Raw genomic sequence first — 57,671 nt, 5'->3', positions numbered from 1 at the left:
GCAACGTTCCAAGGAAATCACCGTTTAGAAGAAAAGATGATTGAGATCATTAAATAGTTGGAGGCTATAACAGCATGAATTGCAATTTATTTATTACATTTGAAGGTCCAGAAGGTGCTGGAAAAACAACAGTCATTCAAAAAATAGCCGAGCGACTTGCAGAGGAAAAGATTGATGTATTAGCAACGAGAGAACCTGGTGGTATTGAGATTGCTGAGAAAATTAGGAGCGTAATTTTAGACCCCAAACATACAGCCATGGATGAGCGTACAGAAGCGTTATTATACGCGGCGGCGAGAAGTCAGCATTATTTTGAAAAAGTTCGACCTGCGTTGGATGCTGGAAAAATGGTTATTTGCGATCGCTTTATCGATTCCTCTTTAGCATACCAAGGATATGCACGTGGTATCGGCGTTGATGAAGTATTATCTATTAATGAGTTTGCAATCGGTAAGAAGTTACCTGATATGACAATCTTATTTGACCTTGCACCTGAGGTTGGCTTGGCACGGATTCATGCTCATGGAGAGCGAGAGGTCAATCGTTTAGATGTTGAAAGTTTAGCTTTTCATAACAAGGTTCGGGAAGGGTATTTACAGCTAGTGGAGCGTTATCCTGAGCGTATATATGTCGTCAATGCGGATCAAAATATTAATCGTGTTGTTGAAGATGTATGGTCATTAATATATGAAGCAATACAGTAAATGCATGAAGTTGTCTACCACAATGTGATATAATGGTAACAACTATAATCTTATTTTCATTCAGAAAATGTTCTCTGCGCGACAGTAGCGAATGTTTTGAGATGAATGAAGAAGTAGTTTTGTTTTAGTAGTTGTTCCGAACACCTACTGAAACAGAGGAACTCTAACGTATGTCACGGAAAAGGTAACTAAAATCTATTTAGATGAATTTTATCGAAGGGGTGAGTGCGAATGAAGTTAGTCGTAGCTGTAGTGCAAGATCAGGATAGCAGCCGCTTATCGAATGCTTTAACGAAAAATCAGTTTCGCGCAACTAAATTAGCGAGCACTGGAGGATTTTTACGCTCTGGAAATACGACGTTTCTTATTGGAACGGAAGACTCTCTCATACCCAAAGTTTTAGATATTATTCGTGATAATTGTCGTGCACGAGAACAAATGGTTGCACCTGTTTCGCCATTAGGCGGGAATACAGATTCCTATATACCTTATCCTGTGGAGGTAGAGGTAGGTGGAGCGACAGTTTTTGTATTACCAATTGAACAGTTCCATCATTTTTAAATCATTGCCAACGTTAAATGAGAAAAAACACATTATAATTTAGCTTTTGTGTATTTGGTAAAGAAAGCAAGTGGGGGCGAAACAGCTTGAAGATCAATCAAGATATACGTGTCGGGTTAAATACTAATCGTAAAGAACCACTGCATAACAATAATCAAAATAACCGATTTGGAGATATGGTCGTCAAGCAAGGCACCAAATTGCAAACTGAACAGCTTACGCGATTGCTAGGGGATATTTCTACAGCAGGTGATCGTGTTGCAAGATCGCGTAATTTACGAGAGCTTGCTCGTTTTAAAATGCTTGTTAAACGATTCCTACAAGAAACAGTAGAACATGGTATGGATTTAAAACAATCGCATTCATGGAATCGTTTTGGTGAAGGAAGACGCTTAAAAATTATTGAAACTATTGATACGCGTCTTGTGGAGCTTGCTCAAGATATTTTAGATGAAGAAAAGGAAGCAATTGATCTTCTCGATAAAATCGGTGAGATAAAAGGCTTATTAATTAATTTGTATATGTAAAACCCGTGTCTCGTTCTCTTGTAGGCGCGGGCTTTTTTCGAACTGAATGGTATGAACTCAATTCACGATGAAACTAATCTATCTGCTCTAAAACTGTAGATATTTCTGTACTGAAAAAGGCAATAGGAAACAATTATGCTATGAGTGTAATTGATATAGGAAGGAATTTAAATATATGGCCAAGAATGTTGAAGAGCTATTCGCACTGCAACCAGTCGTAATGAAGCAGCTTCAAACGATTTTTGACAAACATAGATTAGCACATGCATACATTTTTGATGGTGAAAAAGGGACAGGCAAAGTAGATATTATGCAGTTTTTTGTAAAATTAATGCTTTGTGAGCAACCAATGCAAAATGTTCCATGTGAAACATGTCGAAATTGCAGACGTGTTGATTCGGGTAATCATCCGAATATTCATCAAATTTATCCAGAGGGTCAATTTATAAAAATTGATCAAATACGTGAATTAATTGCAGAAATGAAGATGATGGGTGTTGAAGAGGGACGGAAGATTTATGTACTTCATCATGCAGACCGTCTCAATATTGCATCTGCAAACATGATTCTTAAATTTTTAGAGGAACCTGATGGTGAGGTAACTGCGATTTTATTAACGGAGCAAATGCAGTCAATTTTACCAACGATTCGCTCTCGCTGTCAGCATATTAAATTTCAAAAAATGCCTCGACATTTATTGTTAAAGCATTTACAAGATAATAATATTTCTTACTCGATGGCTTCTACAGTGAGCATGATGACGAACGAGCTCGAAACAGCTATGATTTTAGCAGATGATGAGCAGTTTGCACATGCTCGAAAAACAGTGTTAAAATTAGTAGAGGCAATTCGCCAGAACGTACATGAAGCAATGCTTGTTGTACATGAAGAATGGTTGCCACTATTTAAAGAAAAAGGCGAGATGGAGCAGGCATTAGATTTACTACTATTTGCTTACCGTGATATAGTGTCAATAAAAGCTAATCCCGAATCAGCTTGTACTTACCCAGACATGTTACAGACATTTAAAGAAGCGGCGTTACATTCGACTTATGAACGTCTATCTAGTCAAATGGAGTCTATTTTACAGGCACGTTCATCTTTACAGCGTAACATGAATAGGACGTTAATGATGGAGCAGTTAATGCTAAATCTGCAGGAGGGGTATACATTTGTATAATGTAGTTGGAGTCCGCTTTAAAAAAGCGGGTAAAATATATTATTTTGATCCAGCATCATATCTACTAGAGGAAAGTCAATATGTTATTGTAGAGACAGCTCGCGGTGTAGAATATGGTAAAGTAGTTGTCCCTCAAAAGGTTGTTGAGGATAATGATGTTGTTTTACCACTTAAACAAGTTCTACGACCAGCGGATGAACGTGATCGTATTCAAGTAGAGGAAAATGCTGCCGAATCAAAGCGCGCATTTGAACTAGCAAGTACAAAAATCATTGAGCATAATTTAGAAATGAAGCTCGTTGATGTTGAATATACATTTGATCGTAATAAGATCATCTTTTATTTTACGGCTGAAGGACGCGTTGATTTTCGAGATCTTGTAAAAGATCTAGCTTCCGTTTTTAGAACACGTATCGAACTTCGTCAAATTGGTGTACGTGATGAGGCGAAGTTGTTAGGTGGTATTGGTCCATGTGGCCGGATGCTTTGCTGCTCAACATTTTTAGGAGATTTTGAGCCGGTTTCTATTAAAATGGCTAAAGATCAAAACCTATCTTTAAATCCATCTAAAATTTCAGGTCTTTGCGGTCGTTTAATGTGCTGCTTGAAATATGAAAATGATGAATATGAGGAAGCGAAAGAGGGCATGCCAGACATCGGTGAATTGACGATGACACCAGATGGACGAGGTAAAGTTGTAGGTTTAAATGTACTGGAAAGACTCATTCAAGTATATTTACATGAGCAGGAGCGTACAGTCGAGTATACATTAGAAGAACTGCTAGCATGCGAAAAAAATCTTATATAAGATAGAGAACTGAACGAGGTGGCTTGGGTGAAGGACCGTAATTTCTTAGATACCGTTATGGAGTTCGAACAACAGCTCGAAGCAATGCAGGAGCAATTTGGTGCATTGAAACAATTTGTAGCGTTAATGATGGAGGAGCATAAGACACTCGAAACAGAAAATCATCACCTTCGTACACGTCTAGAAGAATTACTTTCTAATGAAAACTCTGAACAGACTATTGATGAGAAGAAAGAGAATCCGTTAGATATAGGCGAGGGTTATGATAACCTAGCACGTTTGTACCATGAAGGCTTCCATGTTTGTCATGTTCATTTCGGAAGTTCACGTAAAGGTGAAGACTGTCTGTTTTGTCTATCATTTTTAAATAAACAAAATGTGTAATAGAAGGCTGATTCCCACTATGGTGGTGTCAGTCTTTTGTTTTGTATAGTAGGAGGAAGAAACATGGAAGAATGGTTGAAAGATGATGAACGGTTAGATTATTTATTAGCTGAGGATTTACGTATTATTCAAAGCCCCTCTGTATTTTCGTTTTCATTGGACGCAGTGCTACTTTCGAAATTTGTCAATGTCCCACACCATAAAGGAAAAATTGTTGATTTATGCTCAGGTAATGGTGTAATCCCACTTTTTCTAAGTGCTAGAACAAAGGGACATATTACAGGAGTAGAAATTCAACCACGCTTATTTGATATGGCTGATCGAAGTATCCGTTATAATAAGTTGGAAGAGCAAATTCATATGGTCCTTGGTGATGTGAAGGAAATTCCTAAGGAGCTTGGTATTGAAAAGTATGACGTTGTAACATGTAATCCACCATATTTTTTAGCACATGAAGCTAGTGATAAAAATTTAAGTGAGCATTATGCTATTGCCCGTCATGAACTATATTTAACGTTAGAGGAATCAATACAATCAGCAAGTAAATTATTAAAACAGGGCGGAAAGGCCGCTTTTGTTCATCGTCCTGGTCGGTTGTTAGATATTGTTACGGCAATGCGAGCGAATCGTATAGAGCCTAAACGTATGCAACTTATTTACCCGAAAGAGGGTAAGGAGGCCAATACACTATTAATAGAAGGAATTAAGGACGGTAAACCGGATCTGAAAATATTACCACCCCTGTATGTGTATAATGCGGATAATGAATATACAGCAGAAGTGAGAGAAATTCTTTATGGAAAAGAACAGTAACCATTATTTTTATGTGTTAGAATGTGCCGACCAATCCTTTTACGCTGGTTACACGAATAATGTAGATAGACGTGTCGCTGTACATAATGCTGGTAAGGGAGCAAAATATACGAGAGCACGAGGACCAGTGGAATGTATTTATGTAGAGGAATTCGATACGAAACAAGAGGCGATGCGTGCAGAATATGCTTTTAAACAGCTAACACGAGCGCAAAAAATGAAATATATAGGGAGGGATGCGTTATGAAATCTCAAAAAAGTACAATGCACGATCACACAGGTTGTTTATATTTAGTTGGAACACCTATTGGTAACCTAGAGGATATGAGTGTGCGTGCGCTACGCATTTTAAAGGAAGCAGATATTATTGCTGCTGAGGATACACGTAATACCAAAAAGCTTTGCAACTACTTTGATATAGCAACACCCCTGATCAGCTATCATGAACATAATATAGAGGTGGGGGGAGAGAAGCTATTAGCATTCTTACGTGAAGGAAAAACAGTTGCATTAGTTAGTGATGCTGGTCTACCGTGTATTTCCGATCCTGGTGCAGATATAGTCGAAAAAGCAATTGAGCAAGACTTTCCAGTTGTGCCGGTGCCAGGTCCCAATGCTGCAATATCAGCATTAATCGCCTCTGGATTGACACCGCAGCCATTTTTCTTTTATGGATTTTTAAATCGAGGAAAAAAGGAACGTCGACAGCAATTAGAGCAACTAAAAAAACGTCAAGAAACCATATTGTTTTACGAGGCTCCTCACCGTTTAAAGGAAACCTTGAAAGATATGGAATTTATTCTTGGTAATCGTCGAATTGTATTAGCTCGCGAGTTAACTAAGAAATTCGAAGAGTTTTTACGTGGTACGTTGGCTGAAGCAGTGGAATGGTCACAAACAGAGGAGATTCGAGGAGAATTTTGTATTGTCCTTGAAGGAAACGAAAATACTGAGGAAGAAAATGATGAACAAGCCTATTGGATGACAATGTCTATTGTTGAACATGTTGATTATATTATTGATCAAACTGGTGTTACATCAAAAGAAGCTATAAAAGAAGTAGCCAAACTACGTCAAGTAGCTAAGCGAGAAATCTATAATGAATACCATAGTTAATGTAAAGAAAGAGGTCGCCTTAATATAGGCACCTCTTTTTTGTATATCTAAATAGGTAATTATAAAAATAGCTCATCACCAAAACGTATGGTCGATTTCCGTTCCGGCTGGGCGCTTTGTTGCTGTCGCTACGCTTTCGCACAGATAAAACAGTTGTTGTTGGTTACGAAGGCGTTATCACAGGATGTGATGGTTTTAGCCTTCGTTCCTCTATAGCTGATCCCCAAGAAGTCACCCAACCTCCACGTCAATCAATTTAAATACATGGTATACGTTTTAACAAATATCATGTCAAACCTTTAGTGATGAGCATATAAACTATTTAATTGATAATAATTGTAAAAAATAGTACTCTTAACTATGAAAGGTCTGACATGGACATTATAAGGGACTTAAAAATTGGTTATATTATAGTTATCTTCTATTGAATAATAACGCCTCTGGACGCAATTACGCTAAGGAGAAATTGATAAAAAATAAAACACCCAAATCACTGTGCTTGATTTAGGTGTGTATCAAATTATTTTTTTAAGTTAGATTGGATTTCATTCACTAACATTTCTGCGCCTTCTGGGCTTAAAATTAATTTGCCGCCAACTAGACGGAAGTTATCATCAGAAACTTCACCAGTTACTGCACATGTCATATTAGGCATATATTTTTTTAAGATGATTTTGTCGTCATCCACATAGATTTCTAAAGCGTCTTTTTCTGCAATACCTAATGTACGGCGTAATTCGATTGGAATTACTACACGACCTAATTCATCGACTTTACGAACGATTCCTGTTGATTTCATAATTATATTTCCTCCTAATGTTAAAAGTTATATTGGTATTTCGTCAAATTTCGACATAATTCCTTGTCTGATAGTTATCATACCAAGTAATGCCATAAACGTCAATTAATTAATACACTAATATTATTGTTTCGAAAAATTTTTTTGAGAAGAAAACAGATATTTTGGTTTTTTTAAAAGGTTTTTATTATATATTTTAATTTATAGTAAAAAAGCTTCTTATTTAAGACATTAAATGGATTAATTATATTATTCGACATTTTTCGCGCATAAGTAACTTTCAACCAATTATGCTTGGCATAATTGCGTCCGAAATCGGCTAACATCCTATATTTTGCTCCTTTCTGATTACGTGACACTCGCTGAAAGAAGTTGAAACGAATTTAGTACTTAGTTAGAATAGATAGTATACTGTGAAACAATGGAGGCAGTTCTAGTGAGCGAACAAAATAAAACATTCTATATAACAACCCCTATTTATTACCCAAGTGGGAAATTCCATATTGGTACAGCGTATACAACTGTAGCATCAGATACAATTGCACGTTATAAACGTTTACTCGGATATGATGTACGTTTTTTAACTGGAATGGATGAGCATGGGCAAAAAATTCAAGAAAAAGCTGCTGAAGCGGGCAAGCATCCTCAAGAATACGTAAATGAAATTGCAGATGCTGCGAAAAAGCTTTGGGCATTAATGGACATTTCATATGATGACTTTATTCAAACAACGCAAGAGCGTCATACGAAAACAGTCGAAAAGATTTTCCAAAAGTTTTTAGATAATGGTGATATTTATAAAGGTGAGTATGAAGGTTGGTACTGTACACCATGTGAATCATTTTTTACTGAGACACAATTAGTAGACGGTAACTGTCCAGACTGTGGTCGTTCGGTACACAAAGTTAAAGAGGAATCTTACTTCTTTAATATGAAGAAATACGCTGATCGTCTTTTAGCTTATTATGAAGAAAACCTTGATTTCATTGAGCCTGAATCTCGAAAAAATGAAATGATTAATAACTTTATTAAACCAGGGCTAGAAGATTTATCTGTTTCAAGAACATCATTTGATTGGGGCATTAAAGTTCCAGGAGATCCTAAACATGTAATTTATGTATGGGTAGATGCTTTAACTAACTATATAACATCATTAGGTTATCTATCAGAGGATGAAACATTATTCAATAAATATTGGCCGGCAAATGTACATGTAGTTGGTAAAGATATCGTTCGATTCCATACTATTTATTGGCCAATTTTCTTAATGGCACTAGATTTACCACTTCCTAAAAAAGTGTTTGCTCATGGATTTATCATGATGAAAGACGGTAAGATGTCTAAATCAAAAGGCAATGTTATTTATCCTGAAATGTTAATAGAGCGTTATGGTTTAGATGCAACACGATATTTCCTATTACGTGAGTTACCATTCGGCTCTGATGGTGTATTTTCGCCAGAATCTTTTGTTGAACGTACAAACTTCGACTTAGCAAACGATTTAGGAAATTTATTGAATCGTACTATTTCAATGATTAATAAATATTTCGATGGCATTATTCCAACTGAAAATCTCCAATCGACAGAGTTTGACGCAGCTTTAAAAGAGCAGGCTGAATCAGTTCGTATTAAATATGAAGAAAGTATGGAAAAAATGCAATTTAGTGTCGTATTAGCCGACTTATGGACCCTAGTTTCAAGAACAAATAAATATATAGATGAAACTCAACCATGGGTGCTAGCTAAAGCGGAAACTGATAAGCCAAAATTAGGAGCTGTTATGCGAAATTTGGCGGAAAGTTTACACCAAATTGCTGTCATGTTACAACCATTTATGACATCTACGCCTAAGCGAATTATTGAACAATTAGGGTTGGATGACAAATTCTTAGCATGGGAAACAATTGAAACATTCGGCAATACTATTCCAGCAAACATTAAAGTGGTAGAAAAAGGGATTCCGATTTTCCCTCGTCTAGAAAATGAAGTTGAAATTACGTATATTCGTGAGGAAATGCGTGGTTCAGTGAAAACTCCACAAGAAGAAGAATCAAAAGGTGAGCAAAAAGCTATGGATATTCCAGAAATTCCAGAAATTACAATTGATGATTTTATGAAAGTGGATTTACGTGTAGCCACTGTAACAGCGTGTGAAACGATTCCGAAAGCAGACAAATTATTAAAGCTTCAAGTGGATCTTGGATATGAGCAACGACAAGTAGTTTCAGGTATTGCAAAGTTCTATTCTCCAGATGAATTAATTGGTCAAAAAGTGATTGTAGTCGCTAACTTAAAGCCAGTTAAATTACGAGGTGAATTATCGCAAGGAATGATTCTAGCTGGTGAAAAAGATGGAATTTTAAAATTAGCATCGGTGGATTCAAAACTAGAGAATGGCGCAAAAGTAAAGTAAACAATTTTAGGAAAGCCTGCTGAATAAAAAAAGTTCAGCAGGCTTTTAAAATCCATTTGAAAACGAGTGATTTATTATCTTGAAATAATTTATTTGCGGTAAAAACTAGATGTTTTTAGGTAAATAGTAACAAATGAAGGGTCTTTGGTTATGCGTAATGTTATAATACAAAATTGTTTGTAATAAATTTGTAACAGTTATGTAAAATACGAAATAATAATTTTTAATAAAATCTATGTTAGGAGAATGACGATGTTTATTGATACACATGTACACTTAAACGCAGATCAGTATGAAGAGGATTTACAAGAGGTTATAGATAGAGCTCTTGAGGCCAAGGTAGAAACGATGGTTGTTGTTGGTTTCGATCGCAAAACCATTGAAAAAACAATGCAACTAGTTGAGCAATATGATTTTGTTTATGGTGTTATAGGCTGGCACCCGGTTGACGCCATTGATTGTAGACAAGAGGATTTAGATTGGATTGAGGAATTAGCAGCACATCCAAAGATAGTGGGTATTGGTGAAACTGGGTTGGACTACTATTGGGATAAATCACCAAAAGATGTTCAACAAGCACTTTTCCGCAAGCAGATTCATTTAGCACAAAAGTTGAATTTACCAATCATTATTCATAACAGAGATGCAACTAGGGATGTTGTTCAAATTTTACGAGAAGAAAATGCAGCTTCCGTGGGAGGCGTTATGCATTGCTTTAGTGGCAGCGTGGAAACCGCACATGAATGTATTGCTATGAATTTTATGATTAGTCTTGGTGGACCGGTGACATTTAAAAACGCGCGAATGCCGAAAGAAGTGGCAACAGAAATACCAGTAGAGCATTTGATGATCGAAACAGATGCACCGTATTTAGCGCCCCATCCATATCGAGGAAAACGTAATGAACCAGCTTTCGTACCGTTAGTTGCAGAAGAAATTGCACGTTTAAAAGGTTTAACGATTGAGGAAATTGCACAGGTAACGACAACCAATGCGAAAAAATTTTTTAAGATTGACAATTAACTAGCTGAGACGCCTCCAATACTAGGTTTGTGGTTGGCTAAAAAGGCGATGTCAATTTTCTTAGAAATACATTCGGGTTGACAGTGCCAAATCTAGTACGTATAATCCAACCTTGTATATTAAGGAGGCGTTTTTTCATGTCAAATAATTCCATGAAAAACTTGTTCTTAGGATCATTGAGGAGTAAGCAAACAGTAATAAGCGTTATTTCACTTATTCTGTTTGTATCTGTAATTTCATTCGTACTTTATCAAGGTACTAAAAAAACTGTAACGCTTGATGCGAACGGTGAAGCAATCGAAGTAACAACACATGCCAAAACTGTAGAACAATTATTACAAGGTCAAAATATAGACGTAGCAGAGCATGACAAAATATCACCCTCTCTGAACACCAAAATTGTTAATGGTTTAGCAATTTCATGGGAACAGGCAAAAGAAGTAACTATTTCAGTTGATGGAAATCAGTCAAAAGTTTGGACAACTGAAACACAAGTGAAAGACATTTTGAAAGAAGCGAATATTGAAGTATCAGAGCATGATTCTTTAAAACAAGGCATAGATACAGAAATAGGAGCAGACAACAAGATCGATATTCAAAAAGCGTTTCAAGTATCGCTTGTCGATGGAGTAAACAAAAGACAAGTATGGTCCACTTCGACTACGGTCGCTAACTTTTTAAAACAACAAGGAATTCAGCTAAATGAATTCGATCGTGTCGAGAATAACCTGAAGGACGTAATCACTCCACAGAGTAAAATCACAGTAGTTCGCGTAGAAAAGGTTATCGATGTAGTGGAAGACTCTTTAGATTTCGCAATTGAAAAGAAGCAAGATGCTTCATTGCAAAAGGGAAAACAAAAAATTGTAACAGCAGGCCAAAAAGGTTTAATGACTAAAACGTATGAAATCGTAAAAGAGAACGGCCAAGTTGTAGCTAAAAATCTACAATCTAAAAATGTTGTAAAAGAACCGCAGAAGCAAGTAGTTGCAGTAGGCACTAAAACTGTAGTAGCTACTGTTGCTAGTGCATCGACTGCACCGACAGTTTCACGTGGGTCAACAGAGCCAGCTAGCGGTAGAGAATTTTATGTAACGGCAACTGCCTATACGCCGTATTGTAATGGCTGCTCGGGGACATCTGCCACTGGCATTGATTTACGATCAAACTCTGGTTTGAAAGTAATTGCAGTAGACCCTTCTGTTATTAAGCTTGGCTCAAAAGTTTGGGTCGAAGGCTATGGAACAGCTATAGCAGGGGATACTGGTGGTGCAATTAAGGGTAATAAGATCGACATACTTGTACAAACGGAATCTCAAGCAAGTTCTTGGGGAGTTAGGAAAGTTCGTATAAAAGTATTAAATTAAAAAAATTGTAAAATTAATCAAAAATGTTTTTTCACTTACTGGCTTTCCCGTTTTGACTGGCGGGGGAGCTTTTTTTATCTTTTTTCAGTATTTGTACTGGAGGATAAATATAGTCCTATCTACAGAAATTAAGCTGTAACATCAACTGCCCGGTTTACTTGAAAGAGAGAGTACAAGCAATAGCATAAGGTAAGTAGCCGTGTATTTCTGTACAATCATACAGTGCAGTTGTAAAATGGTCTGAAGATAAGGTAGAAAAGAGGGGCCTTTTTGCAAATAAAAGAAATCATCGTTGTTGAAGGGAAAGATGATACAACGGCTATTAAGCGAGCTGTGCAAGCAGATACAATAGAAACTAATGGGTCGGCTATTTCAGAGGAAACACTAAAGAGAATTCAGCATGCACAGGATAAAAGAGGTGTTATTGTTTTTACTGACCCAGACTATCCAGGACGTCGAATTCGTGCCATTATCGAGGAGCGTGTAAAAGGTGTAAAACACGCTTTTTTACCAAAAGCTAAAACAATTGCGAAAAACGGTAAAGGACTAGGCATAGAGCATGCAGCAGATGAAGATATACGCGAGGCACTACGGCATGTCTATACTCCTAATGATGTTGAGCCAACCAATGATGACATTACGCTCGAAGATTTAATGACTGCACGTTTAATTGGCCACCCACAGGCGAAAGCTCGTCGTGATCGTCTTGGAGAAATTTTGAATATTGGTACAACAAACGGTAAACAACTTCATAAAAGATTAAAAATGTTTCAAATCACAGAAAAGCAATTTGGTGCGGCAATCGCACAGGTAGATCAGGAGGAAAATGATGCATAAGGATATTGCAACACCAATTAGAACACAAGAAATCTTAAAAAAATATGGGTTTTCATTCAAAAAAAGCTTAGGTCAAAATTTTTTAGTAGATCCGAACATTTTACGAAATATTGTTAGTCACGCAAATTTAACTGAAAATAGTGGTGCAATCGAAGTTGGTCCTGGTATTGGAGCATTAACAGAGCATTTAGCAAGAAGTGCAAAAAAGGTTGTATCTTTTGAAATTGATCAGCGACTATTACCTGTATTAGAAGACACACTTAGTCCATATAATAATGTTGCAATTGTACATTCAGACATTTTAAAGGCGGATGTTGCTAAAGTAATTCAGGAAGAGATGCCGGGTATTGAGGATATTATGGTTGTAGCAAATTTACCTTATTATGTGACGACTCCGATTTTAATGAAATTACTTAATGATCGTTTGCCAATTCGCGGATTTGTTGTCATGATGCAAAAAGAGGTAGCAGACCGTATTACGGCTAAACCTGGAACGAAAGAGTACGGCTCTTTATCAATTGCGATTCAATATTATGTGAAGGCTGATATTGCCATGACAGTGCCGAAAACTGTTTTTATGCCCCAGCCAAATGTTGATTCTGCAGTGATTCGTCTTATTAAACATGATGAACCTCCAGTAAAAGTAATTGATGAGGACTTTTTATTTGTTGTTACTCGTGCGTCGTTTGTACAAAGACGAAAAACAATCTTCAATAATTTACAATCGGGTTTACCAAATGGTAAGGCACACAAAGAAAAAATAATGGATGCTTTACAAGCGGTAAATATTGAACCAACACGTCGAGGAGAGACGTTAACTATTCAAGAGTTTGGAAAATTAGCCGATGTACTATATCCTACGTTTGCAAAGTAAAAAATTTTTGTTAACTTTTTTGAGTATACGTAAAAAAACATGATGTTTTTATGAAAAATAAGTTGACAACATTTATAATCTGCTGATAAAATATTATATTTTGTTGACATTTTTGGGCGAATCGCTTATACTAATAAATAGTGAGGTGTAAGCGAAAATGCCAAAAACTTTAGCGGACATTAAAAAGTCGTTGGATTGTCATTTGGGTAAACGTTTGCAGTTAAGAGCAAACGGAGGTCGCAAGAAAACGATCGAGTGTGCAGGGGTATTGCGTGAGACATATCGCGCTATCTTTGTGGTTGAGCTTGATCAAGAAGACAATACGTGCAAGCGCGTATCGTATAGTTACACAGATATTTTAACTGAAGCAGTAGAGATTACATTTTTAGACGAAGCAAAGGCTGCTGTCGCAAAATAGTTTCTAGTACTTATTTCTATATTTTGAAACACTCATGTATGTAAAAAACTACATGAGTGTTTTGCGTTTTCTGGGACATACTAAATTCGTCAGTTGTAAAAGGAGGAGTTTATTATGCCTAGAAAAGGTATCATGTCACCTCGTTTAAAAGAAGAGATCGCTAAAGAGCTTGGATTTTATGATGTTGTGCAACGAGAAGGCTGGGGCGGCATTAAAGCTCGAGATGCCGGTAATATGGTCAAACGTGCCATCGAAATGGCTGAAAGGGCAAGTAATGAGCAAGAAAATAATAAGTAGCCTGAACTAGACTGCTTATTAGAAGTCTCTCATCTCTATAGTGGTGAGAGGAGTCGCTTTTCAGCGGGTGTCCAGGCATATTTGAAAGTGCCTGAGGTCCAACACCGTGTTTCTCCGGCAGACGCAATTATGCCGAGGCTTAATTGATCTTCAGCAGGGACGAAAGCTTCCTGTAGACACAACAACACAACTGACGAGAGAGAACCGTTACACCATTTAGGGGTATACGGTTCTTTTTTTCCATTTTCGCTTTCCCATTATGGTAAAATAAAATGAATTAAAAGATGAACAACAGATTTATCTTCATTCAGAAAATCTTTAATATAGCGAAAGTGAACGCCAGCTGCTGATGTTTTGCAGAAGAATCCTACATTTAAGGTAGTGGGAGGTTCAAGTATCGACTGAATGACCTGGCGGTAATTGTGATAAGTGTAGCTATAAGGAGGAAGAAAGATGCTTTATGTAAAGGCGCCTGCAAAAATAAATTTAACATTAGATGTGCTTTATAAAAGACCAGATAATTATCATGAAGTAGAGATGGTCATGACGACTGTGGATTTAGCGGATCGTATTTGTTTAGAATCTCGAGAAGATGGTGTAATAGAAATAATTTCGACTGATAATTTCGTACCGAACGATCATCGGAATTTTGCTTATCAGGCAGCGCGTCTAGTTAAAGATACATACGGCATTGGACAAGGTGTATCCATTACTATAGAAAAAGAAATACCAATCGCAGCGGGATTAGCGGGTGGCAGTAGCGACGCGGCTGCTACACTGAAGGGTTTAAATGAGCTGTGGAATTTAGGGTTATCTATAGATGAGTTAGCTGAATTAGGTGCGAAAATTGGTTCAGATGTTTCGTTTTGTGTCTATGGTGGCACAGCATTAGCCACGGGGCGTGGAGAAAAAATTCAGGAATTGCCTGCACCACCAAACTGTTGGGTAGTTTTAGCTAAGCCTAAAATAGGTGTCTCTACTGCAGAAGTGTATGGAGGGCTAAAGGTTGAAGGGTTAGAACATCCAAATACGAAGCAAATGATTCGTTCTATTGAAACGGAAGATTATGAGCTACTATGTGCATCATTAGGAAATGTTTTGGAAACTGTAACATTTAAACTGCATCCAGAGGTAGTAATGTTAAAGGAACAGATGAAGCGCTTTGGAGCAGATGCAACATTAATGAGTGGAAGCGGTCCGACGGTGTTCGGTTTAGTAGATAGTGAAGCTCGAGTAAGTCGCATTTATAATGGTTTACGTGGTTTTTGCGAAGAAGTATATGCAGTTCGGATTTTAGGCGAGCGAAATACGCTTGCTTAAAACCGCAAATTTGTGTTAATTTTACCTATAAATATTCGTGTTTAGGAGAGGGTCGCATGAAATGGAAGCGTAGTGAACGACTAGTTGATATGACGTACTATTTACTAGAACATCCACATCAGCTGATCCCGCTAACTTATTTTTCTGAATTATATCAATCTGCAAAGTCCTCCATTAGTGAAGATTTGACGATTGTAAAAGAAACTTTCGAAGAAAAAGGAATCGGGTTATTGATGACAGTACCGGGCGCTGCAGGAGGAGTAAAGTATATTCCTAAAATGTCCGAAGCCGAGGTCCGTTTAGTTATTCATGATTTAAAAGCGGAGCTTGAGCATTCAGATCGTTTATTACCAGGCGGTTATTTATTTATGACGGATTTACTTGGCAATCCAGATTTAATTAATCGAGTTGGTAAGGTATTTGCATCCGCATTTGCTGATCAACAAATTGATGTCATAATGACTGTCGCTACAAAGGGTATTTCTATTGCCCATGCGATAGCAAGACATTTAAATGTACCGGTTGTTGTTGTCAGAAGGGATAGTAAGGTAACTGAAGGCTCTACAGTTAGCATCAACTATGTATCTGGTTCTTCCAGAAGAATTCAGACAATGGTATTATCAAAAAGAAGCATGAAGAGTGGACAACGAGTGCTTATTACTGACGATTTTATGAAGGTCGGCGGTACAATGAATGGCATGAAAAATCTATTAGAGGAGTTTGACTGTCAACTAGCTGGTATTGCAGTGCTTGTAGAGGCTGAGCATGCAGACGAAACTTTAGTAGATGATTATTATTCACTAGTGAAGCTTCATGAGGTCAATGAAAAAGACCGTACAATTGCATTAAGTGAAGGTAACTATTTTTCTAAAAGGGGAAATGACAAATGAAAGTAGTAGCAACAACAAATGCACCAGCAGCAATTGGACCATATTCACAAGGAATTATTGTAAATGGCATGTTTTATAGCTCAGGTCAGATTCCACTAACAGCAACAGGTGAATTAGTGGAAGGTGATATCACTGTTCAAACAAATCAAGTATTTGCTAATTTGAAAGCCGTTTTAGAAGCTGCCGGAGCATCTTTAGACAGCGTTGTTAAAACGACCGTTTTTATGAAGGATATGAACGACTTTGTTGCGATGAATGAAGTATATGCTAGCCATTTTGGGGATCATAAACCGGCACGTTCAGCAGTGGAAGTTGCGCGTCTTCCAAAAGATGTAAGTGTAGAAATTGAAGTTATTGCTATCGTTAAATAAGAAATGTATTAAGCTCACTGAAAGAGAAATGATTAACTCTTTTAGTGGGCCTTTTTTATTCTCCGTTCTAAAATGTTTTTGTAGACGAAAGCAAAGCAATAGCAACAAATGCTTTCTGTGCGAGAGTGGAGCTTCAGGGAGACTGACAAACAATTGTCAAAAATTACGTAAATTAGTGAAAATTATACTAATAAGTATTCAAATTTTTTAGAAAATTTGATAGACTATAAAAAGGAAAATATTCGGTAATAAAGAATATTATATTTATATTTAGGCATCTAAGAAGAGAGGTGGTGAGAAAATGGAAGTTACTGATGTAAGGTTACGTCGTGTACAGACGGATGGTCGCATGCGTGCGATTGCTTCCATTACACTCGACAATGAGTTCGTAGTGCACGATATTCGTGTGATTGATGGCAATACAGGATTATTCGTTGCTATGCCAAGTAAACGGACACCAGACGGTGAATTTAGAGATATTGCGCATCCTATTAATTCTACTACTCGTAATAAAATTCAAGAGATTATTTTAAACGAGTACCATAATTCAAGCGAGGAAGACGCGACTGAGAAGGCAGAAGAATTAGAAGGAATTGGCGTATAGTAAAAGGGATAAGTGTAAATTAAACTACGGCAATTTATACTTATGATAAAAGTGAATAAAAAGAACTCTTCATATTTGGAGAGTTCTTTTTATTTTGAGAATAAGAGAAAACGAGCAGTTTTTAAGACATACATATTAACATTCGAGCATAAGGTGCATTTGATTTGGAAATTCATCTTTTTGTCAAGTCAACATGCCTTGAAAATAGATGGATTTTGCTATATAGTCATAAGAGAAAATGAGCGTATTGGAGGACTTACAGATGAGCAACATTTTTGCTGTCATTTTGGCTGCAGGTCAAGGTACACGTATGAAGTCCAAATTATATAAAGTGCTACATCCAGTATGTGGGAAACCTATGGTGCAACATGTGGTGGATCACATTCAAACGTTAGATGTGAAGCGCATTGTAACGGTTGTAGGACACGGTGCAGAAATGGTGAAACAACAACTTGGCGATAAAAGCGAGTATGTTTTACAAGCTGAACAGTTAGGGACAGCTCATGCTGTACAACAGGCTGAGGCAATTTTAAGTAGCGAAGAAGGGACAACATTAGTTGTTTGTGGTGATACACCACTTATCCGCCCTGAAACGATGCAAGCTTTGTTCGAGCATCATCAAGCAAAGAAAGCCAAGGCAACAATTTTAACAGCTATTGCTGAAAATCCAACAGGCTACGGTCGCATTTTACGTGGCGACAATGGACAAGTGGAGCAAATTGTTGAACAAAAGGACGCTTCAGCTGAGCAACAACTAGTGAAAGAAATTAATACGGGCACATATTGCTTCGATAATAAGGCCTTATTTGAGACATTAAAACTTGTGAAAAACGACAATGCACAGGGTGAATATTATTTACCTGATGTCATTGAAATTTTACAAAAACAAGGCGAAGTCGTTGAAGCATATGTAACGGGAGATTTCGAAGAAACACTTGGTGTTAATGATCGTGTTGCCCTGTCTCAAGCAGAGGCGCTAATGCGTGCAAGAATTAATGAAAAGCATATGCGTAATGGTGTCACAATTATTAATCCAGAAGCAACATACATCAGCGCTGAAGCAATGATTGGTCGTGATACTGTCATCCAACCAGGTTCTATGATTGAAGGTGCAACTGTTATTGGTGAAGATTGTATAATCGGGCCAAACACACAAATCATTGATAGCCGTATCGGTGACCGAACAACTGTACATTCTTCTGTTGTACGTGAAAGCGCTGTAGCAGAAGACACAGCTATAGGGCCGTTTGCAAATATTCGACCACTTTCTGATATAGGTAGCCATGTGAAAATTGGTAACTTTGTAGAAGTGAAGAAAAGTAAACTAGGTAATGACACGAAAGTATCCCACTTAAGCTATATTGGCGATGCTGAAATAGGAAGCAATGTCAATGTTGGCTGTGGTTCCATTACAGTAAACTATGATGGAAAAAACAAGTTCCAAACAATTATTGAAGATGATGTATTTGTAGGATGTAATACTAACTTAGTAGCGCCAGTGAAAGTTGGAAAAGGTTCATTTATTGCAGCAGGATCTACAATTACAAAAGAAGTTCCTGAGGATGCACTTGCAATTGCTCGTGCAAGACAAGAAAACAAACCGAATTATGTAAGCAAATTAAATTCAAAATAATTATCAACTAAACAGGAGGCCATCATGCCGTATCATTATGCAAACTCACAATTAAAAATATTTTCACTTAACTCTAACAATCCACTTGCTCAAGAAATTGCGCAAGAAATGGGTGTTGAATTAGGTAAATCTTCTGTTAAACACTTCAGCGATGGAGAAGTTCAAATTAGCATTGAAGAAAGTATTCGTGGTTGTGATGTGTTTATCGTGCAGTCTACTTCTGCACCTGTAAACGAACATTTAATGGAGCTTTTAATTATGGTAGATGCTGTAAAACGCGCATCTGCTCGTACAGTAAACGTTGTAATGCCTTACTATGGATATGCTCGTCAGGACCGTAAAGCAAAAGCACGCGAGCCAATTACAGCTAAATTAGTAGCAAACTTACTTGAAACAGCTGGTGCAACACGTGTTATCGTTTTAGATTTACACGCACCGCAAATCCAAGGTTTCTTCGATATTTTAATCGACCACTTGATGGCAGTACCTTTACTATCTGATTACTTCAAATCAAAAGGTATTCCAGAAGATGAAATCGTTGTTGTTTCACCAGACCATGGTGGTGTAACACGTGCTCGTAAAATGGCAGAACGTTTAAAAGCACCTATTGCAATTATTGACAAACGCCGTCCAAAACCAAACGTTGCAGAAGTAATGAACATTGTTGGTAATGTTGATGGTAAAGTGGCAATCTTGATTGATGATATTATTGACACTGCTGGTACAATTACAATCGGCGCAGACGCATTACGTGCTGCTGGCGCGAAAGAAGTTTATGCTTGTTGCTCTCACCCAGTACTATCAGGCCCAGCAATCGAGCGTATTGAAAACTCTTCGATTAAAGAATTAGTTGTAACAAATACAATCCAGCTTCCAGACGAGAAAAAATCTCCAAAAATTACAGAGCTTTCAGTAGCTAAATTAATGGCAGATGCAATCTCTCGTGTTTATGAAAACAAATCTGTAAGTACTCTATTTGATTAATATATAAATAAACAAGAGCCGATATGTGGCTTATTAAGGACAAATCTACGTTTGCAAGTAGATTTGTCCTTTTTTCTAGGTTTACTTTGTTTGAATTTTCTTGTAAAAGGGTATATGGTAGTTGTGACTTAATAATATTTACACTACTTTATGAAAAATAGTAAATATTATTATAGCCTTAATAAGTGTCATTGAAAGTAGTGACATTTATAATAAGGTGTAAATAATTTTTCTTGGAAGGGGAAGTATAGATATGAGTACAGTATTAAGTGTTAAAAAGCGCGAAGCTGGGCACCGTTCGACATTAACCCAACTTAGAAAAGGGGGAGCCATTCCGGCAGTTATTTACGGCTATAAATTAAATTCTACCCCAATTTCTATTTCAGCGAAGGAATTCAGAAAATCCATTCAAAAGAATGGGCAAAACGGTGTGTTTTCGGTGGATTTAGATGGAGAAAAAGTGAATGTTGTTGTATCAGAAATTCAACAATGCTCTATGAAAGATGAAGTAAATCATATTGACTTTTTAGCAATTAATATGTCCGAAGCGATAGAAGCTGAAGTGCCTATTAAACTTGTAGGGGAGTCAGTTGGTGTTAGTGTGGGTGGCATATTAATGCAGCCTAACTTAGATGTGAAGATTAATGTGAAACCAGCAGATATACCAGAAGCTATTGAAGTGGATATTACTGAACTTAAAATTGGTGAAACAATTACAGTAGCAGATATTCGAGATATGATTGATTTTAATATTCTTAGTGAAGATGGTCATACATTGGTATCAATTATGGCTCCGGCAGTCGTTGAAGAATCGACAGTAGAGAGTGAACAGGTACAAGAGTAAAAATATTTGTTAAGGAAAGGCTACTGAGGAAGCTAAGCTTCTTCAGTAGCTTTTTTACTTTATTTGGCAAGGATATTGGCATCTTATTCGACGTTTGCTTCCTTATTAAGTCATAACCATTTCGCGATATGTATGGTTGAATTGAAGATTTTAAATAATATCAAGCCGTTATTGAACTTTTACTTTCAAAAATTGTCGAAACTGCTTTCTGAGTGCATGATATGGTAAAATAATGACTATTAGATTTGAAAGAAGAGGGGTACTTATGAAAATTATCGTTGGTTTAGGAAATCCAGGTAAACCTTATGAGCATACAAGACATAATATTGGCTTCGATGTTATAGATGCATTAGCTGAAAAATGGGGTGCACCTTTAACTAATTCAAAGTTTAATGGTATGTATGCAACAGTACATCGTCCTGAAGGAAAGGTTCTACTTGTTAAACCTTTAACATATATGAATTTATCAGGGGAATGTGTTGGTCCCCTAATGAACTATTTTGATATTGATGTGGAAGATTTGATTGTTATTTATGACGATTTAGATTTAGAGACAGGCAAATTACGCCTGCGTCAAAAAGGTAGTGCAGGTGGACATAATGGTATTAAATCATTAATTCAGCATTTAGGTACACAAGAATTTAATCGCATACGAGTTGGGGTTAATCGCCCACCAGCAGGCATGAAGGTAGCAGATTACGTGTTATCAAAATTTTCAAAAGAAGATCAAGCTGTCGTTGGTGAAGCTATTGAAAAGTGTGTAAATGCTGTAGAAGCATCTCTTTCAAATCCATTTCTTGATGTGATGAATCGCTTTAACAAATAACAATTATGGATATTACAGTTGTTTAGGATGACGATTTAATTTATTTCAGCAGATGTTTTTTGTAGCGAAAGCGAAGCGTCAGCTACAGGCCTAAGCACAAAGCCGACTCCCGACGCAATTATGCCGAGGTATAATTGGTGTTGTTTTTTTCTGCGACAACAGCTAACTAAATATATAGTATTAACTACAGTGCAAAACTATTCTCTATTTCTAAAATGACCTCTAAGACAAAATTGGAAGTGCATAATCTTTTTTCGAAATGTCTATACTTTAAGTAGTAAGTTGCTTAAAGGAGGATGATTTGGAGATGTCAGTTCGATATCGATGTCGGCATTGTGAAGTAGAAATAGGTACGCTACCATTTGATGCAGATGATACAATTCGAAAACTACATATTTTCGAATTGGGTGAAGCGGATGATTATGTTGAGAAAGATCAACATGGACTAACGACGGTGCACTGCATTTGTGAGCAATGTGAGGATTCGCTGAAACAATATCCAGATTATCACGCACTCAATAAATGGATTCAATAATTGGAAGGACGCTTTGGCGCACATTACGTGCGTCCAAAGCTTTTTCCGTTTAACTTCGCTCAGGTTTAGGCTTAAAGCCAATTCCGGACGAAATTATGTCAAGGTATAATGGATAAAATAAACAATAAAAATACGTATTATAGTACTAGATTACTAGTAATGGTGACGAGAATTATGCGTTGAAAGGAGCTTTTGACATTGGAAGTTTTACGACAGCTTGTGATGCAGGACAAACATATCACATCATTTTTACAAGAGATTCAGAGCGGTCATTCTGCAACACAGCTTATTACAGGATTAACTGGAAGCGCACGCCCGGTAATGGTCGATGCATTATTTGAATATGTAAAAAAACCAATTTATATTATATCTCCTAATCTATTGCAGGCTCAGAAAATGGCCGACGAGCTGGCGGGACTTTTAGGTGAGGAGCATGTTCATTATTATCCTGCCGATGAGTTTATTGCTGCTGATTTATCTGTTGCTTCCCCGGAGCTACGTGCTGAACGTATCGCAACACTTGATCGTCTTGCTAGAGGTGAAAAAGCTGTTTATGTAATACCGGTTGCGGGCTTACGTAAAATGATGCAGCCTAAAGAGCATTGGCTACAGTATTTTTTACAAATAGCAGTAGGTGAGGATATTCAGATTGATGAATGGCTTCAAACATTAGTAGAGATGGGGTACGTGCGTAATTCAATGGTGACGACACCTGGAGAATTTGCGTTACGTGGTGGCATATTAGATATTTATCCTCCGTATTTAGAGTCACCGATTCGTATAGAATTATTTGATACGGAAGTGGACTCGATTCGAACATTTTCTGCGGACGATCAACGTTCCATTGATAAATTACAGAAGATTCGTATCCTCCCTGCGTCAGAAGTTATTTTGACAAAGGAAGAAAGAAAAGCATTGGCAGGTCGTTTAGAAGCTGCATTAGCGACAAGCTTAAAGAAAGTCAAGAAGCAGGAGACGAAGGAGTTACTGTATCAACATATTCAATATGATATTGAATTGTTACAGCAAGGGAATTTACCGGACTATGTAAATAAATATGGTTCGTTATTGTATGAGAAAACAGCCTATTTAGGAGATTATTTTGTACACGACGGCATTGTGCTGTTTGATGAGCTCGGGCGCATTCAGGAGGTTATGGATGCATGGGAGCGTGAAGAAGATGAGTGGTTTTTATCTCTAATTGAAGAAGGGAAAATGGTGCATGATGTAAAGCCAGCATTCTCTTTAAAAGAGATTCTAGCAATGTTATCTCAGCAAAAACTATATTTCTCATTATTTTCGCGAACTTTTGCAGGTGTATCCTTTAATAAGACGACGAACTTTTCTTGCAAACCAATGCAACAATTTCATGGCCAAATGTCATTATTACAAAGCGAGGTTGAACGCTGGCTACTCGGTAAATTTACTGTACTAATTGTAGCGAGAGATAAAGACCGTGTTAAACGTGTACAGCAAATGCTTGAAGAATATGATATTCATACGACAATTGGTCATCCGACAGAAGCGGGTATTTATATTGTGGATGGCTCGCTATCTAGTGGCTTTGAATTACCGTTACAGCGCTTAGTGGTAGTTACAGAGGATGAGCTGTTTAAACAGCAGGCGAAGAAAAAAGCACGTCCTCAAAAAATGACGAACGCAGAACGTATTAAAAGCTATACAGAAATTAAACCTGGCGACTATGTTGTACATGTACATCACGGTATTGGGAAATATATTGGCTTAGAAACACTGGAGGTAAATGGTACACATAAAGATTACCTACACATTCGATATCGCGCAGATGATAAGTTGTATGTTCCAGTAGAGCAAATAGATTTAATCCAAAAATATGTAGCATCTGAAGACCGTGAACCGAAGCTACATAAATTAGGTGGAGCAGAGTGGAAAAAAGCTAAAGCTAAAGTATCCTCTGCTGTGCAAGATATTGCTGATGATTTAATTAAGCTGTATGCGAAACGTGAAGCAGAAAAGGGTCATGCATTTGCGATTGACAATGACGATCAGCGCAATTTTGAGGCTTCATTCGCTTATGAGGAAACAGAGGACCAGTTACGTTCAATTATCGAAGTGAAACGTGATATGGAACGTGAACGTCCAATGGATCGCCTTGTATGTGGAGATGTGGGATATGGTAAAACTGAGGTAGCAATTCGTGCTGCATTTAAAGCAATTCAAGACGGCAAGCAGGTAGCGTTCCTTGTGCCGACAACGATTTTAGCGCAGCAACATTACGAAACGATTCGTGAGAGATTCCAAGACTTTGCTATTAATGTAGGTCTCCTGTCTCGTTTCCGCACAAAAAAAGAGCAAACGGCGACGTTAAAGGGCTTAAAAGAAGGGCAAGTTGATATTGTTATTGGAACGCATCGAATTTTATCTAAAGACTTATTATTCCAAGACCTCGGATTGCTTATTGTTGATGAGGAGCAACGTTTTGGTGTAACGCATAAGGAAAAAATTAAACAACTTAAGACGAATGTTGATGTATTAACACTAACGGCAACTCCGATTCCAAGAACACTTCATATGTCGATGGTAGGTGTTCGTGATTTATCGGTAATTGAAACGCCACCAGCAAACCGTTTCCCTGTACAAACCTATGTAATGGAGCATAGCGGTGCATTGGTGCGGGAAGCTATTGAGAGAGAAATGGCGCGTGGTGGGCAAGTATTCTACTTATACAATCGTGTAGAGGATATGGCTCGTAAAGTTGATGAAATTCAAACGCTTGTCCCCGAAGCACGTATCGGGCATGCACATGGGAAAATGACGGAGTCAGAATTAGAATCTGTCATATTAGCCTTTTTAGAAGGTGCCTATGATGTGCTTGTAACAACAACGATTATTGAGACAGGTGTAGATATACCGAACGTTAATACATTGATTGTTCACGATGCTGATCGAATGGGCTTAGCGCAGCTTTATCAATTGCGTGGGCGTGTTGGGCGTTCTAATAGGGTAGCATATGCGTACTTTATGTATCAACGTGATAAAGTTCTTACAGATGTAGCTGAGCAACGATTACAGGCGATTAAAGAATTTACAGAGTTAGGTTCAGGATTTAAAATTGCTATGCGTGACTTATCTATTCGTGGTGCTGGGAATCTGCTAGGGGCGCAGCAACATGGCTTTATTGATTCTGTCGGTTTTGACTTGTATTCACAAATGCTACAAGAGGCGATTGCTGAGCGCCAAACAGGTGTGAAAAAAGAAGAGAAGCCTGACATCGAAATTTTATTGAGTATTGATGCGTATATTCCAGATGTATACATTCCTGATGGCTATCAAAAAATTCAAATGTATAAACGTATTAAAGCGATGGATCAAGTGGAGGAGTATGGCGAAATCACAGAGGAATTAGAGGATCGCTTCGGAGATCTTCCGATTGAAACTGAGCGCTTACTGCGAATTGCGCGTATGAAGGTATGGGGCTTAGGTGCAGGCGTATTGTCGGTAAAAGAAAAGCAAAAAATTATCACAATATTGTTATCTGAAGAGGGGACAGTAAAAGTTGATGGCAGTAAAGTTGTTGAAGAATCCATGAAATTTGAACGAGCTGTCGGTTTTGGTATGGATGGTATGCAACTGAAATTAACGATTGATGAACGAAAATGTGGGAAATATCAACCCTTTGATATTTTAGAAGATATGATGCATATTATTGCTAACGCAAAAAAACAAAAATGATAAAAAGCTGACCTTATCTAACTAGGATAATGGTCAGCTTTTTATTATAGAAAAATAAAACGGTCTAGGAGATCTTAATGAATGTTGACGATGTTGCTGTGCTTACGTATAGAAAACCGTTGTTGTAGACGCTACGTTAGCACTACGCTTACGTACAGAAAACCTTTGTTGCAGACGCAATGTTAGCGCTGACTCATACGCGGGAAACCCTTATTAGTTGCGATGTTAGCGCTACACTTACGCACTGAAAATATCCGATGCTGCGCTTCGCTTTCGAGCAATAAAAAATTTCTGTAAACCTACGTTAGCACTACACTTGTGTACAGAAAATATATGTTGCAGACGCAACGTTAGCACTACACGTACGCGCAAAAAATATTTGATACTGCTCCCTCGCTTTCGTACAGATACATTGCAGAAGTTTCGTTTTACCATTATTAACTTTGGGTGATATGCCAAAAGATGCATGCAAATTGAAATTTTGACTGGACTGTAGATGGAGCGACTTCTTAAGTATCGTTTTTACAAATAAGACTGTGGATCTAACTGATAGGAGTGAGGGGGTGAAAAGGATTAGATTACGTGGAAATGCCTTTATAATAAAAATCCTTTTGGCTCATTGACGCAACAACATAGGTTGGATTATTATTATTTCTTGTTAAAATTTTTTTATAAAATATTTATAAAAATTTGTTTTTGTGGTTAATCTAAGATAAGTTGATTGAAGTTAAAAATTCTACATGCTAAATGTATTTGAAGTACAATAATTTAGGTTTTAAGGCCTTTTTGAAAAATATTGTTGGGTGTGAAATCCTTTTTCTTCAGTTTTTGCATAGATTGCTTCATAAAAAACCATACTAGAGTTGAAAAAAATTTTTATTGTAGCGAAAGCGAGGATTATGAATGAAGGCAACAGGAATTGTTCGTCGTATTGATGATTTAGGGCGTGTGGTTATTCCAAAAGAAATTCGTAGGACGCTACGTATTCGCGAGGGTGACCCGTTAGAAATTTATACAGACCGTGAAGGCGAAGTTATTTTAAAGAAATATTCTCCAATTAACGATTTAGGGGAATTTGCAAGGGAATATGTAGAAACATTATATGAAACATTAGGTACTCCAGCGTTTGTAACCGACCGTGATGAAGTAATTGCTGTCGCAGGAATCGGTAAGAAAGAGTATATTAATCGTCGCATTACATCTTTTGCGGAAAGTTTTATGGAAGAGCGTTCAACAAAAATAGAAAAAATGGAAACAACTATCGAGATTGTTCCTGGACAATATGAGCAAGTGAAGTCTTATTGTGCAACACCTATCATGGTGAATGGTGATCCAATCGGTTGTATTATCGTTTTATCTAAGGTACATTTTATTGGTGAAGTTGAAGTGAAAGTTGCAGAAACAGCTGCTAACTTCTTAGCTAAACAAATGAATAGTTGATGAGAATTGAAAGTTATTGCGCTGACCTTTTTTTAGGCTGAACAATAACTTTTTTTCGTACATAGTTTTATGGTAATCGTATTCGCGCGTCAAACTTTTGAGATATGCTATACTATTGGCATTGTTAAAGAAGGAAAGAGGGCAATTTATGTCGGAACGTTTTGGCATGAAAAGCTACATGAAGGGCGCGGCCTTACTTACAATTGCTGCCCTTATTGTGAAGGTTCTTAGTGCAATTTATCGTGTGCCTTTTCAAAACCTTGTTGGTGATGAAGGATTTTATATTTATCAGCAAGTGTATCCAGTTATATCTATTTTTGTCGTATGGACATCTAGTGGATTTGCAGTAGCTATTTCTAAGATGCTTGCAGATAATGATTGTATTTTAGACCCGCTAGAGCGAAATCAAAAACGAAGCGGTATTATGCGTATTGTTTTTCGTTATTTAATAGTACTATCGTTGTTGTTTTTTGTTGTTTTATTTAGTGGAGCTGAAATAATTGCACGGCTCATGGGCGATACGCAGCTTGCTCCTTTAATACGGACGGGTTCATTTATAGTACTTGTCATGCCGGCTCTTGCTATTTTAAAGGGCGGCTTCCAATCAAGAGGTATTATGGAGCCAGTTGCTTATGCACAAGTCCTTGAACAAGCTGTGAGGGTATCCGTCATTATAGCGGGCACATTTATCATTATGAAGACGACAGAATCACTATATAGTGCTGGACAAATGGCTATAATAGGTACAGTTATTGGTGAAATTGTAGGTTTTATATTACTTACGTTTATCTTTAAAAAACGTTTCGGTTTATTGAACGATAAGAAACAGCGACGACGTATCGAAAGTTTTCCCATTATTAAAGAGGTCACATTGCTAAGTTTAAGTGTAAGCATGAGTGGCCTATTGTTACTAGGCTATCAGCTAGTTGATTCCTTTACAATTTATTCATTATTAGTAGAGGGTGGAATGGATCAGAAGGTAGCTAAGGTAACAAAAGGAGTTTATGATCGTGGGCAGCCGTTAGTGCAGCTCGGAGTTGTCATTGCTTCTTCTCTTTCGCTGGCTATTGTACCGCTTGTCGCACATATGTCCAAAAAACAGGAAGGCCGTAGTGCAATTCCGTTTATACAATTAACGTATAGAGCGTCTGTATTATTTGGGTGGGCAGCATCTTTAGGTTTAATACTCGTTATGCCTTATATTAACGCAATGCTCTTTAAAACAGATGCGCTGTCGGAAGTGCTTATGGTATATGTGTTACAAATCGTGCCTTTGTCGATTATTTTGACATTTACAGCTATTCTGCAAGGTTATGGTAAATTAAAAAAGCCAGCTTTATTTTTAATTGTAGGTTTTATATTTAAAATAATATTGAATGTGCTGACAATTAATTTATTTGGTGTATTAGGTGCTGCTATTGCTAATAATGTGGGTCTATTATTTACTGCCCTCATGCTTGTTTTTTATTTAAAGAAAATAATTGCAATTCAATTAGCACCAGCTAGTTTTTATAAAAAAGTTGGAATTGCATCACTAAGCATGGCAGCTGTAGTGCTAGTTTGGTTACAGTTTATACCATCGTTGTTAAGCCAATTTTTATCACCTCGATTTGTTGCGGTGGTAGCAGGTTTTACAGCTGTTAGTTTAGGGGCATTTGTAATGGTCACAATAATTGCTAAGTTACGAGTGCTTGGCGAAAAAGAGTGGTACTTACTACCGTTTGGGCGCAAGATGGCAGTTTATCAATTATGGTTAAATCGGAAGAAGTAGGTGGATTTGTTGAATACTTTAACAGTTATTGGTCTAGGTGCGGGTGATTTTAATCAGCTGCAAATGGGTGTCTATAAAAAATTAAAAGCGGCTAGAAAATTATATGTTCGTACAGTGGATCATCCGGTATTAGGAGAATTATCAGCTGAGGGCTTACAATTTGAAAGCTTTGACACGGTCTATGAAAAACATGGCTCGTTTCAGCCTGTGTATGAAGAAATTGCAGAAACGCTTGTGGCTGCTGCGGCGATTGAAGATGTAATGTACGCTGTACCAGGACATCCACTTGTTGCGGAGCAGACTGTGCAATTGTTGATTGCTGCTGCGGATGCGGGAAAAGTAAAATTAGTCATTGAAGGTGGACAAAGCTTCTTAGACCCAATATTCGGTGCGTTAAAGATCGACCCGATTGAGGGCTTTCAGCTGCTGGATGGCACTAGCTTTTCTATGCATGACATTAACATGCGTCAGCATATTTTAATTGCCCAAGTGTATGATACATTCAGTGCGTCAGAAGTAAAGCTTACGTTAATGGAGAAATATGATGACGAATACCCTGTTACAGTAGTTACTGCAGCAGGATCGGCACAGGAAAAATTAGTGACGGTACCACTTTATGAGCTCGACCAAAGCGTTGAGGTGAACAATTTAACAACGGTATATGTACCACCTGTGAAATCGCAAGAGGAGGCTTTACGAGATTGGGCAACCTTCCGCCAAATTATTGCTGTTTTACGAGGACCAAATGGTTGTCCGTGGGATCAAAAGCAAACGCATGAATCACTGAAAAAATATTTACTAGAAGAAGCGCACGAATATTTGGCAGCGGTAGATGCAGAGGATGACTTTGCGATGATCGAGGAGCTCGGAGATGTACTGTTACAAGTATTCCTTCATGCACAAATCGGAGAAGATCAAGGTTACTTTACATTGGAAGATGTATTAGCTTCAATAAGTGAAAAAATGATTCGTCGACACCCACACGTATTTGGAGATGTATCGGTAGAAGATGCAGAGGGTGTTGTAGCGAATTGGGAAGTTATAAAAGCAGAAGAAAAGGGTATAAGTGATAAGCCACTATTGGAAGAGGAATATCGGGCGTCCTCTGCTCTACAAACTGCCTATAATTATCAAAAAAGAGCTGCAAAGGTTGGATTTGATTGGCCTGATGTAGATGGAGCATGGGACAAGTTTGCGGAGGAATGGCAGGAATTTCGTAATGAGGTGACGAAAGGTACAAGTGCGTCACGTCTAGATGAATTTGGAGATGTCTTGTTCACGCTTGTGAATTTAGCACGTTTCTACAAGTTAAATCCAGAAGAGGCTATGTTACATGCCAATGAGAAGTTTGCGAGACGCTTTGGTTATGTGGAGGCAAAGGTAAAGGAAAGTGGAAAGCCATTTTCTGATTATACATTAGAACAATTAGATGCTTTTTGGAATGAAGCGAAGCAACTGGAAAAGGAGTAAAAGTATGCGATTAGATAAATTTTTAAAGGTATCACGTTTAATTAAACGACGTACATTAGCGAAAGAAGTAGCAGATCAAGGCCGTATTACGATCAATGGTAAGATCGCAAAGGCTAGTAGTGCTGTTAAAGCTGGAGACGAGCTAGCCATTCGTTTTGGACAAAAAATTGTGACAGCGCGTGTAGAAGAATTACGTGATACTGTGAAAAAAGAAGATGCCGCAAAAATGTTTACGATTTTGAAGGAAGAGCGTCTTGAAAAAATTGAGCCTGAATTTATTGATGACGAAGATTAAATCAAATATTCCTCTGATAAAAGTGTAGCAACTTTAATAAAGTTGTCATGCTTTTAAGGTTGTCCGCATAAAGTGAACAGAAGCTAGGACGACTAAAGGAGGAAGAAAATGACGCTACATCAAGAAAGTAACCGTTACACAATTCCATCTGGAGAGCATATTTTAACGATTCGTAATCGTAAAAGAATGGACATGACTTCTGTAAAATCAATTGAACGCTTTGATCAGGAAGAGTTTTTCATTAAGACGTCCCAAGGGCATTTGTTAATCCGTGGAGAAGAACTGCATATCGTTCATTTAGATGTTGACAAAGGGTTATTGACGCTTGAAGGAACTGTAAAAACCTTACAGTATGACGAGGAGGAAAGTGGCTTCTCGAAAGGTTTCCTTCATAAATTATTTGGATGATTGTTAGTGAACAATTTGTTCAACTATTAGTCATGGTTTTGAGCGGTATAGCAGTTGGATTCATTATTGATAGTGTAAGGCTAATTGTTTTTTCAACTCCAAAAAGGTCAAGCCTTCGAAGATGGATGATGGTATTTGAACTACTTACCTGGATTCTACTTGGGGGCATGACATACTATTTATTATTTTGGCTAAAAGATGGCGCTTGGCGGGCTTATGACCCGCTAGCGCAAATAGCCGGAATTTTTTTGTATCAAACATTTTTTCAGACTTTTTTACGTTTCATCGCAAGGGTTTTGGTGAATATAACATGGAGACCTTTGTGGTTCATCATACGATTAATATTTGCTACCATTCGACAAATTTTTAATTTATTAATAAACATTGGAGCATTTGTTTTAAGACCTTTTGTCAAAATTTATTCGTATTTGTCCAACACTTTTTTTAAAAAATTTCGATTTATCAAGTATAATAAAAGACAACAATAACTTTCGGAGGTGCGGGCATGACTAAACGTCGTTCATCAAATGATCGCCAACAAAACTATACTAAGCTTGATAATGACTATGTCCGTAACACGGATAAAGCTATAAATCGTAAAATTGAAGGGCGGAAACGGAAAATGCGCCGCATTGCCTTTTTTGCGATTGTACCAGTCGTTATTATTGCCGTTCTCGGAAATATACTTTTGAATCAAAATGAAACGCTAGCTGCAAAAGAGCAGGAAAAGGTTGAAGCGAAGGAGCATCTTTCTGATTTGAAAGAAGAGCGAGAATCGTTAAATCTTAGAATTAAACAGTTAGAGGATCCTGAGTATATCGCAAAGTTACTACGCAAAGAGTATTTCCTATCCAAAGAAGGTGAAATAAATTTCATTTTACCGGATGAAAAAGATGAAAAAGAAAAAAAGGCTGATATACCAGATAAAAAAGACGCCGTATCAGAAAAGAAAGGTAAAAAAGACGACTGAAAAGCTATGTATTGTTGACACTCTTTTTTTGTTATATATAATGAAGAGAGAAACTTATTGTAGTAAAAAGTTTGATAAATTGATTACATGACTCAAAAGAGTCGCTTAATTTTTAAGGAGGAGCATTTTTTTTATGTCAATTGAAGTAGGCAGCAAGGTACAAGGTAAAGTAACAGGAATCACAAATTTTGGAGCATTCGTTGAGCTGCCAGATGGCAAAACAGGCTTAGTACACATCAGTGAAGTTGCTGACAATTATGTAAAAGATATCAATGAGCATCTAAAAGTTGGAGATGAAGTTGAAGTAAAAGTGATGAATGTTGAAGCGGACGGAAAGATCGGTCTTTCGATCCGTAAAGCAAAGCCTCAAGCAGAGAGACCAGAGAGACCAGAGCGTCCGGAGCGTCCAGAGCGTCCAGCACGTCCACGTCGCGATAATCGTTCTAATGATCGTAACGAGCGCCATCAACCAAAAGAGAATTTTGAACAAAAAATGGCCCGTTTCTTAAAAGATAGTGATGAACGTCTAGCAACACTAAAACGTGCTACAGAGTCAAAACGCGGTGGTCGCGGAGCTAGAAGAGGGTAGTTTGCTGACTGTTTTAATCGTAGAAAAAGTGTATAAATAGAGTTGGGATTAGCTTATATTAAGCTAATCCCCTTTTTTTAATAATTTCTGTATACATTTCGACTAGCCATAAGTCGTGATTACTTTTTAAATTCTTTCAGCAGGTATTTTCGTAGCGAAAGAAAGAAATTTGTTGGCTAAAGCCTCCGGCGGATGTAAGGATAAACCATTCTTACAACGTTGATGTCGGTCTTTTTTTCTTTTTAGGAGCGGGTACGGGTGCTTGTTCAGTAGGTGTTTCGGAAGACTTTTCGGTTGGACGAACAACCATTTTAACAAGTAAAAACACACCGTATACACTAACGGCTAGTCCGGTAAGAAGTAAAAGTATTTGTACAGCGAATGGTAAATTAATAAGAATGGATACGAGAATGATCATAGAGCCGCTTCCACAAATTAAAGCAGCTTTCGTTAATGAATTCAAAGGAAATAAACCTCCTAGATAACACGCTTTTTTCATTATTAGTATGCCATATTTTTGAGCGCATCACCATAACGTGGGGCTGATTCTATTCCTACTGGGCGCTTTCCGATGAGTGGCAGCAACAACAAAGGTTTTGTTTGTGCGAAAGCAACAGCAACTGAAATGTGATATTGCTAATATGTTACTTTATAGTTTAAAAGGCTGTTGTACTGTTAACCGACAAAAAAACAGGCGTCTCAGAAATAATTCTGAGACGCCTGTTTGAGATGACCCCTACGGGATTCGAACCCGTGTTACCGCCGTGAAAGGGCGGTGTCTTAACCACTTGACCAAGGGGCCTACTATGGTGGCGGCCGAGGGGATCGAACCCCCGACCTTACGGGTATGAACCGTACGCTCTAGCCAGCTGAGCTAGGCCGCCAATAAGATTATGGAGCGGAAGACGAGGTTCGAACTCGCGACCCCCACCTTGGCAAGGTGGTGTTCTACCACTGAACTACTTCCGCGTTTTAAACAATTTGTTTTAGCAACAAGTTATATAATACAAGCCTTTGTTACTAACGTCAAGTAGTTTTTTTGGAAAAATTAATAAAAACATATGGTTTTTATTCATTAATTAAAGATTTGCTAATAAAAAGGGGGAGTACGATGGCTCATCACCATGATATGTGGTTGATTTCCGTTCCCTTATGCACTGCAAGGGCTCATCTGTGACGCTAATCCCCAAAGAGTTACCTAGTCCCTACTTCAATCAACTTTAAAATGAATGCCGCCCACAACTTTTGGTGGTTGGCCCTTTTTATGGGAAATTTATCAAACTTTTTGTTCTTGAGTAGAAAAGTATCATCGACACTGCTGACAATAGTAATTATGACGAATAATGGAACGTCAATCGGTGAAAAAGAAAGGGTGAGAGGGCAAGAGGGCATTAGCCCGCTTGTGGCATAGATTTTGTAAAGTATCGTATACAACGACAACGGGAAATAATCACCTGAATTTTCTGTCATTTAAACCAACCTCATAGTAAGCGATGTTTCTAATCTTGTACAGCTTCTATTTTATGTAGAAATTGTTGCCATTTCTCGTATTTATGCATATGTATTCGTCGAAATGTTTATATTTTTTTCTGCCACCGTCAGACAATCTTTCCATACATAATTTTTTATAATAGCTCCAAAAGTGCAGAAAGGGGATAGTGAAATGACGAGTATCGAATGGTATAACACGGCAAATGTAGACGAACAAAAATTAGGAGTGAAAAAAAGGCAATTGTTAATAGGCTCTTTATTTTTTTTAACATCCTTCTTTTTAGCTCAGTCCGTTGTATTTGAAGCGGCCGTGCCTTTCTCGGTTCCTTTTTGGGCAATTATTCGAACGAAGTATAAGGAATACGCCAAGTATGTTTTGTTTGGTGGTCTGATAGGATGTTTTTTTCTTGGATTTGGACAAGTCTTTATTTTAGCATTGCAAATCGTTATGTATGAATGTATCATGCGCTTCCGTTATTGGCAGTTACCACAAAGTATAGCGGTCTCTTTGGCGGTACTGCTTGTGCAAATAATGTGGCAGGGAGTTATGCATCAAGGTTTACCGCCGGTGCTTGTGCAATTTTATGTAGGTTGTGAAGCGGCTTTGGCTCTTATTATGACGTTGTTTATGCAAGTGTTGTTTGTCAATTCTTATGAATGGTTTACGAGCCATTGGACTTATGAGAAGTTGGGTTCTGGATTAGTTGTATTTGCTGCTATGCTTACAGGGATGCAAGCAGTTGTCATTAGCTATTTTTCACTCCCCATTTTTTTATTACAACTATTAATTTGCTTCGGTGCATTAGTAGGAAGTGTACCATTAGCGACAGTTATCGGAGCAGTGCTCGGAACGCTTATTGGCATTGCAAAGCTTTCGTTTACGGGTATGCTTTCTGTGGCCACGTTAACTGGATTGTGTGCAGGGATGGGGGCCCGCGTTGGAAGATTTGGTGTAGCAATTGGCAGTATTTTGCCGAGTGTGTTTTTTTTATTTTACGATGCAACATTGCCGTTAGATAGCGTTTATTTTACATCGATTGCAATTGGGAGTATTGCTTTTCTATCCATTCCGAAAAAATATTCTGATAAGGTGCGGGACAAGCTGTTTCCGCAGCGTGAGGAGGTCTTACTCGCCCGTCAAAGTTGGTTAACGGAGCATGTTACGTTTAAATTAGAGCATTTTCAGCACTTTGTACAATTTATGAAGGAGCTTGTGTTTGAGCGCTTTATGACGGCCCCGATAGAAGAGGCGAAGGAAGTGTCGCCGATGAATACATGCCTAAGCTGTTTCCGTTATGATCACTGTTGGGGAGCGCAAAATAACGGAATGGACAAGCTAATGACAGACTGGTTTCATATGAAAGGCGTTGGAAAGGATTCTGGTATGCATCGTGTCGAAGAACAAATACGTTATAAATGTGTGAAATCAACAAAAATTTTCGAAGAATTGGAAACAGAGCTGTACAGAGAGCGTATTAATGGTCAGTATTTTCATGGTAAGAAAATGATTGCCCTTCAGTTACGTGATATGAGCAATCATCTTAATCAGTTAATAGCGGAGATGAAAGAAGAGACTATTTCATTCGCTAGTGTGGAAAAGGACATTACTCAACGGTTAAAGGATGCACACATTGAATGTTTTCAACTAGATGTGTTAAGTAATAAGCCGGGAGCACGAAAAATTGTCTGTGCTTTAGCACCAGCACGCGTCGATTGGGAGGAAGACACAACGTTAGCTGAACGGATGATATTGCCGATTTTATATGATATTTTTGAAGAACCATTTGAAATTGAAAAGGTAGTAGCAAGTGATATACCATTTCGCCATATTCAAGTAAGCTTTAGATCAGCTATTAGCTTTGAAGTAGAGTATGATATATATAGCATGTCTAAAGATGCGACGTTATATTCCGGTGATTCCCATGCATTATTTCAATTACATCCAGGACTATTTGCAATTTTATTGTCAGATGGTATGGGGCAGAGTAAAGAAGCACAGCATGAGAGTAGAAAGTTAATACATTTAATGCGAGAATGTTTAAATTACAACATGAACCCAGAGACTGCGATGCACACGTTGCATTATGTCATGTCCTTAAAGCAGCAAAATGATATGTATGCAACGCTTGATTTTGCACTTGTCGATTTACAACACGGTGATTTATGGTCGTGGAAGGCTGGGGGAATGTCTACGTATATTTTACGTGGGAAAGAGGTGCTGAAGGTTGAAAGCAATGCAGCTCCTGTAGGGTTTTTATCCATTTCAGCAGTAGAGGCGGAAAAAAGAAAGCTTAAGGCGGGCGATGTAATTTTGATGCACTCTGATGGATTGTTCTCAAGTGTTGATGATTGGGACGAGCAGGAAGAGACATTTTTAGCGTATGCCCAGCAGGTAGCAAGCACTACTAAAACTATACAGGAAAAATTAACGACGATTATGGAATCTTTCCAGTCTTACTATGACATTGAAGACGATTGCACTGTATTGATGCTAGAGGTTACACATGTTGTCCCTACGTGGGCCGTGTTTAGACCAGTTCAGCACTCTATGAGCAATTCATGATAATAGAGAACGAAAAGGGGAGGAGAAGCGTTTGTCACTCGAATTAAAGGTCAAAAAAACTATTGAAAAAGAGCAATTATTACAGCAAGACGACCATCTTCTCATCGCCGTTTCAGGTGGAGTGGATTCAATGGCTTTACTCCATTATTTTGTAAAAACAAAAGATCAATGGGGGATTACGGTAGAAGCCGTACATGTTGATCATATGCTAAGAGGTGAAGCATCGGCTGAGGACAGAGCTTTTGTCCAAAAATATTGTGATGAGTATGGTATATACTTATATGCAAAGGCTATTCCAATACCAGAGATTATGGCTTTAGAAAATGGCAATACACAGCTTATTTGCCGTAGAGAACGTTATCAATATTTTAAAGAGATCATGGAAAAAACGAATGCTAGCAAGCTTGTAACTGCACATCATGCGGACGACCAACTGGAGTCAGTATTAATGGCCCTGACAAAAAATGCAACGATCAATGGTATGCAAGGTATACGTTCACAACGTATTTTTGAAGGAAAAACATTAATTCGTCCGTTTTTAACGGTTACAAAGTCTGAAATAAGGGAATATTTACTTAAGCAGGGGTTAGATCATCGTGAAGACGCTAGCAATTCTAAGGACACCTATGTACGAAATCGTTTTAGACATCATGTGGTGCCATTGTTGGAGGCAGAGAATCCTCGAGTAACAGAGCAGGTAACCCATTTTACAAAACAATTGCAAGAAGACGATGCCTATTTAATGAATTTAGCGGAGGATGTATTTTCTAGAATAGTAAAAAAAATTGACGAAAATACATATAGCATGGAAATTAAGGCTCATCAATTGGAACCACTTGCTTTACAAAGGAGGCTCATTTTAATACTATTAAACTATCTTTACAAAGATTCAAATACGATACAAAGTTATGCTTTATTGACTTCTATTACAAAGCTTTTTGATACGACAGCGGGGTATGCTGAAGTTCACTTGCCAGAAAATTTTATAGCAGTTCGCCGTTATGGAAAATTTACGATTCAGAAGAAAGAGACATTAGAAGGTCAAGCTTCTCCTGAGAAAAAGATTATTTCGACTGCTAATGGGTGGACAACACTGACGAATGGTGAACGTTTATGCGTAGTCGAGTTGCCTGATTTATCGTCTAAAATGCTGACGGATACTGCACAACTTTTTTATTTTAACGCTAGCAAACTCAAACTTCCACTCTATGTTAGAGCGCGTAAGGAAGGGGATAGAATGCTGTTAAAAGGAATGGATCGGCCAAAACGCTTATCTCGCCTTTTTATAGATGAAAAGATTCCTTTGAATGAGCGGAATAGCTGGCCGTTACTGATTTCTCAATCTGAAGAGGTCGTAGCGGTAATTGGTGTGCGAATGGGAATGTTGTTTTCAACCTCTCCGCAACCAAACGATGATACAGTGCTCATCGTAGACTAAGGTCTTTGTAAAATTTCACCGCACATGGTTGAACATTTTTTATACACACGAGGAGGAATCAAAATGTTACAAAATGACATCGAAAAAGTTATGATTACAGAAGAACAATTGCAAGAAAGAATCGCTGAATTAGGAGCACAATTGACAGAGGAATATAAAGATTCATTCCCGTTAGCTGTTGGTGTTTTAAAAGGGGCTATGCCTTTTATGACAGACTTAATGAAACGTTTCGATTCTTTCATTGAGCTAGATTTTATGGATGTTTCTAGCTATGGTAATGCAACTGTTTCATCTGGGGAAGTAAAGATTCTAAAGGATTTAAATACAAGCGTCGAGGGACGTGACGTAGTAATTATCGAGGATATCATTGATAGCGGCTTAACGTTGAGCTATTTAGTCGACTTATTTAAATACCGCAAAGCAAAATCCATCAAAATCGTTACATTGTTAGATAAACCATCAGGTCGTAAAGTAAACTTAGCTGCTGATTATGTTGGTTTTGAAGTGCCAGACGGCTTTGTTGTAGGGTATGGTTTAGATTACGCAGAAAAATACCGTAATTTACCGTATATCGGCATTTTAAAGCCGGAAGTTTATTCTTTCTAAAAGTAAAAAGTTAACGAAAGAACATCAGCTATGAAAGGTAAGAGCCTCCAACGAAGGTCATAGATTTTTAGTTTTTTTACTTCCTTCAGCAGTGTTTACGTAGCGAAAGTGAAACGTCAGCTACAAGGTTTTATCTGTGCGACAACAGTAGACAGCACGCGACTGAGTAACCAACACCACGTTGACCTAAAGCTGATTCTGGACGCAATTATGCAGAGGCATAATTGATTGTAAATCTAAAAATCTAGGCACATTGTACTGAATGAAGTATCGGATACAAACGCTGGAACATAGTAAATAAATGCATAAATATGTTTCGATTTCGACAAAAATCGCACGAAACTTTTTTTATGTAGGGCTTTTCGTTGTATGATGAAATCATGATATGTTAAGATTTTACTTATAATTTTTCTGTTGTAATGAGGAGGCTGGAGATGAATCGAATATTTCGATATACCATATTCTATTTACTGATTTTCTTAGTGATTATCGGTATTTTTGGTACTTTCAATGGTGGAACTTCACCAACGAAAGAGTTAACTTATCATGAGTTTATAGAAGCTCTAGATAAGAAAGAAATAACAAGTGCTACAATTCAACCTGATAAATCAGTATACATCGTTGAAGGTACATTGAAGGGATATGAAAAAGGAGAAAGCTTTACTGCAAACCTCCCTACCAATAACCAATCATTAATGGACCGCATCGATGAGGCTGCTAAGGATAAGAATAGTAATATTACATTTTTAACAGCGCCAGAAACAAGTGGATGGATTCAATTCTTTACAGGAATTATTCCTTTCATCATTATCATTTTCTTATTCTTCTTCCTAATGAGTCAATCTCAAGGTGGCGGAAATAAAGTGATGAGCTTTGGTAAAAGTAAAGCCAAACTTTATGACGATCAGAAGAAAAAAGTTCGTTTTACAGATGTAGCGGGTGCTGATGAAGAGAAAGCAGAGCTTGTTGAAGTTGTTGATTTCTTAAAAGATCATCGTAAATTCACTGAGATTGGTGCTCGTATTCCAAAGGGTATCTTACTTGTAGGTCCTCCTGGTACAGGTAAAACATTACTTGCACGAGCAGTAGCAGGTGAAGCTGGCGTACCATTCTTCTCGATTTCAGGTTCTGACTTCGTAGAAATGTTCGTCGGTGTCGGTGCATCACGTGTGCGTGACTTGTTTGAAAATGCAAAGAAAAATGCACCTTGTATCATCTTTATCGATGAGATTGATGCAGTAGGCCGTCAACGTGGCGCAGGTCTTGGTGGTGGCCATGACGAGCGTGAACAAACATTGAACCAATTGTTAGTTGAAATGGATGGTTTCGGGGCAAACGAAGGTATTATTATTATCGCTGCAACAAACCGCCCAGATATTTTAGATAAAGCCTTATTACGTCCTGGTCGATTTGACCGTCAAATTACAGTAGGGCACCCTGATGTAAAAGGTCGCGAAGCAATCCTAAAAGTACATGCGCGCAACAAACCTTTATCAGAGTCAGTGGACTTAGCAGCTGTTGCACAACGTACACCAGGTTTCTCGGGTGCCGACTTAGAGAACTTGTTAAATGAAGCTGCACTTGTAGCGGCTCGTAAAAGCAAACGTACAATCAATATGGCAGATATCGATGAGGCATCTGACCGAGTAATCGCAGGTCCAGCAAAAGCTAGCCGTGTATACTCAGCGAAGGAGAAGAAACTTGTAGCGTTCCATGAAGCCGGCCACGTAGTTGTTGGTTTAGAGCTAGATGAAGCAGATACAGTACACAAAGTAACGATCGTCCCTCGTGGCCAAGCTGGAGGTTACGCGATTATGTTACCGAAGGAAGAACGTTTCTTCACAACAAAACAAGAACTATTAGACCGTATTGCTGGACTTCTTGGTGGTCGTGTGGCAGAGGAAATCGTCCTTGGCGAAGTATCTACTGGGGCACATAATGACTTCCAAAAGGTAACAAGTATTGCACGTGCCATGGTCACTGAATATGGTATGAGTGAAAATCTTGGTGCAATGCAGTTTGGTTCAAGTCAGGGTGGGAATGTATTCCTTGGTCGTGACTTTAATTCAGATCAAAACTATTCTGATTCAATCGCTTATGAAATTGATAAGGAAATGCAAAAAATTATCGATTCGCAATATGAGCGTACTAAACGAATCTTAACTGAAAAACGTGGTTTACTTGATTTAATTGCTAACACGTTGATGGAAAAAGAAACATTGAACGCGCAAGAAATCGAGCATTTACGTGATCACGGTGTCTTACCGGAACCAGAGGTAGAACCGGTTGTAGAAAAAGCTCCTAAAGCTGAAGCTCAACCAGTATTAGATGTAGTTGGTGAACCAGTTGTTAAGAAAGAATTGCTTAACAATGAACCAAATCCAACAACAGCTGATTTACCTAAAGAGGACATAGGGCCGAATGATACACCAAAAGGTATCGATGAAAAGCGTGATTAATATGGGAAAGACTGTTTACGATTTTAGTAAGCAGTCTTTTTCTTTGCCTTTTTTCTGTATTAGGTATTACGATAATTTTATGTAGGTTCTTTAATATTTTAGAGCCAAAATAGATAGGAGTGTTGACACATGGGAAACGTAACATTGAATAATGGTTTAGAAATGCCATTAATCGGCTATGGTGTTTTTCGAGTACCTGAAGGAAATGACTTGGCTGTAGCGGTAAAAACAGCTATTGCAAAAGGTTACCGCAGCATTGATACAGCCCAAGTATATCGCAATGAAGAAAGTGTAGGGCGAGGAATTCGTGCAGCAATTGATGAGGGATTAGTAACACGTGAAGAACTATTCGTAACATCAAAGGTTTGGAACGATGGACTCTCCTATGAAGAAACACTTGCAGCTTATGATAGTAGTTTAGAAAAATTAGGATTAGATTATTTAGATTTATATTTAGTTCACTGGCCGGGAATAGATACAAATTATGTTGATGTGTATAAGGCGCTTGAAAAAGTTTATCAGGATGGACGTGTACGCTCAATTGGTGTTAGTAATTTCCATGTTCATCATTTAGAACATTTATTAAAGGAAACATCAGTTGTTCCTGTTATTAATCAAATTGAATTTCACCCACACTTAACTCAAGAGGAAGTACGTGCATTTTGTAAGGAGAAAGGAATACAGGCAGAAGCTTGGTCACCACTAATGAATGGTTCTCTATTGGAAGAATCATTGATTCAGCAGCTAGCTTCTAAATATGGCAAAACACCTGCACAAATTGTGTTACGCTATGATGTTCAGCATGGTGTAGTCACTATTCCAAAAACAATGACTCCTGCACGAATGACAGAAAATTTAACGGTCTTTGACTTTGCATTAACGGAGGAAGAAATGGCTCAGTTAGATGCACTAAATGATGGATTACGTTGCGGACCAGACCCAGAAAAATTTAATTTTAAATAATTTGAAAGGAGCTACCTAAGATGAGGGTGGCTCCTTTAGTATGGTTCTTCGGCAAAATGAAGGGTTGATTTCCGTTCCGACTGGGCGCTTTGTTGCTGTCGCTACGCTTTCGCGCAGAGCAGAGCTTCCTGGGGGCGTCCAATGAGCCGCTTCACTCGCGATGCTCGCTCCAGGGTCTCGGCCAACACGATGTTGGTCACGAAGGCGTTATCACAGGATGTGATGCTTTTAGCCTTCGTTCCTCTATCGCTGATCCCCAAGGAGTCGCCCAGTCGTAACGAAGATCAACCAATGCACAAAGATGTATTTTCTGGCATGGCCTAATTAAAACGAAACTTCAGCAATATTGTTTATCTGTGCGAAAGAGAAGCGTTAGCAATAAAGCGAGTAGCCTGGAACGGAAATCAACTTCACGCTTTAATATTAGATTTAATTTGAAAGGAGCTACCTAATATGAGGGTAGCTCCTTTTGGGAGTAAGAATGAATGCTATTTCGTAGGAATAAAAGTGTGGTATCATTTTCTAAAGTGTTTTAACTTCTTTCCGATTCCGGACGCAATTATACCGAGGCATAATTGATTTTGATTTTTTGTGCATGAATATGCATTGTTTTAGTTGTATCAATTGCATAGTGACAGGTACAATTACGATGAGGGGCAATAAATAGGAGGCATCAACGATGATTTTAGTTTTAGATGCAGGAAATTCGAATATCGTATTAGGTGTCTATGATGACAACGATCAATTGGCCTTCCATTGGCGTATGGTGACAGACCTTCATAAAACAGAAGATGAATACGCAATGCAAGTATTATCTTTCTTTAATCATGCAGGCATTTCATTTGAACAAGTTAAAGGCATTATTATATCCTCTGTTGTACCACCAATCATGTTTTCGTTAGAAGCGATGTGTCAAAAGTATTTTCGAAAAAAACCGCTCGTCGTAGGACCAGGTGTGAAAACAGGATTGAATATTAAATATGAAAACCCTCGTGAAGTTGGCTCGGACCGTATAGTGAACGCTATTGCGGCTCTTGATGATTATAAAGCACCATTGATTATTGTTGATTTTGGTACTGCCACGACGTATTGTTACTTAAACGAAAAGGGCGATTATATGGGCGGTGCTATCGCTCCAGGTATTTCGATTTCAACGGAGGCGCTTTATACACAGGCAGCTAGATTGCCGCGTATTGAAATATTGCGCTCTGCGCATATTGTTGGAAAGACAACTGTATCTGCTATGCAGGCCGGAATTTTTTACGGCTTTGTTGGGCAAGTTGAGGGAATTGTTAATCGCATGAAAGCACAAAGTAAGGAAGAACCTTTAGTAATTGCTACTGGAGGATTAGCAAATTTAATTGCTGGGGAGACGCAAGCTATTGATGTAGTCGACCCGTTTTTAACATTAAAAGGCTTATATAAGCTATATAAACGCAATCAATAAGAAATGAGGGACATTTCATTTATGAAAGACTATTTAGTACGCGGTTTAGGATTCAACGGGCAGGTTCGTGTTTTTGCGGCTTGTACAACAGCAACAGTAGGAGAAGCGCAACGACGTCATAATACATGGCCTATTGTTTCAGCAGCCCTTGGTCGTTCTATGACTGCTGCGGTGATGATGGGTGCCATGTTAAAAGGTGAGGAAAAAATCACTGTTAAAATTGAGGGGAACGGTCCAATCGGTCCAATGGTAATTGACAGTAACGCGCACGGTGAAGTACGCGGCTTTGTGACAAATCCTCATGTTCATTTTGATTTAAATGAGCACGGTAAGCTTGATGTTCGAGCAGGTGTAGGAACAGAGGGTGCATTAACGGTCGTAAAAGATCTGGGCTTGAGAGATATGTTCTCTGGACAAACGCCAATTGTATCAGGTGAAATTGCTGAGGACTTTACTTATTATTTTGCTACATCAGAGCAGGTGCCTTCATCAGTTGGTTTAGGGGTTTTAGTAAATCCTGATAACACAATTCTTGCAGCTGGTGGTTTTATCCTTCAATTAATGCCGGGCTGTGAAGAAGAGACAATCAATGAAATTGAGCAGCATCTAGCTACTATAGAGCCGGTTTCAAAAATGATTGAAAAAGGTTTTACACCTGAGCAAATTTTAGAGGCTGTATTAGGAGAAGGCCATCTACAAATTTTAGACTCCATGCCTGTAGAATTTAAATGTCAATGTTCAAAAGAGCGATTTGGTGCAGCGATTTTAGGGTTAGGGACACAGGAAATTCGAGAAATGGTTGAAGAGGATGGCGCAGCTGAAGCACAATGTCACTTCTGTTTAGAAACATACCGTTTCTCAAAAGAAGAGTTAGAAGGATTTATTGATGAGCTCAACGCGTAATCGAAGACCTTTATCCGCTGGAACACCTAACCAAACGCCCTTACTGCAACGCCGCCTTAAGACAAAACCAGCTTTAACAGTTATTTCAATCTTGCTATTAGGAAATATTATATGGTTTATTACTTGGTTAATCCCTAATAAAGACCAGGAAATTGGTAGCGACGAGCAAGTCGCTGCCGTTGACGGGGAAGTTATTACACGTCAAGAGTGGATGATTGCCATGGAAGAACGCTATGGTAAAGAGACGCTCCAAAATTTAGTAAACGAATCTGTGATGGAAAAGGCAGCTAAAAAATTTAAAATTCAAGTGACTGATAAGGAGATTGATTTAGAGTTAGCTTTAATGCGATCTGCTCAAGATAAATTTGACACTGCCATGCAAAACCTTTCATCAGAGCAACTACGACAAAAAATTCGTTCACAGCTTATTTTGGATAAAGTGTTGACGAAAGATGTGGTTATAAAAAAAGGTAGTATTGAGAAATATTACGAGGAAAATCAGGCGCTATATAATACAAAAACAAACTATCGTACGAATTTTATAGAGGTGGATTCAAAAAAAGCTGCTGAGGAAGCATTAAGTGAAATAAAAAATGCCTCTGATTTTTCGGTGCTGGCACGTGAAATATCCCTAGACAGTGCATCGGCTAGCTTAGGTGGAGATGTCGGTTTCCTTACAGAAAACCAAGAAAATATCGATCCGGCTATTTTAAAAGCAGTGGAAGCTTTAAAAGCAGGTGAGATTAGTAAAGCGTTTAAGCTTGCTAATGGTCATTATGGAATTGTACGAGTACAAGAGATATTAGAAGGTCAATCCTTTACATATGATGATGTGAAAGAACATATAGAACGTGAGCTTGCCTTAGAGCAGTTGTCACAATCTGTTACACCAGAAGCATTTTGGTCTGAATTTAATGCAACTTGGTATTACGGTGAAGCGAAAAAAGGTAAATAACAGATTGCTCTGAAATGAGTAGTGATTATGCCTTGGCATAATTCCATGACATACGTCGGTGGCTTTAGGCAGATGTTTTTTGCGCGAAAGCGAAGCGACAGCAACAACAACAGTACCGATGTTGGTCACTCGGTCGTTGCCACAGGACGTGGCGTTCTTAGGCTGAGTTCCTCTATTTCGGCTCACCATCTAAAGAGGTGGGAGACTTCTGTATCTGTCACCTCGCTTTCGGTACAAAAACATCTGTACCTGACGCTACGCTTTCGGTACAAAAAACATCTGTACCTGACGCTACGCTTTCGGTACAAAAAACATCTGTACCTGACGCTACGCTTTCGGTACAAAAAACATCTGCTGAAAGAAGTTAAAGAATTTGCGAGATATCTGCGGGAAAAGTGAGCCAGGGAGACCCCGGCAGACGTTTAGCGTCACAGAGTAACGCCACCCGAGGATATTGAGCAGATTTTTATTTCTCTTTATTCGCAAATGTCGGTTGGATCGGATGTAATAAATATTCTGAAAATATAAGTTATATTTATTGACAATCGAATGGAAAAATTGATAAAATCAAAAATAAGTAAAACCTATAAAATTAGTAGGGATTAGGAGTGGATTGATAAATGAGTAGATTAGCAAATTCGGTAGCTGAATTAGTTGGTAAAACGCCAATTGTTAAATTAAATCATGCAACAGGTGAAAATGAAGGTACTGTTTATGTAAAATTAGAATACTTTAACCCAGGCAGCTCAGTAAAAGACCGTTTAGCTTTAGCGATGATTGAGGCGGCTGAGAAAGATGGTACATTAAAGCCAGGTGGTACAATTATTGAGCCTACTTCTGGAAATACAGGTATTGGTCTTGCAATGATTGCTGCAGCTAAAGGCTATAAAGCGATTTTAGTAATGCCAGAAACAATGAGCTTAGAGCGTCGTAACTTATTGCGTGCTTATGGTGCAGAACTAGTATTAACACCTGGACCAGCAGGTATGAAAGGTGCAATTTCTAAGGCAGAGGAATTGTCTGCTGAGCATGGCTACTTCTTACCACAACAATTCACGAATCCAGCTAATGCTGTTGTTCACCGTTTAACAACAGGTCCAGAAATTGTAGAAGCGTTTGAAGGTTTAACATTAGATGCATTTGTTGCTGGTGTTGGTACAGGAGGTACAATTACTGGTGCTGGTGCTGTGCTAAAAGAGAAATACCCAAATATTGAAATTATTGCTGTTGAACCAAAAGATTCACCGGTACTTTCTGGCGGTCAACCGGGGCCTCATAAAATTCAAGGTATCGGAGCTGGTTTCGTACCTGAAGTATTAGATACAGATGTATACTCTACTGTATTCCCAGTTGAAAATGAGATTGCTTTTGATGTAGCCCGTAAAGTAGCGCGTGAAGAAGGCATTTTATGTGGTATTTCATCAGGAGCAGCTATTCATGTTGCGATTGAAGCAGCGAAACGTTTAGGTAAGGGTTCAAATGTTCTTGCAATCGTACCTTCAAATGGGGAACGTTATTTATCAACACCTTTATATCAATTTGAAGACTAATCCAATTATTTGTACGTAAGGGCTCCTTTAACGAGGAGCCTTTTTTTATTATCAATAATGCCTCGGCGTAATTGATAATAAAAAAACTGCCCGTAAATGTTAGAAGTATAACTAACATCTATGGAGCAGTTCAAAAAATATGATTAGAATAGACTTCACTAAACAACTGTATTACTTAAGATTTTTACGAAGCCATTGTTAGTAGCCGTATTTATTAATTGATCAATAGATTCACGTGCTTTATCAGTGAATAAATACCATTTATCCGCAGTGACATCATGAATTAATACTTTAGGGTATCCTTTCAATTCTTCTTCCGGGAAGGGTCCATTTAAAGAATAAAGGTCAAACTGTTGAACACTTTTATTTTCATGACTCCTAAAATTATATTGTCCATCCTTATAATAGGAACCTGGAACGTCTAGATTAATTTGCCATGAATAGTCAGCAGGGGCATCGACAACTTTTCCTTTATTTTCATTGAAAACTTTATATAAGGCTTTATTATAGGTGTTCCCTTGGATCTGCTGTACGATCCCACCCATTGTCATATGGTATTCATATTGAGTAGCTTTTACTTTTACATTGTTTATAACCAATGGCTCGGTATTCACTGTTACTGTGGAATTTTGATAATTGACTTGACAACCAAAGGTCTCTGCAATAAATCGAATAGGAACAAATAGTCTATTGTTCTTTAAATATGGTTTGACATCAAGTAACTCTGTTTTACCGTTTTTTATAACAGTGTTGCTATTCGGCTGTAACGTTATCTGCATTTTGTTATTCGTTAGTGTTACTTTTGAGTCTTTCCAATTTACTGTTGCTCCCAAATTTTCGCTGATAACACGCAAAGGTACCATTGTTCGATTATTCTTAGTCTCTGGTGCCGCATCTGTAGTAACGACAACACCATCAATCTTAATAGTACTATGTGCCGCATATGCAGGTAGAGAAATCAGCATGAGTATCATCGCGAGGAAAACCCCTGAAAATATCTTTTTCATGATATAACAGCTCCTTTTTATAAGATAAATATACACAATTTGTAAAATTTTCTATTTGCTATTAGTATAGCAAATGCTCTTCTTTTAACCAAATTATAAAGTAGAAATATATATTCAAAAGCCATTTGTTGCTTTCGCTACAGAAGACATGTGAAAGAAGGTAATTTTTACGTGACACTTGAAAAATATTCGCTTCAAAGCAATATTCAAGTTAAGATGGAATCACATCATATGACTTAAAGGGGAATAGCAACTTGAAGACAATACTTACGAAAACAATATCGATGGATGCAGACTCATTTTTTTATAGTTATAAGAAGCAAACAGAAGCACAACAAGCACATATTTTTTTAGAAAGTGGACGCGGAGGAAATTTTACGATAGCTGCTTGGAATCCGTTAGCTACAGCACAATCGGTTGAGAATGGTTTACTTATAAAGTGGAGAAATGGTGAGACTGAAAATTTAAACGGTGAGCCTCTTGATTTATTAGAGAAATTAGTGGAGAAATATCACGTTTCTTATAAGGCTGAGCTTCCTGTTTTTCAAGGTGGAGCTATTGGGTTTGTAGCATACGATTACGCTCGTAAAATTGAAGTGTTGCCTAATACTGCTATAGATGATTTACATGTACCAGATATCTATTTTTATATGTTTGATTGCTGGGCGGTACACGATGTGAAGACAAATAAAGTAACGCTTATGAAGCTAGCAGACTGTAATGTAAATTTGGAGGAATGGGCTAATGTGTGGCAAGGGGCAGCGCAAGAAGGATTGCTTACTCGTAAATTTGAAAAAGCAAGTGCTGTAGAAATCGTAAATGATGAAAGTGAACTGTTAGTATCATTTGCTGGAACGGATTTTGAGGAAGCGGTGCGTAAGATCCAAACATACATAGCGCAAGGCGATGTATTTCAAGTGAATTTATCAGTACGTCAATCTAAAAAGTTAAACGCAACTGCAATGGATGTATATGAAGCGTTACGTGCATTTAATCCTTCGCCGTACATGGCGTATATAGAAGCACCGGATTTTGCTGTCGTTTCTGGTTCACCTGAGCTTTTGGTGAAGCGTCACGGTAACGAATTGTCTACTCGACCGATTGCTGGTACACGACCAAGAGGGAAATCCGAGGCGGAAGATTTAGCATTAGCGCAGGAATTAATTGATAACGACAAAGAACGTGCTGAACATGTAATGCTTGTTGATTTAGAGCGCAATGATTTAGGAAGAGTATCTACGTATGGGACGGTTGAAGTGGATGAGTTCATGGTGATTGAACGCTATTCACACGTGATGCACATTGTTTCTAATGTACGAGGAGAAATAGCTGAAGGGAAAACCAATGCAGACGTTATCCGTGCCATGTTCCCAGGAGGAACGATAACAGGCGCACCGAAAATTCGTACGATGGAGATTATTGAGGAATTAGAACCTGTAAGAAGAGGATTATACACGGGTTCGATTGGCTGGCTAGGCTACACAGGTGATATGGAATTTAATATTGTCATTCGTACAGCGTTTGTTAAAGATGGGGTAGCACATATTCAAGCGGGAGCGGGCATTGTTATTGATTCTGTTCCGGAAAGAGAATACCAAGAATCTTTAAATAAAGCGAAGGCGATGTGGCAGGCTAAGGCAATGGCAGAGGAGCGAGCAAAATGATTTTAATGATTGATAACTACGATTCTTTTACGTATAACCTTGTACAGTATTTTGGGGAGTTTGGTCATGAACTAGTAGTAAAAAGAAACGATGTATTGACAGTGAAAGATATTGAGCAGCTTGCGCCAGATATGATTGTCATTTCTCCTGGGCCATGCAGCCCGAATGAAGCGGGTGAAAGCCTGAACATTATTAAGTATTTCGCGGGAAATATTCCGCTTTTAGGCGTTTGTCTTGGCCATCAAGCCATTGCTCAAGTATTCGGAGGAAATGTTATACGGGCTGAGCGTTTGATGCATGGTAAAACATCACCTGTGCACCATGCTGAAATAGGTTTGCACAAGGGGATGCCAAATCCATTTGAAGCTACTCGTTACCATTCTTTAATTGTAGAGAAGGAAACATTACCTGAATGTTTTGAAGTAACGGCATGGACAGAAGAAGGCGAAATTATGGGCATTCGTCATAAGGATTATCCAATTGAGGGAGTGCAATACCATCCTGAATCGATTATGACAGAACAAGGTAAAAAGCTTCTACGCCAGTTTATAGATTTATATGTTGAGGGAGCGAAGTAAATGCTGTGCTGGATGAATGGAGACTACGTAGAGGCGGAGGATTTGCGCATTTCACCATTTGATCATGGATTCTTATACGGGTTAGGCTTTTTTGAAACGTTTCGAACGTATAAAGGAAAGGTGTTTTGCTGGGAAGCGCATATGGAAAGGTTGCAAACGGCGCTTTCTCAATATCGTATTCATATGTCCTATACAGAAGCGGATTTACTTAAGGTTGTTCAGCAATTAAATGAGCAGGCCAAAGGACAGGATGGTTATTTCCGAATAAACGTCTCAGCTGGAGAGCATAGTATCGGTTTACAGCCTACTGAATATAGACAACCGAATGTCATTGTTTTTCGCAAAGAATTACATGCTACACCTCGAGGCATGGAAAAAAACGCACAATGGCTTGTAACACCTCGTAACACTCCTGAAAAAGGGCTTCGAGTGAAGTCGCACCATTATGGTAATAACGTTCTTGGGCGTTTTGAGATGCCATCTCTAGCGCAACAAGAGGGCTTCTTTTTAACGGAAGAAGGCTTTGTTGCTGAAGGTGTAACATCAAATATTTTTTGGGTGAAAGATGATATACTATATACGCCTTCCTTAGAGACTGGTATTTTACCTGGAATTATCCGAGCGTGGGTAATTGAGCAAGCACAATCTTTGGGCATTAAGGTGGAAGAAGGTTTCTTTACTAGTGAGGATGTAGAGAAAAGCTCGGAGTGCTTTATTACTAACTCTATACAAGAACTTGTTCCAATTCTTAAATTAGAGAGCAAGCTATTATTAGGCAATAAAGGGCCTGTTTATTCGCGTTTACATGAAGCATTTGCCAATGAAGTGGAACAAGAATAGAAGGAGAGTTTACATGCTAGAAAACTATACAACAACATTAACTATTAACGGTATCACGTTAGACTATACAGCAGAAACTTTTGTGATGGGTATTTTAAATGTCACACCGGATTCATTTTCAGACGGAGGAAAGTTTAATAATGTTGAAGCGGCTGTTGGACAAGCAAAAAAAATGGTAGCTAATGGTGCTAAAATTATTGATGTTGGCGGAGAATCAACACGACCAGGTTATGAACGTATCTCCGATGAAGATGAAATTGCGCGCATTGTGCCAGTTATTAAAGCGTTAGTAGCTGAGGTGCCGGCGATTATCTCGGTGGATACGTATAAAGCGAACGTAGCTCGAGCAGCTATTGAAGCTGGTGCGCATATTATTAACGATATTTGGGGAGCGAAAGCTGAACCTGAGATCGCTCAAGTGGCTGCAGATTTAAATGTACCAATTATTTTAATGCATAATCGAGAAAATACTGATTACGGTACTGATTTCTGGATGACGGCTAAGAGCGACTTAGAAAAGAGTATTGCTATTGCCCGAAATGCAGGTGTACCAGATAATCATATTATTTTAGATCCAGGCATAGGTTTTGCGAAAACTACTGCTCAGAATATTGAAATGATGCAGCATTTAGATGAATTGGTAGCAATGGGTTATCCTGTTTTGCTAGCGACTTCACGTAAATCAATGATTGGTAATGTCTTAAAGCTGCCTGTTGAGGAGCGTATAGAAGGTACAGGTGCAACGGTTGTTTACGGGATTGAAAAGGGCTGTCATATGATTCGTGTGCATGATGTAAAGGAGATGGCACGAGCGACACATATGGCTGATATTTTAGTAGGTAAGCGTATCTATAAGGAGGAAGCGTAATGGACTATATTCATTTAAAGGATATGCAGTTTTACGGTTATCACGGTGTTTTAGCGGCGGAAACAACACTCGGCCAACGCTTCCGTGCCAATGTTTCACTTGCTGTAGATATGACAAAGGCTGGAGAGACTGATGACTTGGACTATACGGTAAACTATGCAGAGGTTTATGCATTATGCCGTGATATCGTAGAAGGAGAGCCTTTCAAGCTTATTGAAGCACTTGTTTCAAAAATAGCAAACAGTATTTTAGAGACTTACTCAGAAAAGGTTAAGGGTGTACGCGTGGAGCTTATTAAACCGGACCCACCGATACATGGTTATTATAAAGAGGTGTCAGTAGAGGTAACGAGAGGTGATTACTAATGAATGATGTGTATTTATCGATCGGTACAAATATGGGCGAGCGATATGAAAACCTGCAACACGCTGTTAAACTTTTAGAGGGTAAAGATGAAATTGAAGTTGTACAAACTTCTTCAGTTTATGAAACAGCAGCGGTAGGCTACACTGACCAAGCAGACTTTTTAAATATTGCTGTTCATATTAAAACGAGTCATTCATCTTCCGAAATGCTGAAAATTTGCCAATGGGTTGAAGGTGAACTAGGGCGGGTTCGTGAATTTCGATGGGGCCCACGAATCATTGACCTTGACATTTTGCTCTACAATCACGAAAATATTGAAACTGAAAGCTTAATTGTGCCACATCCAAGAATGTATGAGCGAGCTTTCGTACTAGTACCACTCATAGAAATTACGCCTGCGCCAGTTGGAGAACAGCTGAGAAGGGCACACGATATAATGCAACAGATGGATAGTGAAGAGGAAGGCGTAACTTTATGGCAAGCATCAGCGAAATTAAAAATGATGCAGTCCGTTAATTAGGTTTTTAATCTTTAAATTAAAGCCTCCTGCGGTTGCTTTTATATAGAAATAGGTGAAAACCTATAGAAGGGGGAAAACAACATTGAGTCAGACAACTGAGAAGCCGTTTCAAATTGGAAATATTGTCATGGACAACCGTGTCGTATTAGCACCAATGGCTGGAATTTGTAACTCTGCTTTCCGTTTAACTGTTAAGGAGTTCGGGGCAGGGCTAGTGTATGCAGAAATGATTAGTGATAAAGGGATTGTCCAGAAGAACGAAAAAACACTGGGCATGCTTTATATCGATGAGCGTGAAAATCCACTTTCATTGCAAATTTTCGGTGGTGATAAAGCAACACTAGTGGAAGCAGCTAAGTATGTAGATGAAAACACAACTGCCGATATTATCGATATTAATATGGGCTGCCCGGTTAATAAAATTATTAAATGTGAAGCGGGCGCTCGTTTACTTTTAGATCCGAATAAATTATATGAAATGGTAGCGGCTGTTGTCGATGCAGTAAAAAAACCTGTCAGCGTAAAAATGCGTATTGGTTGGGATGACGAGCATATTTTTGCTGTTGAGAACGCACAAGCTGCTGAACGTGCTGGTGCTTCAGCAATAGCTGTTCACGGACGTACACGTGTACAAATGTACGAAGGAAAAGCAAACTGGGATATTATTCGACAAGTGAAGGAAAATGTTAAAGTTCCTGTGCTTGGTAATGGTGATGTAGAAACTCCTCAAGATGCAAAACGTATGCTTGATACTACTGGGGTAGATGCAGTAATGATTGGACGCGCTGCTTTAGGTAATCCGTGGATGATTTATCGTACAGTTCAATACCTTGAAACTGGTGAGCTAAAGGAAGAGCCAAGTGTACGTGAAAAAATGGATGTGTGTTTGCTACACTTTGAACGCCTTATGCAATTAAAAGGAGAGAGTGTGGCAGTACGTGAAATGCGTAAACATGCTTCATGGTATTTAAAAGGTATTCGCGGTAATGGTAAAGCTCGTAAAGCGATTAACCAAACAGAAACTGCGGTAGAGCTTCGTGCATTATTAAATGGACTTGTACAAGACTATGAAGAGCTTGAATCTACATTAATAGTTCCAGAAGCAAAAGAATTAATTCTATAACTTCTTTTAGCGGGTGTCCAAACACCTGGATGAAATAGAGGAACTCAGCGAAAGCGAAGCGGGCAATTATGCTGAGGCATAATTGATTTCATTAAAAAGGCGTCTCATTGTTTTTGAGACGTCTGTTTTTCTGCTAATATCAATTTTTAGAATTATTAATCATTTTTTCTCTTATGGAAATTAAAGCGAAACAGATGATTACAGCAATAAAATTGTGTACAATAGAAATATTATGGATATAAACGCAACGCGGACAATTTAATAAGGAGTGAATCAAGTGTCAAACATAGAAGAATTAAATGATCAGCTTTTGGTGAGACGCCAAAAAATGACGGCTATTCGAGAAAATGGTCAAGATCCATTTGGTAGTCGTTTTGAACGTACGCATTTATCACCAGAAGTACATGAACAATTTGCAGATCAAACAAAAGAGCAGCTAGAGGAAAACCTACAAGAGGTAATTATTGCGGGTCGTATTATGACGAAACGCGGTAAAGGAAAAGCTGGCTTTGCACATATTCAAGATTTAGGTGGACAAATTCAAATTTACGTTCGCCAAGATCATGTTGGCGAAGAAGCATATGAATTATTTAAACAAGCTGACCTAGGTGATATCGTAGGTATTCGTGGTAATGTATTCCGAACACAAGTGGGAGAGCTTTCTGTAAAGGCTGAAGAGTTTACATTCTTATCAAAAGCGCTACGCCCTATGCCAGAAAAATTCCACGGTTTACAAGATGTTGAACAACGTTACCGTCAACGTTATTTAGATTTAATGACGAATGAGGAAAGTAAAACAACATTTATTACGCGTTCTAAAATTATCCGTGCTATTCGCAATTATTTAGATAATGCAGGATATTTAGAAGTAGAAACACCAATGCTTCATACAATTGCTGGTGGTGCAGCAGCTCGTCCATTTATTACACACCACAATGCACTTGATATGGAATTATATATGCGTATTGCAATCGAACTGCATTTGAAACGCCTAATTGTTGGTGGACTAGAAAAAGTGTATGAAATTGGTCGTGTTTTCCGAAATGAAGGAATCTCAACACGCCACAACCCTGAATTTACAATGATAGAGCTGTATGAAGCTTATGCGGACTACAAAGATATTATGTCTCTAACAGAAAACCTTATTGCTCATGTAGCGCAAGAAGTTCTTGGGACAACTACAGTTCAATACGGTGAAGATGAAATTAATCTAGCTGTAGGCTGGAAACGAGTTCATATGGTAGATGCAGTAAAAGAAGCTACAGGTGTAGACTTCTGGCAGCCTATGACTAAGGAACAAGCTCAAGCACTTGCTAAAGAACATGGAGTAGAAGTTAAAGAAACACATGAGGTAGGGCATATTATTAACGAGTTCTTCGAGCAAAAGATTGAGGAAACTCTAGTTCAACCTACATTTGTTTATGGTCATCCAGTAGAAATCTCACCTCTAGCTAAGAAAAATCCAGAGGACGAGCGTTTTACAGACCGTTTCGAACTATTCATCGTTCGTCGTGAGCATGCAAATGCCTTTACAGAACTAAATGACCCTATTGACCAACGTGAGCGCTTTGAAGCTCAATTAGTTGAAAAAGCAGCCGGTAATGATGAAGCGCATGAAATGGACAATGATTTCATTGAAGCATTAGAATACGGTATGCCTCCAACAGGTGGATTGGGCATTGGTATCGACCGTTTAATCATGCTTCTTACAAATTCACCATCAATTCGTGACGTATTATTATTCCCTACAATGCGTCATACTACTAAATAGTTGTTTTAACTTAATTGATAGAGGATATAGCACGACTACTACTCAGCATAAAAAAGCGGTAATCGAACTAGAAAAGAACAGCTTTGTTATGAGGTAATCGTGAAAAAAGCAGGAGTCGAGGTGTAGGAGAAGCACTAAGACTCCTGTTTTGTGTTTTCTGTGATGAAATCGACTTAGTTAATGTTTGAAAAGTTTAACTTTTTTTAGCGGAAGTCTCCCACCTCTAAAGGTGTTGAGATGAATGCAGAGGGTGTGCAAACATCCGCTGAAATGGAGGAACTCAGTCTAAGGGCGCCACGTCCTGTGGCAACGACTGAGTGAACAATATCGGTGCTGTTGCTGTCGGCACATATAAAACACATTGCTGCCGCTACGTTAGCACTACGCTTTCGTGCAAAATACATCTGTTGGCCTAAAGCCTCAAGACGCAATTATGCCGAGACATAATTGATAAAAAGAATTAAGTAGAGTATTTAAATGATGAATGAATATAAGGTATACTTTTAGAGTTCTGTAATTTGCAGATAAAATAGAAATAGACATTATAGAAGTATTATTGGAGGCTTATAATGAATTATAAAATTTTTAACAAACTAGTATTTGAACAGGCGCAAGTACGCTCAGTTTCAGATGTTCTGTTTACTGAGGAAGAGCTTGAAAATGGCATGAAATTAGCGGTTTCTAAGTTGGAACCGACTCTAGCTTTATATTTAGTGGATATAAACGGTCAGAAGAAGTTCGATGTCCGTTGGGATGATTCCTCTGAAGTATTCAGTGGCTGGTATTCGGCGTGGGATAATTTCTCTTGGTGCCTAGATGTAGTTGAGAAACAAAATAACTAATTTGAATTAGTAGATTCTTTATATTTTAGTTTTAAAAACACACTTTCAATTTAGAATTCCACATTTGAAAAGCGAACATAATATATTCTTCTTTCTTTTTTGTTATTATGTGCGGAATAATAAAGTTAAAAAGTAATAAACATGAATAAGTAGGAGTCGGAGTGTAGGAGAACACTTTGACTCCTTTTTTCTATTGCTTATTTGTTAGAGTGATGTGTAAGAGAGGCGATGACGCATTTTATTGTGTAGATCTTAGATGATTTTTTAAGAAAAGCTTGAGAAAGCATCCTTTTCAAATGGTTATTCTTTGATAGAAGTAAGACTCTTCTTATTTAGTTTGTTGAGATTTTTAAGAAAGAGATGTATAGTAAAACAAATAAAGTGATAGATAGAAGGTTATAAGAGTTATTTAGTTCTCGAAAAGACGCAAAATAACTCACTAATTCGCTATTTATAAAAAAAGAATATTTTATAGTAAAAAAACACTTGCGGTTGTAGTAGAATCATGATAAATTATTACTTGTCGTTAAGACGACGCAAGAAACAAAGTGAGTTCGAAAAAAACATCAAAAAAGATGTTGACATCGAAAACTAAGAATAGTATTATATAAGAGTTGCTGCTTTTGAAATGAAGTGAAAAAACTTCTAAAAAAGAGTTGACAACGAAAAACAAAAAATGTTATACTATAAAAGTTGTTGAAACGAAACAACAACGAAATGAACCTTGAAAACTGAACAAGCAAAACGTAATCAATAAGGTTTTTAGTAGCTAACCTTGAGTTAGTGAACGAAACAAAATTTTGGACATCAAACATGATGCCAGCAAAACAATTTGAGCTAATCAAATTTCTTTTTATGGAGAGTTTGATCCTGGCTCAGGACGAACGCTGGCGGCGTGCCTAATACATGCAAGTCGAGCGAACAGATAAGGAGCT

The 57,671-nt window shown here is 38.1% G+C and carries 58 protein-coding genes, 3 tRNA genes and 1 rRNA gene (1 of these 62 running past the window's edge); 55 read left to right on the top strand and 7 right to left on the bottom strand.

Going from position 1 to position 57,671, the window contains the following annotated elements:
* From ACFTQ7_RS21230 to rsmI, 10 genes are all read left to right on the top strand, one after another.
* A protein-coding gene (locus ACFTQ7_RS21230) for an aminotransferase class I/II-fold pyridoxal phosphate-dependent enzyme (protein WP_386830875.1) crosses the window boundary here: on the top strand, positions 1 to 57 show its final stretch. The gene continues 1,368 nt to the left of window position 1, outside the view; the window shows 57 of its 1,425 coding nt (coding positions 1,369–1,425); the start codon falls outside the window, past its left edge; its stop codon occupies positions 55 to 57.
* Positions 58 to 74: 17 nt separating this feature from the next.
* Positions 75 to 704: a dTMP kinase gene (gene tmk / locus ACFTQ7_RS21225; protein WP_386830873.1), complete on the top strand. Its 630-nt coding sequence runs from the start codon at positions 75 to 77 to the stop codon at positions 702 to 704.
* A gap of 231 nt (positions 705 to 935) precedes the next feature.
* A complete protein-coding gene (locus tag ACFTQ7_RS21220) occupies positions 936 to 1,265 on the top strand; it encodes a cyclic-di-AMP receptor (RefSeq protein WP_049667342.1) in 330 nt (109 codons plus the stop codon).
* A gap of 86 nt (positions 1,266 to 1,351) precedes the next feature.
* The gene (locus tag ACFTQ7_RS21215) at positions 1,352 to 1,792 is read left to right on the top strand and encodes a YaaR family protein (protein ID WP_079563665.1); all 441 of its coding nucleotides are present in this window, start codon (positions 1,352 to 1,354) and stop codon (positions 1,790 to 1,792) included.
* A gap of 175 nt (positions 1,793 to 1,967) precedes the next feature.
* Positions 1,968 to 2,972: a DNA polymerase III subunit delta' gene (gene holB / locus ACFTQ7_RS21210; RefSeq protein ID WP_386830870.1), complete on the top strand. Its 1,005-nt coding sequence runs from the start codon at positions 1,968 to 1,970 to the stop codon at positions 2,970 to 2,972.
* A complete protein-coding gene (locus tag ACFTQ7_RS21205; RefSeq protein WP_386830868.1) occupies positions 2,965 to 3,780 on the top strand; it encodes a PSP1 domain-containing protein in 816 nt (271 codons plus the stop codon). Before holB ends, ACFTQ7_RS21205 begins: the two co-directional genes overlap by 8 nt.
* A 27-nt stretch (positions 3,781 to 3,807) precedes the next feature.
* The gene (yabA, locus tag ACFTQ7_RS21200) at positions 3,808 to 4,164 is read left to right on the top strand and encodes a DNA replication initiation control protein YabA (RefSeq protein WP_349661756.1); all 357 of its coding nucleotides are present in this window, start codon (positions 3,808 to 3,810) and stop codon (positions 4,162 to 4,164) included.
* A 63-nt stretch (positions 4,165 to 4,227) separates the two neighbouring features.
* A complete protein-coding gene (locus tag ACFTQ7_RS21195) occupies positions 4,228 to 4,977 on the top strand; it encodes a tRNA1(Val) (adenine(37)-N6)-methyltransferase (protein ID WP_386830866.1) in 750 nt (249 codons plus the stop codon).
* Positions 4,961 to 5,224 carry a GIY-YIG nuclease family protein gene (locus ACFTQ7_RS21190; RefSeq protein ID WP_386830864.1) on the top strand — a complete coding sequence of 88 codons (264 nt, stop codon included), beginning with the start codon at positions 4,961 to 4,963 and terminating at the stop codon, positions 5,222 to 5,224. The genes ACFTQ7_RS21195 and ACFTQ7_RS21190 overlap by 17 nt, the downstream gene beginning before the upstream one ends.
* Positions 5,221 to 6,093, top strand: coding sequence for a 16S rRNA (cytidine(1402)-2'-O)-methyltransferase (gene rsmI, locus ACFTQ7_RS21185; protein WP_386830862.1), 873 nt, complete (start codon positions 5,221 to 5,223; stop codon positions 6,091 to 6,093). The genes ACFTQ7_RS21190 and rsmI overlap by 4 nt, the downstream gene beginning before the upstream one ends.
* A 520-nt stretch (positions 6,094 to 6,613) precedes the next feature.
* On the opposite strand, the gene ACFTQ7_RS21180 is transcribed toward rsmI, so the two are convergent.
* Positions 6,614 to 6,892 (bottom strand): transition state genes transcriptional regulator AbrB, encoded by a 279-nt coding sequence (locus ACFTQ7_RS21180; RefSeq protein ID WP_079563673.1) that lies wholly within the window; start codon positions 6,890 to 6,892, stop codon positions 6,614 to 6,616.
* A 436-nt stretch (positions 6,893 to 7,328) separates the two neighbouring features.
* On the opposite strand from ACFTQ7_RS21180, the gene metG reads away from it, so the two are divergent.
* The 25 genes from metG (at position 7,329) to ACFTQ7_RS21055 (ending at position 32,782) form a co-directional block, all read left to right on the top strand.
* Positions 7,329 to 9,305: a methionine--tRNA ligase gene (metG, locus tag ACFTQ7_RS21175; protein WP_386830859.1), complete on the top strand. Its 1,977-nt coding sequence runs from the start codon at positions 7,329 to 7,331 to the stop codon at positions 9,303 to 9,305.
* Between the two features lie 252 nt (positions 9,306 to 9,557).
* Positions 9,558 to 10,328, top strand: a complete 771-nt coding sequence (locus ACFTQ7_RS21170; RefSeq protein WP_349661761.1) for a TatD family hydrolase — start codon at positions 9,558 to 9,560, stop codon at positions 10,326 to 10,328.
* Positions 10,329 to 10,465: 137 nt separating this feature from the next.
* Positions 10,466 to 11,695, top strand: a complete 1,230-nt coding sequence (locus ACFTQ7_RS21165; protein WP_386830857.1) for a resuscitation-promoting factor — start codon at positions 10,466 to 10,468, stop codon at positions 11,693 to 11,695.
* Positions 11,696 to 11,965: 270 nt separating this feature from the next.
* A complete protein-coding gene (rnmV, locus tag ACFTQ7_RS21160; protein WP_386830855.1) occupies positions 11,966 to 12,532 on the top strand; it encodes a ribonuclease M5 in 567 nt (188 codons plus the stop codon).
* Positions 12,525 to 13,406, top strand: coding sequence for a 16S rRNA (adenine(1518)-N(6)/adenine(1519)-N(6))-dimethyltransferase RsmA (rsmA, locus tag ACFTQ7_RS21155; protein WP_386830853.1), 882 nt, complete (start codon positions 12,525 to 12,527; stop codon positions 13,404 to 13,406). Before rnmV ends, rsmA begins: the two co-directional genes overlap by 8 nt.
* Positions 13,407 to 13,563: 157 nt before the next feature.
* Positions 13,564 to 13,824 (top strand): biofilm formation stimulator Veg, encoded by a 261-nt coding sequence (veg, locus tag ACFTQ7_RS21150; protein ID WP_386830851.1) that lies wholly within the window; start codon positions 13,564 to 13,566, stop codon positions 13,822 to 13,824.
* Between the two features lie 114 nt (positions 13,825 to 13,938).
* Positions 13,939 to 14,121, top strand: a complete 183-nt coding sequence (locus ACFTQ7_RS21145; RefSeq protein ID WP_206700644.1) for a small, acid-soluble spore protein, alpha/beta type — start codon at positions 13,939 to 13,941, stop codon at positions 14,119 to 14,121.
* 453 nt (positions 14,122 to 14,574) lie between these two features.
* The gene (ispE, locus tag ACFTQ7_RS21140) at positions 14,575 to 15,441 is read left to right on the top strand and encodes a 4-(cytidine 5'-diphospho)-2-C-methyl-D-erythritol kinase (protein ID WP_197142746.1); all 867 of its coding nucleotides are present in this window, start codon (positions 14,575 to 14,577) and stop codon (positions 15,439 to 15,441) included.
* 56 nt (positions 15,442 to 15,497) lie between these two features.
* Complete coding sequence (gene purR, locus ACFTQ7_RS21135) at positions 15,498 to 16,331, top strand: pur operon repressor (protein ID WP_079563681.1); 834 nt, start codon at positions 15,498 to 15,500, stop codon at positions 16,329 to 16,331.
* Positions 16,328 to 16,702, top strand: a complete 375-nt coding sequence (locus tag ACFTQ7_RS21130; RefSeq protein WP_079563682.1) for a RidA family protein — start codon at positions 16,328 to 16,330, stop codon at positions 16,700 to 16,702. Before purR ends, ACFTQ7_RS21130 begins: the two co-directional genes overlap by 4 nt.
* A gap of 301 nt (positions 16,703 to 17,003) precedes the next feature.
* On the top strand, positions 17,004 to 17,306 hold the full coding sequence (gene spoVG / locus ACFTQ7_RS21125) for a septation regulator SpoVG (protein ID WP_349661765.1): 303 nt from the start codon (positions 17,004 to 17,006) through the stop codon (positions 17,304 to 17,306).
* A 262-nt stretch (positions 17,307 to 17,568) separates the two neighbouring features.
* Positions 17,569 to 18,939 (top strand): bifunctional UDP-N-acetylglucosamine diphosphorylase/glucosamine-1-phosphate N-acetyltransferase GlmU, encoded by a 1,371-nt coding sequence (glmU, locus tag ACFTQ7_RS21120; protein WP_386830847.1) that lies wholly within the window; start codon positions 17,569 to 17,571, stop codon positions 18,937 to 18,939.
* A gap of 24 nt (positions 18,940 to 18,963) precedes the next feature.
* Positions 18,964 to 19,923 (top strand): ribose-phosphate diphosphokinase, encoded by a 960-nt coding sequence (locus ACFTQ7_RS21115; protein ID WP_349661767.1) that lies wholly within the window; start codon positions 18,964 to 18,966, stop codon positions 19,921 to 19,923.
* A 253-nt stretch (positions 19,924 to 20,176) separates the two neighbouring features.
* Positions 20,177 to 20,767: a 50S ribosomal protein L25/general stress protein Ctc gene (locus ACFTQ7_RS21110; RefSeq protein ID WP_386830844.1), complete on the top strand. Its 591-nt coding sequence runs from the start codon at positions 20,177 to 20,179 to the stop codon at positions 20,765 to 20,767.
* Between the two features lie 265 nt (positions 20,768 to 21,032).
* On the top strand, positions 21,033 to 21,593 hold the full coding sequence (gene pth / locus ACFTQ7_RS21105) for an aminoacyl-tRNA hydrolase (RefSeq protein ID WP_386830842.1): 561 nt from the start codon (positions 21,033 to 21,035) through the stop codon (positions 21,591 to 21,593).
* Between the two features lie 307 nt (positions 21,594 to 21,900).
* Positions 21,901 to 22,128, top strand: a complete 228-nt coding sequence (locus tag ACFTQ7_RS21100) for an anti-sigma-F factor Fin (protein ID WP_349661770.1) — start codon at positions 21,901 to 21,903, stop codon at positions 22,126 to 22,128.
* Positions 22,129 to 22,326: 198 nt separating this feature from the next.
* Positions 22,327 to 25,839: a transcription-repair coupling factor gene (gene mfd / locus ACFTQ7_RS21095; RefSeq protein WP_386830840.1), complete on the top strand. Its 3,513-nt coding sequence runs from the start codon at positions 22,327 to 22,329 to the stop codon at positions 25,837 to 25,839.
* A gap of 903 nt (positions 25,840 to 26,742) precedes the next feature.
* A complete protein-coding gene (gene spoVT / locus ACFTQ7_RS21090) occupies positions 26,743 to 27,279 on the top strand; it encodes a stage V sporulation protein T (protein ID WP_386830838.1) in 537 nt (178 codons plus the stop codon).
* A gap of 148 nt (positions 27,280 to 27,427) precedes the next feature.
* Positions 27,428 to 29,050: a putative polysaccharide biosynthesis protein gene (locus ACFTQ7_RS21085; protein ID WP_386830836.1), complete on the top strand. Its 1,623-nt coding sequence runs from the start codon at positions 27,428 to 27,430 to the stop codon at positions 29,048 to 29,050.
* A 9-nt stretch (positions 29,051 to 29,059) separates the two neighbouring features.
* Positions 29,060 to 30,520, top strand: coding sequence for a bifunctional methyltransferase/pyrophosphohydrolase YabN (gene yabN, locus ACFTQ7_RS21080; protein WP_386830834.1), 1,461 nt, complete (start codon positions 29,060 to 29,062; stop codon positions 30,518 to 30,520).
* A 4-nt stretch (positions 30,521 to 30,524) separates the two neighbouring features.
* Positions 30,525 to 30,815 carry an RNA-binding S4 domain-containing protein gene (locus tag ACFTQ7_RS21075; protein WP_049667371.1) on the top strand — a complete coding sequence of 97 codons (291 nt, stop codon included), beginning with the start codon at positions 30,525 to 30,527 and terminating at the stop codon, positions 30,813 to 30,815.
* Positions 30,816 to 30,923: 108 nt separating this feature from the next.
* A complete protein-coding gene (gene yabP / locus ACFTQ7_RS21070; RefSeq protein WP_004229167.1) occupies positions 30,924 to 31,223 on the top strand; it encodes a sporulation protein YabP in 300 nt (99 codons plus the stop codon).
* Positions 31,220 to 31,711 (top strand): spore cortex biosynthesis protein YabQ, encoded by a 492-nt coding sequence (gene yabQ, locus ACFTQ7_RS21065; protein WP_197142727.1) that lies wholly within the window; start codon positions 31,220 to 31,222, stop codon positions 31,709 to 31,711. Before yabP ends, yabQ begins: the two co-directional genes overlap by 4 nt.
* A gap of 17 nt (positions 31,712 to 31,728) precedes the next feature.
* Entirely contained in the window at positions 31,729 to 32,193 is a 465-nt protein-coding gene (locus tag ACFTQ7_RS21060) for an FtsB family cell division protein (RefSeq protein WP_386830830.1), read from the top strand.
* Positions 32,194 to 32,326: 133 nt separating this feature from the next.
* Entirely contained in the window at positions 32,327 to 32,782 is a 456-nt protein-coding gene (locus ACFTQ7_RS21055; protein ID WP_386830828.1) for a S1 domain-containing RNA-binding protein, read from the top strand.
* 211 nt (positions 32,783 to 32,993) lie between these two features.
* On the opposite strand, the gene ACFTQ7_RS21050 is transcribed toward ACFTQ7_RS21055, so the two are convergent.
* The 5 genes from ACFTQ7_RS21050 to ACFTQ7_RS21030 form a co-directional block, all read right to left on the bottom strand.
* Positions 32,994 to 33,245: a hypothetical protein gene (locus tag ACFTQ7_RS21050; RefSeq protein ID WP_386830826.1), complete on the bottom strand. Its 252-nt coding sequence runs from the start codon at positions 33,243 to 33,245 to the stop codon at positions 32,994 to 32,996.
* A 267-nt stretch (positions 33,246 to 33,512) separates the two neighbouring features.
* A tRNA-Glu gene (locus tag ACFTQ7_RS21045) sits at positions 33,513 to 33,584 on the bottom strand.
* A 5-nt stretch (positions 33,585 to 33,589) separates the two neighbouring features.
* A tRNA-Met gene (locus tag ACFTQ7_RS21040) sits at positions 33,590 to 33,666 on the bottom strand.
* 10 nt (positions 33,667 to 33,676) lie between these two features.
* Positions 33,677 to 33,751, bottom strand: a tRNA-Gly gene (locus ACFTQ7_RS21035).
* Positions 33,752 to 33,976: 225 nt separating this feature from the next.
* Positions 33,977 to 34,252, bottom strand: coding sequence for a hypothetical protein (locus ACFTQ7_RS21030; RefSeq protein WP_386830824.1), 276 nt, complete (start codon positions 34,250 to 34,252; stop codon positions 33,977 to 33,979).
* Between the two features lie 193 nt (positions 34,253 to 34,445).
* Here ACFTQ7_RS21030 and ACFTQ7_RS21025 point away from each other — a divergent pair, with 193 nt between their 5' ends.
* From ACFTQ7_RS21025 to cysK, 10 genes are all read left to right on the top strand, one after another.
* Positions 34,446 to 36,836, top strand: coding sequence for a SpoIIE family protein phosphatase (locus ACFTQ7_RS21025; RefSeq protein WP_349661777.1), 2,391 nt, complete (start codon positions 34,446 to 34,448; stop codon positions 36,834 to 36,836).
* Positions 36,837 to 36,867: 31 nt separating this feature from the next.
* The gene (gene tilS / locus ACFTQ7_RS21020; protein WP_386830822.1) at positions 36,868 to 38,274 is read left to right on the top strand and encodes a tRNA lysidine(34) synthetase TilS; all 1,407 of its coding nucleotides are present in this window, start codon (positions 36,868 to 36,870) and stop codon (positions 38,272 to 38,274) included.
* Between the two features lie 63 nt (positions 38,275 to 38,337).
* Positions 38,338 to 38,880: a hypoxanthine phosphoribosyltransferase gene (hpt, locus tag ACFTQ7_RS21015; RefSeq protein WP_079563700.1), complete on the top strand. Its 543-nt coding sequence runs from the start codon at positions 38,338 to 38,340 to the stop codon at positions 38,878 to 38,880.
* Between the two features lie 434 nt (positions 38,881 to 39,314).
* Entirely contained in the window at positions 39,315 to 41,339 is a 2,025-nt protein-coding gene (gene ftsH, locus ACFTQ7_RS21010) for an ATP-dependent zinc metalloprotease FtsH (RefSeq protein WP_386830820.1), read from the top strand.
* 129 nt (positions 41,340 to 41,468) lie between these two features.
* On the top strand, positions 41,469 to 42,302 hold the full coding sequence (locus tag ACFTQ7_RS21005) for an aldo/keto reductase (protein WP_386830818.1): 834 nt from the start codon (positions 41,469 to 41,471) through the stop codon (positions 42,300 to 42,302).
* A gap of 141 nt (positions 42,303 to 42,443) precedes the next feature.
* Entirely contained in the window at positions 42,444 to 42,626 is a 183-nt protein-coding gene (locus tag ACFTQ7_RS21000; protein WP_386830816.1) for a hypothetical protein, read from the top strand.
* Between the two features lie 355 nt (positions 42,627 to 42,981).
* Entirely contained in the window at positions 42,982 to 43,749 is a 768-nt protein-coding gene (locus tag ACFTQ7_RS20995; protein WP_386830814.1) for a type III pantothenate kinase, read from the top strand.
* Positions 43,750 to 43,770: 21 nt separating this feature from the next.
* The gene (gene hslO / locus ACFTQ7_RS20990; protein WP_386830812.1) at positions 43,771 to 44,652 is read left to right on the top strand and encodes an Hsp33 family molecular chaperone HslO; all 882 of its coding nucleotides are present in this window, start codon (positions 43,771 to 43,773) and stop codon (positions 44,650 to 44,652) included.
* On the top strand, positions 44,636 to 45,607 hold the full coding sequence (locus tag ACFTQ7_RS20985; RefSeq protein ID WP_349661783.1) for a peptidyl-prolyl cis-trans isomerase: 972 nt from the start codon (positions 44,636 to 44,638) through the stop codon (positions 45,605 to 45,607). The genes hslO and ACFTQ7_RS20985 overlap by 17 nt, the downstream gene beginning before the upstream one ends.
* Before the next feature lie 620 nt (positions 45,608 to 46,227).
* The gene (gene cysK / locus ACFTQ7_RS20980) at positions 46,228 to 47,157 is read left to right on the top strand and encodes a cysteine synthase A (RefSeq protein WP_079563706.1); all 930 of its coding nucleotides are present in this window, start codon (positions 46,228 to 46,230) and stop codon (positions 47,155 to 47,157) included.
* Positions 47,158 to 47,315: 158 nt separating this feature from the next.
* Here cysK and ACFTQ7_RS20975 read toward each other — a convergent pair whose 3' ends face one another.
* Complete coding sequence (locus tag ACFTQ7_RS20975; RefSeq protein ID WP_386830809.1) at positions 47,316 to 48,164, bottom strand: copper amine oxidase N-terminal domain-containing protein; 849 nt, start codon at positions 48,162 to 48,164, stop codon at positions 47,316 to 47,318.
* Positions 48,165 to 48,418: 254 nt separating this feature from the next.
* Here ACFTQ7_RS20975 and pabB point away from each other — a divergent pair, with 254 nt between their 5' ends.
* From pabB to ACFTQ7_RS20925, 10 genes are all read left to right on the top strand, one after another.
* Entirely contained in the window at positions 48,419 to 49,828 is a 1,410-nt protein-coding gene (pabB, locus tag ACFTQ7_RS20970) for an aminodeoxychorismate synthase, component I (protein ID WP_386830807.1), read from the top strand.
* Positions 49,825 to 50,406, top strand: a complete 582-nt coding sequence (gene pabA / locus ACFTQ7_RS20965) for an aminodeoxychorismate/anthranilate synthase component II (RefSeq protein WP_349661786.1) — start codon at positions 49,825 to 49,827, stop codon at positions 50,404 to 50,406. Before pabB ends, pabA begins: the two co-directional genes overlap by 4 nt.
* Entirely contained in the window at positions 50,407 to 51,246 is an 840-nt protein-coding gene (gene pabC, locus ACFTQ7_RS20960) for an aminodeoxychorismate lyase (protein WP_386830805.1), read from the top strand.
* Between the two features lie 13 nt (positions 51,247 to 51,259).
* Positions 51,260 to 52,114: a dihydropteroate synthase gene (gene folP / locus ACFTQ7_RS20955; RefSeq protein WP_386830803.1), complete on the top strand. Its 855-nt coding sequence runs from the start codon at positions 51,260 to 51,262 to the stop codon at positions 52,112 to 52,114.
* A complete protein-coding gene (folB, locus tag ACFTQ7_RS20950; RefSeq protein WP_079563711.1) occupies positions 52,114 to 52,479 on the top strand; it encodes a dihydroneopterin aldolase in 366 nt (121 codons plus the stop codon). The genes folP and folB overlap by 1 nt, the downstream gene beginning before the upstream one ends.
* Entirely contained in the window at positions 52,479 to 53,000 is a 522-nt protein-coding gene (gene folK / locus ACFTQ7_RS20945) for a 2-amino-4-hydroxy-6-hydroxymethyldihydropteridine diphosphokinase (RefSeq protein WP_349661789.1), read from the top strand. Before folB ends, folK begins: the two co-directional genes overlap by 1 nt.
* Before the next feature lie 82 nt (positions 53,001 to 53,082).
* On the top strand, positions 53,083 to 54,123 hold the full coding sequence (dusB, locus tag ACFTQ7_RS20940) for a tRNA dihydrouridine synthase DusB (protein ID WP_386830800.1): 1,041 nt from the start codon (positions 53,083 to 53,085) through the stop codon (positions 54,121 to 54,123).
* A gap of 268 nt (positions 54,124 to 54,391) precedes the next feature.
* Positions 54,392 to 55,894 (top strand): lysine--tRNA ligase, encoded by a 1,503-nt coding sequence (gene lysS, locus ACFTQ7_RS20935; RefSeq protein WP_349661791.1) that lies wholly within the window; start codon positions 54,392 to 54,394, stop codon positions 55,892 to 55,894.
* Positions 55,895 to 56,463: 569 nt separating this feature from the next.
* Positions 56,464 to 56,736 carry a hypothetical protein gene (locus ACFTQ7_RS20930; protein WP_349661792.1) on the top strand — a complete coding sequence of 91 codons (273 nt, stop codon included), beginning with the start codon at positions 56,464 to 56,466 and terminating at the stop codon, positions 56,734 to 56,736.
* Between the two features lie 852 nt (positions 56,737 to 57,588).
* A 16S ribosomal RNA gene (locus tag ACFTQ7_RS20925) occupies positions 57,589 to 57,671 on the top strand; the annotation flags it as partial.

The sequence above is a fragment of the Lysinibacillus sp. NPDC056959 genome (assembly GCF_042674095.1).
Lineage (GTDB): Bacteria > Bacillota > Bacilli > Bacillales_A > Planococcaceae > Lysinibacillus > Lysinibacillus zambalensis.
The sequence above is the reverse complement of the archived record's forward strand: the minus strand, read 5'-3'. Positions and strand labels throughout refer to the sequence as shown.

What these genes read in the sequence shown, in the direction of transcription:
- yabP (WP_004229167.1), top strand. Translation starts at nt 30,924, where the DNA reads ATGACGCTACATCAAGAAAGTAACCGTTACACAATTCCATCTGGAGAG.
- ispE (WP_197142746.1), top strand. Translation starts at nt 14,575, where the DNA reads ATGCTTTATGTAAAGGCGCCTGCAAAAATAAATTTAACATTAGATGTG.
- ACFTQ7_RS21055 (WP_386830828.1), top strand. Translation starts at nt 32,327, where the DNA reads ATGTCAATTGAAGTAGGCAGCAAGGTACAAGGTAAAGTAACAGGAATC.
- ACFTQ7_RS21130 (WP_079563682.1), top strand. Translation starts at nt 16,328, where the DNA reads ATGAAAGTAGTAGCAACAACAAATGCACCAGCAGCAATTGGACCATAT.
- folP (WP_386830803.1), top strand. Translation starts at nt 51,260, where the DNA reads ATGCTAGAAAACTATACAACAACATTAACTATTAACGGTATCACGTTA.
- ACFTQ7_RS21220 (WP_049667342.1), top strand. Translation starts at nt 936, where the DNA reads ATGAAGTTAGTCGTAGCTGTAGTGCAAGATCAGGATAGCAGCCGCTTA.
- ACFTQ7_RS20930 (WP_349661792.1), top strand. Translation starts at nt 56,464, where the DNA reads ATGAATTATAAAATTTTTAACAAACTAGTATTTGAACAGGCGCAAGTA.
- ACFTQ7_RS21025 (WP_349661777.1), top strand. Translation starts at nt 34,446, where the DNA reads ATGACGAGTATCGAATGGTATAACACGGCAAATGTAGACGAACAAAAA.
- ACFTQ7_RS21100 (WP_349661770.1), top strand. Translation starts at nt 21,901, where the DNA reads ATGTCAGTTCGATATCGATGTCGGCATTGTGAAGTAGAAATAGGTACG.
- pabC (WP_386830805.1), top strand. Translation starts at nt 50,407, where the DNA reads ATGCTGTGCTGGATGAATGGAGACTACGTAGAGGCGGAGGATTTGCGC.
- spoVG (WP_349661765.1), top strand. Translation starts at nt 17,004, where the DNA reads ATGGAAGTTACTGATGTAAGGTTACGTCGTGTACAGACGGATGGTCGC.
- ftsH (WP_386830820.1), top strand. Translation starts at nt 39,315, where the DNA reads ATGAATCGAATATTTCGATATACCATATTCTATTTACTGATTTTCTTA.
- cysK (WP_079563706.1), top strand. Translation starts at nt 46,228, where the DNA reads ATGAGTAGATTAGCAAATTCGGTAGCTGAATTAGTTGGTAAAACGCCA.
- purR (WP_079563681.1), top strand. Translation starts at nt 15,498, where the DNA reads ATGAAATGGAAGCGTAGTGAACGACTAGTTGATATGACGTACTATTTA.
- ACFTQ7_RS21170 (WP_349661761.1), top strand. Translation starts at nt 9,558, where the DNA reads ATGTTTATTGATACACATGTACACTTAAACGCAGATCAGTATGAAGAG.
- ACFTQ7_RS21085 (WP_386830836.1), top strand. Translation starts at nt 27,428, where the DNA reads ATGTCGGAACGTTTTGGCATGAAAAGCTACATGAAGGGCGCGGCCTTA.
- tmk (WP_386830873.1), top strand. Translation starts at nt 75, where the DNA reads ATGAATTGCAATTTATTTATTACATTTGAAGGTCCAGAAGGTGCTGGA.
- ACFTQ7_RS21180 (WP_079563673.1), bottom strand. Translation starts at nt 6,892, where the DNA reads ATGAAATCAACAGGAATCGTTCGTAAAGTCGATGAATTAGGTCGTGTA.
- hslO (WP_386830812.1), top strand. Translation starts at nt 43,771, where the DNA reads ATGAAAGACTATTTAGTACGCGGTTTAGGATTCAACGGGCAGGTTCGT.
- ACFTQ7_RS20995 (WP_386830814.1), top strand. Translation starts at nt 42,982, where the DNA reads ATGATTTTAGTTTTAGATGCAGGAAATTCGAATATCGTATTAGGTGTC.
- ACFTQ7_RS21110 (WP_386830844.1), top strand. Translation starts at nt 20,177, where the DNA reads ATGAGTACAGTATTAAGTGTTAAAAAGCGCGAAGCTGGGCACCGTTCG.
- pth (WP_386830842.1), top strand. Translation starts at nt 21,033, where the DNA reads ATGAAAATTATCGTTGGTTTAGGAAATCCAGGTAAACCTTATGAGCAT.
- ACFTQ7_RS21060 (WP_386830830.1), top strand. Translation starts at nt 31,729, where the DNA reads ATGACTAAACGTCGTTCATCAAATGATCGCCAACAAAACTATACTAAG.
- spoVT (WP_386830838.1), top strand. Translation starts at nt 26,743, where the DNA reads ATGAAGGCAACAGGAATTGTTCGTCGTATTGATGATTTAGGGCGTGTG.
- ACFTQ7_RS21190 (WP_386830864.1), top strand. Translation starts at nt 4,961, where the DNA reads ATGGAAAAGAACAGTAACCATTATTTTTATGTGTTAGAATGTGCCGAC.
- ACFTQ7_RS21115 (WP_349661767.1), top strand. Translation starts at nt 18,964, where the DNA reads ATGCCGTATCATTATGCAAACTCACAATTAAAAATATTTTCACTTAAC.
- folB (WP_079563711.1), top strand. Translation starts at nt 52,114, where the DNA reads ATGGACTATATTCATTTAAAGGATATGCAGTTTTACGGTTATCACGGT.
- yabQ (WP_197142727.1), top strand. Translation starts at nt 31,220, where the DNA reads ATGATTGTTAGTGAACAATTTGTTCAACTATTAGTCATGGTTTTGAGC.
- holB (WP_386830870.1), top strand. Translation starts at nt 1,968, where the DNA reads ATGGCCAAGAATGTTGAAGAGCTATTCGCACTGCAACCAGTCGTAATG.
- ACFTQ7_RS21005 (WP_386830818.1), top strand. Translation starts at nt 41,469, where the DNA reads ATGGGAAACGTAACATTGAATAATGGTTTAGAAATGCCATTAATCGGC.
- rsmI (WP_386830862.1), top strand. Translation starts at nt 5,221, where the DNA reads ATGAAATCTCAAAAAAGTACAATGCACGATCACACAGGTTGTTTATAT.
- ACFTQ7_RS21145 (WP_206700644.1), top strand. Translation starts at nt 13,939, where the DNA reads ATGCCTAGAAAAGGTATCATGTCACCTCGTTTAAAAGAAGAGATCGCT.
- folK (WP_349661789.1), top strand. Translation starts at nt 52,479, where the DNA reads ATGAATGATGTGTATTTATCGATCGGTACAAATATGGGCGAGCGATAT.
- ACFTQ7_RS21000 (WP_386830816.1), top strand. Translation starts at nt 42,444, where the DNA reads ATGAGCCGCTTCACTCGCGATGCTCGCTCCAGGGTCTCGGCCAACACG.
- pabA (WP_349661786.1), top strand. Translation starts at nt 49,825, where the DNA reads ATGATTTTAATGATTGATAACTACGATTCTTTTACGTATAACCTTGTA.
- ACFTQ7_RS20975 (WP_386830809.1), bottom strand. Translation starts at nt 48,164, where the DNA reads ATGAAAAAGATATTTTCAGGGGTTTTCCTCGCGATGATACTCATGCTG.
- glmU (WP_386830847.1), top strand. Translation starts at nt 17,569, where the DNA reads ATGAGCAACATTTTTGCTGTCATTTTGGCTGCAGGTCAAGGTACACGT.
- ACFTQ7_RS21165 (WP_386830857.1), top strand. Translation starts at nt 10,466, where the DNA reads ATGTCAAATAATTCCATGAAAAACTTGTTCTTAGGATCATTGAGGAGT.
- ACFTQ7_RS20985 (WP_349661783.1), top strand. Translation starts at nt 44,636, where the DNA reads ATGAGCTCAACGCGTAATCGAAGACCTTTATCCGCTGGAACACCTAAC.
- ACFTQ7_RS21030 (WP_386830824.1), bottom strand. Translation starts at nt 34,252, where the DNA reads ATGACAGAAAATTCAGGTGATTATTTCCCGTTGTCGTTGTATACGATA.
- veg (WP_386830851.1), top strand. Translation starts at nt 13,564, where the DNA reads ATGCCAAAAACTTTAGCGGACATTAAAAAGTCGTTGGATTGTCATTTG.
- hpt (WP_079563700.1), top strand. Translation starts at nt 38,338, where the DNA reads ATGTTACAAAATGACATCGAAAAAGTTATGATTACAGAAGAACAATTG.
- ACFTQ7_RS21195 (WP_386830866.1), top strand. Translation starts at nt 4,228, where the DNA reads ATGGAAGAATGGTTGAAAGATGATGAACGGTTAGATTATTTATTAGCT.
- rsmA (WP_386830853.1), top strand. Translation starts at nt 12,525, where the DNA reads ATGCATAAGGATATTGCAACACCAATTAGAACACAAGAAATCTTAAAA.
- ACFTQ7_RS21075 (WP_049667371.1), top strand. Translation starts at nt 30,525, where the DNA reads ATGCGATTAGATAAATTTTTAAAGGTATCACGTTTAATTAAACGACGT.